Source organism: Croceicoccus pelagius, from assembly GCF_001661915.1.
GTDB classification, from domain to species: domain Bacteria; phylum Pseudomonadota; class Alphaproteobacteria; order Sphingomonadales; family Sphingomonadaceae; genus Croceicoccus; species Croceicoccus pelagius.
Genome location: NZ_LYWY01000032.1, coordinates 335358 through 376029 on the forward strand (window position 1 = coordinate 335358; position 40672 = coordinate 376029).

The window sequence follows — 40672 nt, forward strand, 5'->3', positions numbered from 1 at the left end:
CGCAGCGCTGCAAAGCCGATCGCGCCGTCCGCGCGCTTGCCGGTAATGCCGTCGCGCCCGCTTTCGGTGTTGGCGGCAAGGTCAATACCGCGCCCCTTCGCGGCCGCTTCGCCCAGCAGCTTCGCCGTGCCCGAAGGCGCGTCGACTTTCATGCGGTGGTGCATCTCGACAATCTCGATGTCCCAGTCGTCGCCCAGCCGCGACGCAGCCTCGTTCACCAAGTGTGCCAGCATCGTCACGCCGAGCGAGGTATTGCCGGTTTGAAGCACGGGGATCGCCTTGGCCGCCTCGTCGATCGCGGCGTGGTGCTCGTCCTCCAGCCCCGTCGTGCCGATCAGCACCGGGATGCCCGCCGCCTTGCACGCATCCAGCGTCGCCTGAAGGGCAGCAGGCGCCGAGAAATCGACCAGCGCGTCGCTCCTGCCCGCAAGCTCCGTCACGTCGCCTTCGTCGCGGTCGACGCCGCCCGAATGCTCGTGCCCGGCGGCCTCGATCGCCTGGGCCAAGGCGGCTCCCATGCGTCCCTGCGATCCGACGATACCGATGCGTGCCATGCGCTGTGTCTTCCCCTGGCCTTTACCCTGAAATGCGGGCGTGCTTCATGGGCGGAATGAACGGCAAGAGCAATGGCATCCGCAACATCGTCGTGCTGACCGGCGCGGGCGTTTCGGCCGAAAGCGGCATCGACACCTTCCGCGCCAGCGACGGGCTGTGGGAACAGCACCGCGTAGAGGACGTCGCCACGCCCGAGGCGTTCGAGCGTGATCCGGACCTCGTCCAGCGGTTCTACGACATGCGGCGCGAGGCGGTGCAGACTAAAGACCCCAACCCCGCGCACTTCGCGCTGGCCAAGCTGCAGCGCGAACTGGACGGCAACCTGCTGATCGTCACGCAGAACATCGACGACCTGCACGAACGCGCGGGCGCAGAGGACGTGCTGCACATGCATGGCGAGATCCTGAATGCGTGGTGCACGTCCTGCGATACGCGCAGCCGCTGGTCCGGCACGCTGATCGACCGGCCTGCTTGCCCCGAATGCGGGGACACGGCGCTGCGCCCCGATATCGTGTGGTTCGGCGAAATGCCCTATCGCATGGACGAGATCTTCGCCGCCATCCGCGAGGCGGACCTGTTCGTTTCGATCGGCACATCGGGCGCGGTCTATCCCGCCGCCGGTTTCGTGCGCGATGCAAAATCGCTGGGCGTCGCGACGCTCGAACTCAACCTCGAACGCAGCCAGGGCAGCCACTGGTTCGACGAAAGCCGCCTTGGCCCTGCAGGCACCATCGTGCCCGAATGGGTTGAGGAAATATTAGGCAATCGAGGCTAGCCATTCCCCAGATACGGCGCGATTGGCGCCGGACTGTTTTCGGGGGGAATGCAGATGCTGGGATGGTTCAAGCCCAAAATGGCGCCCGAGGGGCCCGTCACGCTCGAATACGAAATCGAAATCGACGTTCCGGCCAGCGAGCTTTACCCGCTGATCGACTTTGCCGACCCGCGCAATTCAAAGCGCCAGTCGGGCGAGACCGTGCGCGAAGTGCCGGGACGCGACGGCGCTTTCGAACTGGTGCTGGCGACATATCCCGACCTGACCGACCTGACGTTCGACATACAGGTGACCGAGTCGGTGCCGAATGAGGTCTATGCCTTCGACGGCAAGCTGCCCGAGGGGCCGGGCGCGCTGATCGCGACTCATGAGCGGTACGAGATCGAAGCCGTGTCCGAACACGCCTGCCTGCTGCGCCTGATCGTCGATGCAAAGTTCCGCTTTCCGATGAAGCTGAAGGTCTACAAGCAGGAAGTGGCGAAGATGATGATGGCCGTCCACAACGCCTGCGCCAAGCTGAAGCTGCACGCTGAACAGGGCACCGACGCGGTCCACGCGGTGCATGACCACGTGCTTGTAAACGTCGACTAGGCCACGCCTCGCCCCGAAAGCGGAATTTCAGGTAACGACCCGATTGCGGACATTCCGAGGGCCGGGGGTGACTGCGGGTTACGTGCCTGTTAGGTGAGACCGCTAATGGCGATCGGAAGTTGATCAGCCTTCAGGAGAGTATGCGTGCTTTTTCACACCATGGTCGGATCGAACGACATTGAACGATCCAAGCGCTTCTACGACACGGTGCTCGGCATCTTGGGTGCAGGGGAAGGTACGCGGAACATCGCCGACAGCGGCCATACACGTCTGATCTACAATAACGGCAACGGAACCAACTTCATTGTCAGCCAGCCGATCAACGACGAACCGGCAAGCGTCGCCAACGGCAGTACCGTCGCCTTTTCCTGCGACTCGCCCGAGCAGGTGAAGCAGCTTCACGATACCGCCGTTGCCGCTGGCGGAACCTCGATCGAAGCTCCACCCGGACCGCGCGAAACTGCATCTATGGGCACCATCGAACTGGCCTATTTTCGTGATCCCGACGGCAACAAACTGTGCGGAATTCATTTTCCTGCCTGATCCGTCCTGCACGGGTCTGCTTCTAAACCTAGCGGACCTCGATCATGCGATCCCGTGAATGTCGACTTTCCACCCCATTTCAGTCATTCCAGCACGATTGCAATTCGCCCGAAAGCCGACGGGCAGCTTTGGGCCATTTTGCGGCCAATAGAGGGCTGTCAGGTAACGACCCCAATGCAGTTACCGGATAGCCCCCTTCTCTCGCGCTATCTCCATTTCCCGTCGGGAACGTAGAGCGGGGTTCGCTGCGGTTTGCCCGTGACGATGTGCCGGTCGAAGACTTTCCGGGCTTCATAGGCATCTTCGCTCGTCGTACAGACCAGGCGAACGCCGCCTTTAGGCAGATCTTCTATCGTGCTGATGGCGATCTTTGCCTTCTCGCATTTCGCGATGACGTCCTTTTCATCGAGGCGCAGAAACATAGCTCGGCTCATCTTTCGTTGGCCGCACGAATAATCTGATACATCGCAGCGCCGGTCGTGTTCCGCATCTGGGCAATACGCTTGGCATAGTGATCGGCCATGTCGAAGCTGCCCCCGCATTTGGGAACACGTCCAACATTAATCAGCGCCACCTGGTGGTGGTAAAGGAGTTGATTGAGGTCCATTTCGGCTCTCCGGTGGTAAGCGGGAGCGCGATGGTCTCTCAGGCGATGGCGGCTTACGAAAGTCGAGCCAGCGATGGCAATTTATAGGCTTTAACTTATAAAATGTCCATCTTTCATGTTCGACATCTTCCAAATATCGCGCTGAAATTTTTATCTTTCTAAAATAAAATTGCTTTTTCTAATTAAATATCTATATCGCAATTTGTGAGTCACGTTTTTGCGACAAGATTGATCGCTTTTTTGACAAACGGCTCAATTCTCCTGAACACCAATCGGATCCTTCACATGGAGCCCTTTTCGTCGCGGGAAATATTTTCGTAACGAAAGGATAATTCATGGCGAAAGAAGAACTGCTGACGCTTGAGGGACAGATTGATGAAGTCCTTCGAGATGGTCGCTTCGTGGTTCTGCTCGATAACGAGCACCGGGTAATCGCGTACACCGCAGGCCGGATGCGTCGTTACCGGATACGAACCGTCGCTGGCGATCGGGTCCATGTCGAAATGACGCCTTACGATTTGTCCAAGGGACGGATCGTCTTTCGCGAAAGCGGCGAAGGTCAGCGGGCCGGAGGCCCACAGCGCAATCGCTCCAGGCGATAAAGAATGACGCGGCAATCAACCGCGCACCAAGAAAGACAACAAGAAATGCAAACTACAAGCGCGACTTCGCGCCCTACGCTGTCCCTCAATTTCGGGTCAGCCAAGAAACCCACATCCAGGCGTTCACCTGTATTGTCCCGCGATGAACTTCAGCGGTTCGTTGCGGAAATGATTGATTAGAACTGAGGACCTCACCACCCGAAAAAACTGGCAATCAGCGTTCGACCGTTCGGCGCCTCAGTGATGTGGTCTAGGAACAAGCCCGTCATTGCCGGATTGTCTTCACCAAAAGGAGATATGCCGATGATGGCCATAATTACCCTGATTGCCACGATACTTCTGCCGCCGCTGGGCGTTGCGCTCAAGCATGGGTTTGGCAAGACTTTCCTGATCAACCTGATCCTGACGATCATCCTTTTCCTGCCGGGTCTGATCCACGGCATCTACGTCAACTACCTGCGATAAGGCGTCACGGGGCACACCGGCGACGCGGCGCGGAATATGCGCTGTCCTACAGCATCGCGCCGCGTCATCATGCGCCTCGCTCTTTCCGATCGTCGAATTCGCGGGTGAACCTGTCACCTAAGTCGCAGACACGCGAAACCCCGCGCTGGCCCTGGCCTTGCGCGGGGTTTGCAGTGGGTGACACGGTGTCACCTTTGTCACCCTGACGGGCTTTTTGACAGGTCAGCCAACCACTTCGGCAGCGGCCAGCACCGCCAGCGTCAGAACGTCTGGCGCGATCGCCGTCATCGGCGCGATCTGGACCGGCTTTTCCATGCCGACCAGCATCGGGCCGATCGTCGTCGCCCCTGCCAGTTCGCGCAGCAGCTTGGCCGACAGGTTGGCCGACTGCAGCCCCGGCATGACCAGCACGTTGGCAGGCGCGGACAGGCGGCTGAAGGGGTAAAGCTTCATGACCGTGGGGTTGAGCGCGGCGTCGGGCGCCATTTCGCCCTCGTACTCGAAGTCCACGCCCTCTGCGTCGAGAATGTGCACCGCCTCGCGGATGTTTTCCAGCCAGCGGCCCGCGGGGTTGCCGAAGGTGGAATAGGACAGGAACGCGACGCGCGGTTCATGGCCCAGCCGCTGGGCGACCTTGGCGGTCTCCTTCGCGATGTGGGCCAGCATCTTGGCATCGGGCCGTTCGTTGATGGTCGTGTCGGCAAGGAACACGGTGTAGTTCTTGCCCACCATCAGGTGGATGCCGAAGGGCACTTCGCCCTTGCCGTGGTCTAGGACGAGGCCGACTTCCTTGATCGTCTGCGCGAACGGGCGCGTCAGGCCCGAAATCATCGCATCGCCCTTGTCGAGCGCGAGGAGGAGCGAGGCAAAGACGTTGCGGTCCTGGTTAACCATGCGGCGCACATCACGCTCTGTCGCGCCGCGGCGCTGCAGGCGATTGTAGAGATAGTCCACCATCTCGGGGACATACTCGCTCTGCGCCGAGTTCTGGATTTCGTACGTCTCGATGTCCGCGACGCCGAGTTCCTTCAGCTTTTCCTTCACCTTCTCGGTGCGGCCGACAAGGATCGGTTCGCCATAGCCGAAGTCGCGGAACTGGATCGCCGCGCGCAGCACGACGTCTTCCTCGGCCTCTGCAAAGACGACGCGCTTGGGGTTCGCCTTGGCCCGCTCGTAAACGCTGGTCAGTGCAGACGTCGTGGGGTTGAGGCGGGCCTTCAGCCGGTGGCGGTATTCGTCGAAGTCCGCGATCGGGGCCTTGGCGACACCCGAATCCATCGCCGCCTTGGCAACAGCGGAGGACACGACCTCCATCAGGCGCGGATCGAACGGCGCGGGGATGATGTAGTCGCGCCCGAACTGGTGGTTCACACCATAGGCGGCGGCCACTTCCTCGGGCACGCGTTCACGCGCCAGTTGGGCGATGGCCTTGGCGGCTGCGATCTTCATCTCTTCGTTGATGGCAGTCGCCTGAACGTCAAGTGCGCCGCGAAAGATGAAGGGGAAGCCGAGGACGTTGTTGACCTGGTTCGGATAGTCCGAACGCCCGGTCGCCACGATCGCGTCGGGGCGCACGGCATGGGCATCGTCGGGCGTGATCTCGGGCGTGGGATTGGCCATCGCGAAGATGATCGGGCTGTCGGCCATGGCCTTGACCCATTCGGGCTTCAGCGCACCAGCAGCCGAAAGGCCGAGGAACACGTCCGCGCCCTTCAGCGCCTCTTCAAGGCTGCGCGCCTCGGTCTGGACGGCGTGCGCGCTCTTCCACTGGTCCACCTTCTCGCGACCCGGGTAGATCGGGCCGGAACGGTCGCACACGATCACGTTGTCGTGGCGCACGCCCATCGCCTTGATGAGCGCGGTACACGCCAGCGCCGATGCGCCCGCGCCGTTCACGACCATCTTGATCTCGTCCATCTTGCGGCCGGTGAGATGACACGCGTTGATGAGGCCCGCCGCCGCGATGATCGCGGTGCCGTGCTGGTCATCATGCATGACCGGGATGTTCATCTTCTCACGCAGGGCCTGCTCGATGATGAAGCATTCGGGCGCGGCGATGTCTTCGAGGTTGATGCCGCCGAACGTCGGCTCCATCAGCGCGACGGCGTTGATGAAGGCATCGGGGTCCTCGGTGTCCAGCTCGATGTCGATGGAATCGACGTCGGCAAAGCGTTTGAACAGGACCGACTTGCCTTCCATCACCGGCTTCGACGCCAGCGCACCAAGATTGCCGAGGCCGAGGATCGCGGTGCCGTTGGAAATCACGGCGACGAGGTTGGAACGGGCGGTATAGCGGGCGGCGTCGGCCGGGTTCCTGGCGATCGCCTCGACCGGCGCGGCAACGCCGGGCGAGTATGCGAGAGAGAGGTCGCGCTGCGTCGCCATGGGCTTTGACGCGATGATCTCGATCTTACCGGGACGGATTGTCTCGTGGTAGAACAGGGCCTCGCGCTCGGTGAAGCTGGCTTTCGTGTTGCTTTCCTCGTCCGCCAACGCGTCCTCCTTGCCTTCGCTGATATGCGCCCGCCTATAACGTCTCCTGTCATAAGCGATAGGGGCAAAGGTGCGGTTTTATGGATCGGGGACAATCGATCCGCGATGCTTTGCCGAATCGGCGGGGCATACGCTAACGCTCCCGCCTATGGCCGGCGGCTCCACTCCCATGATGCAGCAATATTTCAGCCTAAAGGAACAGGCGGGGGATTGCCTGCTGTTCTATCGCATGGGCGACTTCTTCGAACTGTTCTTCGACGATGCGAAGACGGCAGCCGGCGTACTAGACATCGCGTTAACGACGCGCGGCGAGAACGCGGGCGAACCGGTGCCGATGTGCGGCGTTCCCGTGCATTCTGCGGACAACTACCTTGCCCGCCTGATCCGCGCCGGATGCCGCGTCGCGATTGCAGAGCAGGTGGAGACCCCGGCAGAGGCGAAAGCCCGCGGCGGATCGAAGGCGCTGGTCAAGCGCGACATCGTGCGCTTCGTGACCGCCGGCACGCTGACCGAAGACACCCTGCTGGAATCGCGCCGCGCCAACGTGCTGGCCGCGCTGGCCCCGCTGCGCGAAGAGGTGGGCATCGCCGCGATCGACATCTCCACCGGCGAAATGGCGCTGGAATGCGTCGCGCCCGAAGGGGTGATGGCCGCGCTGTCGCGAATCGGGCCTGCCGAAGTCATCGTGCCCGAAGGCTGGGACGATGCTCCTTCCGAAGCGATCGAACGGCCTCGCACCACTTTCTCCAGCGACGAGGGCGAGGCGCGGCTGAAGTCGCTGCACGGTGTCGCAACGCTCGATGCCTTCGGGGCGTTCGGGCGCGCGCACCTTGCCGCGGCGGGCGGACTGGTCGCCTATCTCGAACATGTCGGACGTGGCACGATGCCGCTGGTCCTGCCGCCGCGCGTGCGAGAGCCGGGCGGTCACCTCGCCATGGACGAAGCCACGCGCAGCAGCCTTGAAATCACGCAGTCCTCGACCGGAGCGCGCAAGGGCAGCCTGATCGACTGCATCGACCGCTGCCTGACCGGCGCAGGCGCGCGCCTTCTGTCCGAAGACCTGTCCGCTCCGCTGGCCGATGCCGGCGCGATCCGGGAAAGGCTGGAAGCGGTCGAATGGCTCTTCGCCGATGCCCTTCTGCGCGACGACCTGCGCCGCGCGCTTCGCGCCCTGCCCGATATCGGCCGCGCGCTTGGCCGCGTGGTCGCCGGGCGCGGCAGCCCGCGCGATCTTGGCCAGTTGCGCGACGGGCTTGGCGAGGCGCGTAATCTGCACGATCTTCTCCGCCAGCATGACAGCCTGCCCGCGCTTTTCACGCGCCTTTTGCCACACCTTTCGGGGCACGGCGCGCTGTGCGAGCTTATGACCCGAGCGCTTGTCGCCGCACCGCCGACGGAGCGGGGCAGCGGCGGCTATATCGCAGAAGGCTACGACGCCTCGCTCGACGAGCTCCGCGCGATTTCGAAGAACGGCCGCCGCGCCATTGCCGCACTGGAGCAGAAATACCGCGACGAGACCGGCATCTCGACGCTGAAGATCAAGCACAACGGCGTTCTCGGCTATTTCATAGAGGTCCCGGCCCGTCACGCGGACAAGCTGATGGAGGCCGAAAGCGGCTTTACCCATCGCCAGACAATGAAGGACGCAGTGCGTTTCAACGCGCTGGCCCTGCACGAGGAAGCGAGCCGCATCGCGGAGGCGGGTGGACGTGCGCTTGCCGCCGAAGAGGCGCACTTCGAGGAACTGGTCGAGCGCACGATTGCGTCGAAGGAAGCGATTGCCGCCACCGCACAGGCACTGGCCCGGATCGACGTGAGCGCAGGCCAGGCCGAACGCGCGGCGGAAGGCGGCTGGGTCCTGCCGGATATTCGCGAGGACAATGCCCTCGACGTCAAGGGCGGCAGGCATCCCGTGGTTGAAGCGGCTCTGGCGACGACCGGCGAGCGCTTTGTCGCCAACGACTGCACGCTGTCCGCGAAGGACCGGCTCTGGCTCATCGGCGGCCCGAACATGGGCGGTAAATCGACCTTCCTGCGTCAGAACGCGCTGATCGTCCTGCTCGCGCAAGCTGGCGGATTCGTACCGGCTGAGGCGGCAAGCATCGGCATCGTCGACCGCCTGTTCAGCCGCGTTGGCGCATCGGACAACCTCGCGCGCGGACGTTCGACCTTCATGGTCGAGATGGTGGAGACCGCCGCCATCCTCAGCCAGGCGACCGACCGCAGCTTCGTCATTCTTGATGAAGTCGGGCGTGGTACGAGCACTTACGACGGCCTTGCCCTGGCATGGGCCGTCGCGGAATCGGTGCATGAGACCGTTCGCTGCCGGTGTCTTTTCGCGACGCACTATCACGAGCTTTCGCGGCTGGCTGAAACTTGCGACGCCCTTTCGCTGCACCATGCGCGGGCGCGGGAGTGGAAGGGCGATCTGGTCCTGTTGCACGAACTGGCCGAGGGACCGGCAGATCGCAGCTATGGGCTTGCCGTGGCGCGGCTGGCCGGTCTGCCCAAGCCTGTCATTGCGCGGGCGAAGACCATTCTCGACAAGCTGGAAAAGGGCCGGAAAGAAACCGGCGGGCTGGGCGCGGGGCTGGGCGAACTGCCACTCTTTGCCGCCGCTGCCGAGGCGCAGGAAGAGCAGTGCGACACCTTGCGCGAAACACTGCGCGGGATCGACGTCGATGCGCTCTCGCCGCGTGAGGCGCTGGACATGCTCTATGCCTTGAAGCGCGAGGCGGGTGAGGACGGAGCGGGTTAAGCAACGGCCTGGCCCTTTCGGAACCCTTGCACGTCCTTACCGGTTGGTCGGATATGGGCGACAGACAGGAATTCGATCGGACCGAACTGGCGGAAGATCGCACGATCATGGCGGTCGAGCGAACTTTCGCAGGCTGGATCCGCACCTCTTTCGCCGCGATCGGCATCGGTCTTGCCTTCAAGGTCCTTTTCGGAGAACTGGACCCGCCTTGGCTTGCTCGCGCAATCGCCACGATCTTCATACTGCTCGCCGCCTTTCTTTCCATTGCGGCGGAACGACGCGCTTGCCGTGCGATGGAGCGTATGCGCTCGCACTCGGTCGATTCGCCGCGGGCCCCACACCTTCGTTATGTGGCCTGGGCCGTGGCGGCAGGTTCGCTGGTTTTGGCCGTGGCGATCTGGCTGATGCGTGACGTTGCTGTTCCCCTCGTCGGCTGAGCCGGCTAGGACAAGGCCATGCAATTCGACGACCTTCTCCTCCGCTATTTTGGAACGACAGATCTGGCCGCCGTGGCGCCATCCGCCCGGGAAGCCGGAGTTGAAAGGATGCGCGTCGACTTCGGGCTCGAACGCGATCCGGCCAAGCGGTTTGTAATCTGGGTCCTGCTGGCGATGAACGGGGCAGAGCCCGATCTCGACGTCGCATTCGAAGACGAGGCCGAGCGGGAAGCTGCTCGCAACCTGCTCGACCTCGTGATGTCCGCCCGCGGGGATTAGTTCGCGAGCCTTACTTGCGTCCGGCTCAGCTGTCGGAGTTGCCGGGTTCGTCCTTCATGACGTTCGACTTGCCGTATTTGGACGTGTTGTCGTCCATGTTCGGCTCACCGCGATAGGCGCTCATGTCGATGCCGCCCTTCGTCATCTGTTTCATGTGATCGACAAGGTCTTCGGTATCGTCTTCCGACGTGATCGAGCCTTCGGGCTTTTCTCCATCCTCGGTCCCGAAGCTGCTGACCGCCCGGCCGATTGCCTGGTTGGCGAAAGTCTGGGCCTGCGCGTCTTCGTCGTGCTGCTCGTCATTGAAGTTTTCAGGGGCGAGTTCACTGTTCTTCGCCATCGGTATTTCCTTTCATTCGGTCTTGCCTGACCTACGGCTGCGCGGCGCTCTGGTTCCCTGAGCGCTCTGTCCGCATGGCGATCACGTCCGCTCGAACGAGCCACAAAATCTTCTTATCGGGCCAATTTGCTCTTGCGAGTCACTCTCAAGAGCAATAGTGCACTTCCCAGTTCGAAACGCCGCACTGGCGAATCGCATTGAAAGACGGGGAATTTCGTGGGTCAGGCCATTCGCATCATCGCATCGCTCGTGAAGCCGCGCGGCCTCGTTGTGCTCGCCGCCCTTGCGCTTCCCAGCGTCGCGCACGCTTCGGCTGATGGCATTCCGGGCCGCCTGTCGGTCGCCGACATGTTCCTTCAGGCCGACTGGGTGGTAAAGCTGGTCATGATTGGCCTGCTGGCCGCATCGGTGCTGACCTGGACGGTCTTCGCCGCCAAGCAGAAGCAGCTTTCCGCCATCGGCAAGGAAGAACGTACCCGCCTCGACGCGCTGCGCTCGCTGCGCGGGATCGGCGATGCCGAGGGCGCGATTGCCGCCAGTCCGCTGATCGCGGCGGCGCGGGATGAACTTTCGCTCTCGGCCGATGCGCTCGACGATCGCGAGGGCGTTAAGGAGCGGGTCGCCTCGCGCCTCGAACGCCACGAAGCGTTTTGCGCGCGCCGCATGACGCGGGGCATCAACGTGCTCGCCACGATCGGTTCGACCGCGCCTTTCGTCGGTCTGTTCGGCACTGTCTGGGGCATCATGAATGCCTTTGTCGGCATTGCCGAGAAGCAGACGACCAATCTTGCCGTCGTTGCACCGGGCATTGCCGAGGCGCTGCTGGCGACCGCGATGGGACTTATTGCAGCCATTCCCGCCGTCGTCATCTATAACCACTTTTCCAAGCAGTTCGCCGCCAACCGCGCCGTTATCTCCGACGGTAGCGCGGTCGTCATGCAGATCGTCTCGCGCGATCTTTCGCGCGGTACGGCCAATGCGGGCTGAACCATGGCGTTCAAACTTTCCGGCGGCGACGCGGACGAACTTCCCGTCAACCACGAGATCAACGTTACGCCGTTCATCGACGTGATGCTCGTCCTCCTCATCATCTTCATGGTAGCGGCCCCGCTGGCGACGGTCGACGTCAAGGTCGACCTGCCTGTCGCCAATGCCGAGCCCTCGGCGCGACCTGACGAGCCGCTGTTCCTGACGATCGAACAGGATGGCCGCCTGACCGTAAACGACCGCCCGGTCGAACTCGCCGCGCTCGGCAGTGCCGTTTCCGAAGCGTCAGACGGCGACAACGAGGCTCGCGTCTTCCTGCGCGCCGACAAGGCCGTTCCGTACGAGCGGATCATGGACGCGATGAATGCGCTGCGCTCTGCCGGATACTTGCGCGTCGCCCTGATGGGCGCGGAAGTCTCGTGACCGTGGGCCACGTCTTTTACGATGACAGGCGGCTATGGACTACCGCCGCCGTCTGCGCGCTGGCCCTGCACGGTGCCGCGCTGGCCGCGGTCCTGCTGGTCCGCGCCGAAACCGCGCCGCATCTGCCCGAACCGGTTATGGAAGTCGAACTGCCGCCCCCCGGCTTTGCCGAGGAAGCGACGAGCGCGAGCGCTGATCCGGTCTCGCCCACGCCCGAGATGCAGCCCGCGGCGCAGGAACTGCCCAGCTATCTCGCGCCAGAGATCGACATTCCTGAAATGCAGGCCCCGACACCACCCGATCCGGTCCGCCTGCCTCCGCCGGCAAAGGTCCAGACCGCCGCGACCGCTTCGCGCATCGCGCAAGTCGCAACGCCGCAGCCCGCCGCAAAGCCCGCTGCCGTAACGCAGGGCGCAGGCAATGCGCCGGGTGACGATCCACGTGCGAAGAAGAAGGAGGCCGACTACTACCGGCTCCTGATGGCGCATCTCCAGCGCAAGAAGAAGTATCCGAGCGAGGCGAAGAAGGCAGGCCAACAGGGCGTGGTCACCGTGCGCTTCACCATCGACCGTTCGGGCAATGTCACGACGAGCGCGATCAAGAGCAGCAGCGGGCACAGCCTGCTCGACACGGCCACGCTAGACCTGATGCAGCGGGTATCGCCTCTCCCGCCCATCCCGAAGGAGATGGGGCGCGAGAGCCTGACGATCGCGCTGCCCATCGATTACGCGCTGTCACGCAAATAGCGCGAGCGGGCCAAAATCTCGCAGGTCTAGCCGGCCGACCCAACCACCGACAAACCACACACCATCACGAACGACACCAGAATTGAGGGAACATTTTGCAAATGCGTCGCACTAACAATATTCGCAAGCCGATCTCGCTGCGCCAGGGCACTACCCTTGCTGCCGGCGTCTCGGCAGCGTTCCTTGCCCAGCCCGCGCTTGCACAGGATGCAGAGGACGAGGAAGTCGTCCTTGATACGCTGGAGATCAAGGACCACACCGCAGACTCCAACCCCTACACGCAGGAAGGTGCCCCTTATAAGGCGCGCATTTCGGGCGACGTGCGCCGCACCAAGCCACTTTCCGAAACGCCCGCGACGATCACCGTTCTGACAGAACGCCAGATCGAGGAATCGGGCGCGAACGACTTACGCGAGATCCTTTCGGCGCAGCCGGGCGTTACCATCGGCACCGGCGAGAACGGCAATGCCTTTGGCGACCGCTTCATCATCCGCGGCCACGAGGCGCGCAGCGACGTCTTCGTCGACGGCCTGCGCGATCCGGGAATGACGACGCGCGAAAGTTTTGTCGTCGACCAGATCGAGATCACCAAGGGCCCCAGCTCGTCCTTCGCAGGGCGCGGCGCAACGGGCGGCGCGGTCAATTCGATCACCAAGCAGGCCAGCACCGACTACATGTTCACCCGCATCGACGGCGGCGTCGGCACAGACGACTATTACCGCGCGACGCTGGACACCAACATCCCGCTGACCGACACGCTCGCGGTGCGCGTCAACGGCCTCTATTCCTACGAGGAAATCCCCAACCGCAACTTTTCCGACCGGGACCGTTGGGGCGCAGCGGTGTCGGGCGCCTGGACGCCAAGCGACACGATCCGCGTCCTGCTCGACTATTATCACCTGACCGCGAACGACATTCCCGATCTTGGCGGATACGTCCCCGCACCGACCGGCACGGCAGGCAACGTCACCGTCTATGGTCCGTGGGACGATGTGCCCAACTACGCGCAGGACGGCGATTTTCTCGATACCGAGGTCGACACGTTTACAGGTCGCATCTTCATTACGCCGTGGGAAGGTTTCACCGTCACCAACTCGACCCGCTATGGCGAGACGAGCAACGGCTATGTCCTGACCGGCCTTCGCGGCGGCGCTTACGATCCCGACGCGGGCACTTATGATGCGCTGCGCCTGTCGACCCACCAGGGTAATCAGGAAGTCGAGTATTTCACCAACCAGTTCAACGTACTCGGCGAGTTTGACACCGGATCGATCGGCCACTCGGTCATCGTCGGATCCGAATACTCGAACATGAAGGTCGCGAACGGCACTTATGACATCACCGAAACCGGCACGACGAACTGCACTTATGCCGGGCGCGGCGGCAGCCTCTCGCAAGGCTATTGCATCACCGACGCGAACCGCGACGTGACTGTCACGAACATTCACGACCTTGCCCAGCGCGTGATCACTGACGGTACGATCGACAGCGCGTGGAAGGTGGAAACCCTTTCGTTCTACGCGATGGACACGGTCGACCTCACCGAATGGCTCTCGGTTCACGGCGGCGTGCGTCTCGATGCCTTCGATTATTCAAACGACGTCCTTGGCCGCGGCGCTACCGAACCGACGAATTACAGCTATTCCGACACTCTGTGGAACGGCCATGCCGGTATCGGCGTAAAGCCGATGGAAGAGGTTTACCTCTACCTCAACTGGGGTACGGCCAAGAACATCAACGGCGGCGAATCCGACCTAGGCAGCAACTGCGGCTATGGCGGAATCTGCGTTGCCGACGGCACCGACATCGGTGACGGTCGCCCCGAAAGCAGCGAAAGCTTCGAAGCTGGCGTGAAGGCCGACCTGTTCGACGACCGCTTCATGGCGACGGCGGCAGTGTTCCAGATCACCAAGGACGACGTGTTCGAAAGCGCGGGCGACGGATACAGCGAGGGCGGATCGCTCAACACCGGCAAGAACCGCGTGCGCGGTGTCGAGTTCGGTCTTGTCGGCAACCTGACCTCGGGCCTGTCGGGGCAGGCCGCGCTGACCCTGATGGACAGCGAGATCACCGGTTCGAACGATCCGTCGAAGATCGGTCGCCGCCTGTCAAACTTCGCCAACACGCAATTCAGCGGGCAGGTCCGGTACCAGGCAACCGATGCCTTCGCGTTCGGTGGCACGGCAACGTACAAGAGCGCGATGTTCGCAGGCCAGCCCGACGATGCGGCAGGGTACGACGAAACGCTTGAAGTCTATCGTTACCGCGTGCCGAGCTATTGGGTCTTCGACGCCTTCGCGAGCTACCAGTTCACGCCGAACCTCGGTGCGCGCCTCAACATGACGAACGTGGGCGACGAGGATTATTACCAGGCCGGTTATCGCAGCGGCCATTTCCTCTACAAGGGCGACGAACGCCGCACGACACTGACCGTCACGGCGAAGTTCTGACGCCAATCAAGGCGGGGGGCGGCCAGCGGTCGCCCCTCTTCCATTTTATGAGAGCCAGACGATGCTGATCGTGATCGAAAATGTCCTGACCGAAGCTGAAGTCGCGCGTTTCCGCGAACGGTTGGCGCGTGCAGGATGGATCGACGGCGCGGATACTGCAGGCTCGCGGTCGGTCGCGGTAAAGCAGAACCTGCAGCTTTCCCGCACCGACGACACCGCCCGCGATCTGGGTGAGACGATCCTGCGCAAGCTGGGCAACCACGCCGAATTTGTCTCGGCCTCGCTGGCGGAGAAGATCTGGCCGCCGGTATTCAACTGTTACCAGGACGGTGGCCATTACGGCACGCACTCCGATGCCGCGCTGATGCGCCTGCCCGAAGCGGGACTGACGCTGCGTTCGGACTTGTCGGCGACGATCTTCCTGTCCGATCCCGACGACTACGACGGCGGCGAGCTGGTGATCGAGGAAAGCTACGGCGCGCAGGCGGTAAAGCTGAACGCGGGCGACATGGTCCTCTACCCTTCGGGCAGCCTGCACCAGGTCACGCCCGTCACGCGCGGTCAGCGCATCTGCGCGATCACATGGATGCAGAGCGCGGTGGCCGACGCTTCGGCCCGCGCGATGCTTTACGACATGGACCGGTCGATCCGCGCGCTGTCAGTCGGCAAGGCGAAGGACGATGCCGATATCGACCGGCTGATCCACGTCTATCATAACCTCGTGCGCCGCTGGGCGAACGTGTGATGCGCCCTCGCAAGGCTCTCTTCTGGCTCGCACTGGCCGTGCCCGCCGCGCTGATGATCGCCGATCTTGCGCGTGGCACGCTGGCGATGGACCTGCTGCATCCGACAGGCGAACTTTCGCTGCGGCTGATGGTGCTCGCGCTGCTGTCCGGCCCGCTGATCGAGGTGTTCGGCCCGAACCGCTTCCTACGTGGGTGGGTCGCCATTCGCCGCGATCTCGGCGTCGCCGCCTTCGGGTATGGCGCGCTGCATCTCGTCTTCTACGCGATCGACATGGGTGCGCTTCGCCCTATCATCGCCGAATTCGCCCTGCCCGCTATCTGGATCGGCTGGCTCGGCTTTGCCCTCATGCTCGCCGCCGCCGCGATCAGCACGAACCGCGCGATGGCAGCACTTGGCCGTCGCCGGTGGAAGCGCATCCAGCAAGGCATCTACGCCGCATTCATCCTCGCGTTGCTCCACTGGGCCTTGCTCGACAGGGCCTGGGGCCCGCCCCTAATCCACCTCGCGCCAGTCGCCCTTGCATGGGCGCTGCGCTTCGCGGTGCAATTTCGCCGCCGCCTCAACCGAAGGAAAATCGCATGATCCGCAAGTCCCTCACCGCCATGGCCGCCACGGCCGCGCTGCTCTCGGCCAGCCCCGCGCTTGCCGATGGCGACGTGCAGTGCAATTCCGGCCCGCAGGCCAAGTGGCAGAAGATCGACAAGCTGAAGAAGAAGGCCTGGCTCGAAGGCTGGAAGGTCCAGAAGCTGCAGGTCGAAGGCGACTGCTATGAAGTCTACGCGCAGACCGAAAACGGCATGGCGATTGAGGCATTCTTCCACCCGGTGACACTGGAAAAGCTGGTCGTATTCCGCCGCGGCAGCGAGATCTACCGCAAGGACGGCTTCACCGGCTAAGCGGGTTTATCCGCGCGATGCGCCCGGTACCCAGAGCACGTCGCGCTTTCCGCCCTCGTTCGCGCCGCGGGCCAGCACGAAAAGCAGGTCCGACAGGCGATTGACGTAAGCGAGCGCCGCCGGATTGACCGGCTCTGCCGCGCCCAGCGCCGCGATCGTGCGTTCGGCGCGGCGCACGGTGGCGCGCGCGACGTGCAGGCGTGCCGAAGCCTCGCTTCCGCCCGGAAGGACGAAGCTGGTCAATGGTTCAATACTCTCGTTCGCGGCGTCGATACGACTTTCGATCCACTCGGCCTGTTCGGGCACCATGCGCAGCGTCATTTCGCCGGGCGTAAAATCCTCCCCCGGCGTCGCAAGGTCCGCGCCCAGATCAAACAGGTCGTTCTGCACGCGGGTCAGCACCTCGTGCGTTTCGCCCGCGTCCAGTGCCGCAATGGCGAGGCCGATGGCCGAATTCGCCTCGTCCACCGCGCCGATGGCGTCCATGCGCGCGGCGTGTTTCGGCAGGCGCGAACCGTCGACTAGCCCCGTCGTCCCGTCGTCACCGGTCCGGGTGTAGATCTTGTTGAGTTTTACCACGGCGTGAAGATCAGGAAACGGCGGCCAGAAGGACCATCGCGACCAGGATCGCGGCGGCCTGGTACTTGATGCGCGACATCATCGCCTTGTTCTGGCGAAGCTGCATTTCCTTCACGCGTTCATCGCCGCCTTCAAGGTCCATTTTCGTGCTTTGCAGGAAAGCGACAATGCCGCGGACCAGCGAGACGACAACCATGGCGACCAGGGCCACCAGCGCGATGATGAGGATGTACTTCATGGGCACTCAGTTAGGGATTTTCGCGCCCGATTTCGAGTCCCGAAAGTGACAGGCCATCGGGGAACCGCCCTCCTCTGATATCGGCGGCCAGCGCAAGCCCGTCTTCGCCAGCCGCACGGCGGTCCGACAAGGCGGGCGAACCGCGCCGCTTGGCCAATTTCTCGCCGCTTTCCTCGACCAGCAAGGCATGGTGGTGCCAGCGCGGCACCGGCAGGCCCAGCAGCGCCTGAAGCAGCCGGTGGACATGGGTGGATGCGAAAAGGTCCGCGCCGCGCGTTACCAGAGTGATGCCGTCGCGCGCATCGTCGAGCGTCACTGCAAGGTGATAGCTTCCCGGCGCGTCCTTGCGCGCCAGCACGACATCCCCGAAAAGGTCGGGCCGCGCCTCCTGCTCTCCGGCCAGTTCGTCGATCCACGTCAGCGGGCCGGTAAGCGCCATCGCCTGCGCCATGTCGAGCCGCCACGCGGCGGGCGCATCGGGATCGGTTCCGGCATGCCGGCAGGTGCCGGGATAGACCGGACCATCGGGGCCGACCTCGCTCGCCGCCGCCGCGATCTGGGCGCGTGTGCAAGTGCAGGGATAGACTAGGCCCATGGCCTTCAACCGGTCCAGCGCGTCGGCATGGTTGGCGATGCGCGACGACTGGCGGATCGCTTCCCCGTCCCATTTGAGACCGAGCCATTGCAGATCGGTCAGCGCACTTTCGGCAAATTCGGCCCTGCTGCGCGCGCCGTCGATATCCTCGATCCTGACGAGAAAACGCCCACCCCGCTCGCGCGCGATGTCGTGGGCGACGATCGCGGAGTACGCATGGCCAAGGTGCAGCGGGCCGTTCGGGCTCGGCGCAAAGCGGGTTACTGTTTCCATCTTTCGGTGATCTAGCGCGGCCCGCCCTAGGAAGTCACGCTGTGGATCATCCTGTTGACGATTGGCGGACAACCCTGTGAACAGGACTGTGGATAGCCTGTGCGCGACCCTCTTGCCCAAAGCGCGCCGCCATGGTGTCTTCACATTGCGATGCGTCATCAACCGGTCATGCTCGCCTGCGAAAGCGCGAACCGAAACGGCGGTGCCCCTGCCGGACCCTTTTGGGTCGGCAGTATTCCGGGTCCTGCCGGCATGACGCGGCTGACAGGGGGGCGAATACGGCGATGTTCCAGTCCGGTCTGATCGAAACCAGGGCAAGGCTTTCCAGTGCGGACGGTGATCCGACGCGAAAGCTCAACAGCTGCCCGGCTCTTGTTCTGAATGCCGACTACACACCGCTATCCTATTACCCGCTAAGCCTCTGGCCGTGGCAGACCGCGATCAAGGCGATCTTTCTCGACCGCGTCGACGTCGTCGCCAGCTACGACCGGCAGGTCCACTCCCCCTCGCTCGACATGCAGATCCCCTCGGTGATCGCGCTGAAGCAATATGTGAAGCCGTCGGAATTTCCCGCCTTCACGCGCTTCAACCTGTTCCTGCGGGACCGGTTCTCGTGCCAGTACTGCGGAAGCCCGCACAACCTGACCTTCGACCACGTCGTCCCGCGCCGGCTTGGCGGGGTGACGAGTTGGGAAAACATCGTCACCGCCTGCGCGCCCTGCAACATGAAGAAGGGCGGCCGCACGCCGAAACAGGCGCACATGGCGCTGCAGGTTCGGCCCATCAGGCCGACGAGCTGGCAACTGCAGGAACGCGGCAAGGGCTTCCCGCCGAACTACCTGCATGAAACGTGGCGGGACTGGCTCTACTGGGACATAGAGTTGGAGGAGTAACAGGGGATTTCCCCTCGGCCGGCCTTCGAACGGCCGTCCTCTGCGCTTCCAATGCTCACGACCTGAATGGTCGCTGCGCGCCGGTTCTCGTGGCCAGCCTTTCTCGACTCACCCGAGCGAAAATCGTCATTGTAGTTTATTAAATCCAGCCGCCCAGTTCGGTGCGGATCAGCGTTTCCAGCATGTCCATGCCCGGCTGCGTATCGTTGAGGCAGGTCAGCGCGACATAGCTTTCGCCGCCGTTCTCCAAGAACGTGTCGCGGCCCTGCAGCGCGATTTCCTCAAGCGTTTCGAGGCAGTCCGCCGAAAAGCCCGGCATCGCCACCGCCATCGACCGGGTGCCAGACCTGGCCTCCGCCTCGATCGTCAGGTCGGTCGCAGGCTCCAGCCACTTGGCCTTGCCGAAGCGCGACTGGAACGTCGTGTCGACGCGCATGTTCGGGAATTCGCCCACCAGCGCTTCGGCCAGAAGGCGCGCGGTCTTGCGGCAATGGCAGTGGTAGGGATCGCCCAGTGTCAGCGTGCGTTCGGGCATCCCGTGAAAGCTGAGCAACAGGACATCGGGCACAGGCGAGGTAGGCGACAACTGCCGCGTAATGTCGTCCTTCAGCGCCGCGATATAGGCCGGGTGATCGTGATAGGGCGGCAGCGTTCGAATTGCGGGCTGCCAGCGCATTTCGGCCAGAACCTTACCCAGCGCATCGACCGCCGTGGCCGTCGTCGCGCCGGAATACTGCGGGTAGAGCGGCGCGAACAGGATGCGGTCGTATCCGGCATCCTTCAGCGCTGTCACTTTCTTTGCGATCGAGGGATTGCCGTAGCGCATCGCCCAGTCGACCTTAACCCCGTCGCCCAGCCGCACCTGAAGCGCCTTGGCCTGACGCGCAGTAATCGCGGCAAGCGGGGAGCCGTCCTCGCCCCAGACCTGCGAATAGGCGTGAGCGGATTTCTTCGGCCGCGTATTGAGGATGATCCCGCGCAGGATCGGCTGCCAGACAATCGGCGGGATTTCCACCACGCGGCGGTCCGACAGAAATTCGCCAAGGTAGCGCTTCACCGCGCCAGCCTCGGGCGCGTCGGGCGTACCCAGGTTGACGAGCAGCACCGCGACTTTGCCGGTCGGTGCGGCGGGATGGCCTGCGGGCCTGTCCATCGGGGTGCCGGGTTTGCTGTCCATGACCGTTCCTTAGTCAGCCATCGTGCCGTCGGGAAGCTCCGAAGGTTCCGCCTCGGGCATATCGATGCCATCGGTCTCGCTTGCCGCCTCGGTCACTTCGGGCGCGGGCGTTTCGCTGGGCGGCGGTGTCGGGGCGAGCGTGGTGCGCCCCAGCGGGATCGGCAGCTCGCGGAAACGGGTGCCGGTGGCAGAGCGCAGCGCATTGGCAATCGCAGGCGCGACCGCGACCATGCCGATCTCGCCCGGATCGAACGGCGGCGCATCGTTCTGCGCGAAGCCGACACTGATTTCCGGAATGCGCGAAAGGCCCGCAAGCCGCAGCGCGCCCAGTGTCTGTTCCTGCGGCAACCCGCCCTTGTATGTGACGCCCATGCCCAGCGCCTGGTTCATGCCGAAGAGCAAACCACCCTCGATCTGCTGCAACGCCAGTTCGTAGTGCAGGATGCGCCCGATGTCGCACCACGCCGCGATTGAGGATACTTCCACCCCGTTCTCACCCGGCCTTGCCCGCACGACGACCGCGATGCGCCCGCCGCCACCTTCGCGGCCCGCCGGGTCGACCATCTGCCAGCAGGCGATGCCCTGTGCCGTGCCTTCGCCGCCGCCGTCCCATTCGCCAAGCTGCGCCGCGCCCTGCAGGCATTCGGCCATGCGCGGGTTCCCGCCCAGCATCGCCATGCGGTAGGCCAACGGTTCCTCGCCCGCCGCGCCTGCGACCTCGTCCATGAAGCTTTCGGTCACGAAACAGGCTCGCGCCTCGGCATTGCCGCGCATGCGACCTGCGGGAAGGCCGGTGTCGGCGGACAGACTTTCGACCGTCACATTGTCGATTGCATAAGGCGGCGCCATGCCGAACAGGTTCGCCGGATCGTGCTTGCCGTCGCTGGCATCCAATGCGCGTTCGGGCGTCAGGCCTTCGAACAGGCGCGCGTACATCTCGTGGGCGCCGGGCTGGCAGGCAAAGCGGCTGTGCCACGCGTGGACCGTGCCTTGCGGGCCGGTGATCGCCTTTACCTCTGCCACGGCAGGCGGGCGCGGCAGGGCGGTCAGATGTTCCTGCCAGCGCGAATAGGTCAGCTGCACCGGACGCCCCACGGCCCGCGCGATCGCGGCGGCTTCACGCACGATGCGGTATTCGAGGCGCGCATCGAAGCTGCCCCCCGCGCCGACGGGATAGAGCACGACATCCTCGACCGGCAGGCCGACGGCGGCGGCAGCCTGTTCGCGGGCCTGTTCGGGTGCCTGTGCCGCGGCCCAGATCTCCAGCCTGCCCGACTGGAAGCGGGCGGTGGCTGTCGCGGTCTCGATCGTGCCGTGCAGCGCGGGCGCGATCGTATAGCGCGCCTCGACCACGCCCAGCCCTTCCAACGCGACTTCGGTCTCGCCGCGCTGGAACATGATCTCGGGCGTGCCTTCGGCCAGCGCGCGTTCGAGGCCTTCGGCGATCGTCGTATCGTCGGGAAGTCCGCGCGTCGCCTTGAACAGCGGCTTCATCAGCCGCAGCGCCTTTTCCGCGGCCCACTGGCTGGAGCCGACGGCAGCAAGCCAGGAAGCACCCTCGACCCGTGCGATATAGCCGGTCACGCCGCGCCCCGCGTCCCCGTTGAACGTGTCGAGCTGCGAGGTGGCGAGCGGTCCGTGCGCGATGGCGGCAAAGACCATGCCGGGAAGGCGGATGTCGCCGGAAAACCGGAACGAGCCATCGACCTTGGAAGGCCCGTCGAGACGCGGATAGGTGCCGACTTCCGCCGACAGGTCGGGCGAGGCATCGCTGGCCGGATCGGGGCGCAGGATAGGCGGGCTGGGCGCGGAGAATTCCGCCGCCTCGTCCGCCAGTTCCCCGAAGCGCAGCTGCTTGTCGCCATGCACGATGAAACCGTCGCGCGCCTCGCATTCCTCGAACGCGACGTCCCAGCGTTCCGCCGCCGCCATCGCCAGCACTGCGCGCACGCCAGCGGCAGCCTCACGGATCGGCATTTCGTAGGCGGCAATTGCCGTGCCGTCGGCGGTTGCCATGAGGCGGGTCTGGTTGGCGAAGTTCTTGGCGAGAAAATCGTCCGGATCGTCGGCAAAGGACGGCAGCCACGTATCGCGCAAGCCCCCCCAGCGCGCGGCAAGGACGGGATCGGCATAGGCCGGGCTGATCGCCGCAGGCTCTACCGCGACCTGCCGCCAGTCCGCGCCCAGTTCCTCTGCCGCGATGCGGGGCAGAAGGGTCGTGATGCCCTGCCCCATTTCCAGCTGCGGCACGGCGATGGTGACGACGCCCGACCGGTTGATCTTGATCCACGCGTTGAAGGCCTGCTCGTCTTCGCCCGCCGAAAGCGGCACCGGATAGTCGCGCGGCAGCAGCGCGTAGGCCGCGATCAGTCCGCCGCCAGCCGCGGCGCCGATCAGGAGCTTGCGCCGCGAAACTTTCATGCGCTTGCGGCCTCTGCAAGGCCCGCCTTTTCGGCAACCTGCCGCGCGATATCGGCAAACCTGTCCGCGACCGGACCTTCGCCAGCGGCAGGCGGGCGGCCTGCGTCGCTGTCGGTGCGGATGTCGATGGTGAGCGGGATGCGGCCCAAGAAATCATATCCCATCGTCTTCGCCGCCGCTTCGGCCCCGCCGCTGCCGAAGGGATCGCTCTCCTCTCCGCAATGGGGGCAGACGTAACCGGCCATGTTCTCGACCACGCCGATCACCGGCACGCCCGCCTTGTCGAACAGGCCGATCGCGCGGGTCGCGTCCATCAGGGCCAGATCCTGCGGGGTCGAGACGATGACCGCGCCATCGGGCTTGAACCGCTGGATCATGGTAAGTTGAACATCGCCGGTGCCGGGCGGCAGGTCGACGACAAGCGTGTCGACATCGCCCCATTCGGCATCGATCAGCTGTGCCAGCGCATTGCCCGCCATCGGCCCGCGCCACGCGATCGCCTGGCCGGGTTCGGCAAGGTGCCCCATCGACAGCATTGGCACGCCGTAACGGGTGCCGACGGGGATCAGCTTCTTGTCCTTTGCCTGCGGGCGTTCGCCCTCGCTTGCCATCAGGCGCGGCTGAGACGGGCCGTAGATGTCGGCATCAACCAGCCCGACTTTCACCCCCATGCGCGCAAGAGCGACGGCGATATTGGCCGACACGGTCGACTTGCCGACACCGCCCTTGCCCGACCCCACCGCGATGATGCGGGGTCCGCGTTTGGGCGGCGAGCCGTCGCCGCGTTCGGCCATTTGCGCGATGCGCAGCGGCGGCAGATCGAAATCGCGCACCGCGCCGCGCACTGCAATTTCCAGCTTGTCGCGGCCAAGCTGATCCAGCCCGCCGACTTCCAGCACGATCGTCGTCGCGTCCTTGCCCAGCCGGAAGCTGGCGAGCCTGTCGCCTGCTGCGGCCTCGAGCGCGTTGCGGATTGCGGTTTCGTCGGGGGTCATCGCTGCGTCCAGTCGGCTTTACGGGCCGTTTGTTCAGGTTGGTGCGCCGTAACGGCGTTTGCTTGATGCGTCATGGGGCCTCTTGCACCATTGGCGGAAAAATCCAATGCCGAACCCCCTGTTTTTGCCGGTGACGATACCTATAAGGGAAGCATGACAAAAAAGGGTGGGTCCTTGAAGGACGGCATTTTGGCCATGGCCGGCAAAAGCCCGTGGGGCTCCTCGCCCGGCGGTGACGACAACGACAGCTCCGGCGAGGGCGGATCGGAAGGCGGCGCGACTCCGCCGCCGGTGTCCGAGGGCGGCAACAAGCCGCGCAATCCGTGGCTTCCCGGCAGCGACGATGGTTCCGCAGGTCCGCGCAAGGCCGCGAACATCGAAGATCTGTTCAAGCATCGGCAGGCCCGCAAGGGCGGCGGCGGTGGCGGCAATTTCCCGCGGATGCCGCAGGCGCCCGGCGGCAAGAGCTGGGCCCCGTTGATCGTGATCGGCGTGCTTGCGTTCTGGCTGCTGGCAACCGGCGTGCACCAGATCGGACCCAAGGAAGAAGGCCTTGTCACCACGGCAGGCAGCTTTTCGCGCACGATGGGCCCCGGCCTGCAGTTCTCGCTGCCCTGGCCGATCCAGCGCGTCGAGATCGAGGACGTGACCTCGATCCGCACCGACACCATCCCCGAGGGTGAGGCCGAAAAGCTGATGCTGACCGGCGACCAGAACCTTGTCGACCTGTCGTACATCGTGCGCTGGAACATCAAGGACCTGAAGCAGTACACCTTCCAGATCGAAAACCCGGACGAGACAGTGACCGAAGTGGCCGAAGCCGCCATGCGCGCCTCGATCGCGGAAGTGACGCTGGACGATGCGCTTTCGGGTTCGGGCCGTGCCGAGGTCGAACAGGCCGTGCGCACCCGCATGCAGGCTTTCCTCGACGCCTATGGCGCAGGGGTTGCCGTGCAGGGCGTCGAAATCAAGAAGGCCGATCCACCGACCGCCGTCGTCGACGCCTTCCGCGAAGTGCTTGCCGCCCAGCAGGACGCGCAGTCCGACATCAACCGCGCACGCGCATGGGCCGAACAGGTTACCGCGCGGGCAGAGGGTGAGGCAACCGCCTTCAACAAGGTCTATGATGAATACCGCCTCGCCCCCGAAGTGACGAAGCGCCGCATGTATTACGAAACCATGGAACGCGTCCTGAAACAGACCGACAAGACCATCGTCGAAGCAGACGGCGTGGTGCCTTACCTGCCGCTGCCCGAGGTTCGCCGCAAATCCTCGTCCACTTCTTCCAGCGAAGGAGGCGAATGATGGACGCGATCTGGCAGCAGTACAAGGCGTGGATCGTCGTTGCAGGCCTTGTCCTGATCGGCGCACTTTCCACCGTCTTCGTCACGCCCGAGACCGAGCAGGCCGTCATCCTGAGAAACGGCAAGCCGCTCACCATCGTCAACAAATACCGTCCCAACGAGGATTTCGGGAACACGGGTGCGGGCATCTGGTACCGCATCCCGCTGATCGACCGCGTCGTCTTCGTCTCGCGCCAGATTCTGGCCGTCGACATGCAGCGGCAGGAAGTCCTGAGCCGCGACCAGCGCCGACTCGAGGTCGATGCCTATGCACGTTACCGCGTGATCGATCCAACCAAGCTCGTCCAGACCGCCGGTTCGACCGGACGGGTCGAGGAACAGCTGCGTCCGATCCTGAATTCGGTCCTGCGCCAGCGGCTTGGCACGCGCAGCTTCCAATCGCTGCTGACTGCCGAACGCGGCGCAGCGATGAAGGAAATCAAGGAAGGTCTCGACAAGGAAGCGCGTGAATACGGCGTGCAGGTCATCGACGTGCGCATCAAGCGCGCCGACCTTCCCGCCGGTCGCCCGCTTGAAACCGCCTACACCCGGATGCAGACGGCGCGTAAGCAGGAATCGGACACGATCCGCGCACAGGGCCAGAAGCAGGCCCAGATCATCCGCGCCGAGGCAGAGGCCGAGGCCGCGCAGACCTACGCTTCGGCGTTCAACAGGGACCCGAACTTCTACGACTTCTACCGCGCCATGCAGAGCTATGACGCGGTCTTCTCGGGCGAGGACAACAACAGCTCGATCATCCTCTCGCCCGATAACGAATACCTGCGCCAGTTCAGGGGAACGGGACGCTGAGCAGGTTGATTGGCCAAACGGGCGCGAAACGCGAATGAGGAATGTTTTCATTCAATCCGCGTTAAGCCCGGAACGGCTGGAATGGGGCGGGACATACTCGCCGGACCGCCAGGCCCGCCGCCTGCACGGTCCCTTGCCGGGCCCTCGGGATGGGGCGCGGCGCCATGACGGAATGATGTGAAGAGGAATTCATAACGTGCGTTACGCCTATACGCTCACAACCGCGCTGCTTCTGGGCGGAGCCGCGGTGTCGCTGGCCACCGGCTATCCCGCCGGCGCGCAGGTTGCCCAGAACGACGATTCGACGATGGCCCGCGTGGTCCCGCGCAGCGGCGCGCCCGCCAGCTTCGCCGATCTTACCGAACAGCTTCAGCCCGCAGTGGTGAACATCTCCACCCGCCAGCGCGTGCAGGTGAATGGTGGCGGGCAGAACCCGTTCGCCGGAACGCCATTCGAAGGGCTGTTCGGCGGCCCCGGCGGCCAGCCCACGACGCGTGAGGCCCAGTCGCTTGGTTCCGGCTTCATCATGAGCGCGGACGGCTATGTCGTGACGAACAACCACGTCGTTTCGGCGCAGGGCCGGAACGGCACGATCGAGGCGATCACGGTGACCACCACCGACGGCACCGAATACGATGCCGAACTGATCGGCACCGACCCGCAGTCGGACCTTGCCGTTCTCAAGATCAAGCGTGCCAAGCCGTTCCCCTTCGTGAATTTCGGCGACAGCCGCCAGGCCCGCGTGGGTGACTGGATCATCGCCATCGGCAACCCCTTCGGCCTTGGCGGCACGGTGACGAGCGGGATTATCTCCGCCGTCTATCGCGCCACCGGGTCGGGTTCGGCCTACGACCGCTATCTCCAGACCGATGCGGCGATCAACCGGGGCAACTCGGGCGGCCCGATGTTCGACATGGGCGGCAACGTCATCGGCATCAACAACGCGATCTTCTCCCCCACCGGCGGCAGCGTCGGCATCGGCTTTGCCATCCCGGCAGAGACCGCCGAACCGATCGTGCGCAAGCTGATTGCGGGCGAGGCGATCGAGCGTGGCTACCTCGGCATCCAGATCCAGCCCGTTAGCGAGGATCTGGCCGCGTCGCTGGGCATCGACCATAACCGCGGCGAATTCATCCAGTCGGTGGTTCCGGGCGAGGCTGCGGCCAAGGCCGGGCTTCAGGCGGGCGACGTCGTGCTGCGCATCGCGGGCAAGGACATCACGCCCGAACAGACTCTGTCCTACATCGTTGCCAATACCGAACCGGGTACCCGCATCCCTGTCGAGCTGATCCGCAACGGCAAGCGCATGACGGTCAACGCCACTGTCGGCACGCGCCCGAGCGAGGACGAGCTTTCGCAAAGCTATGCCAATCCGGACGACGACGGCGACAACAGCTACAACAACCCGCGCACCGATGGAGATCAGTCCTACATCGCGGAAAAGCTGGGCCTCTCGGTCACGCCTCTCACTGCGAACATCGCGCGCCAGCTGGGCGTGGGCGACGATGTCGAAGGCCTCGTCATCGCGGCGGTCGATGGTTCGTCGGACGCGGCAGGAAAGGGCCTGCGCCGCGGCGACATCGTGCTGACCGCGAATTACCGCGACGTGACCACGGTCGAGGAACTGGAAGGCATCGTCCGCGAGGCCGAGGACGACGGGCGCGAGGCGGTGCTGCTTCGTGTGCAGCGCCGCGGTCAGCCGGCTATCTACGTGCCGCTTCGCATGCGCTGACCGACGGATTACAGTAAAAGAAAGGGCCGCTCCCCACATCGGGGGGCGGCCCTTTCTCTTTACCTCAACGTTCGTGACTAGCGGTCACGGAGTGCGGCCTGGACGTCAATCACCCTGACGCCGCTATCGTCGGTCCGCACGCCGCTTTGCTGCTGGCGGTTCGATGCGCCCTGCTGGCGGCCCTGTTGCTGGCTGGAACCTGATTGCGGCTCTTCGCGCCCCGTCGCGCGGTCAAGGAAATCCTCGTCCACCGCGGGGGGTGCGGAAGGCGACATGCCGTCAGGACCATAGCCGCCGTCGCGATAGCCGCGTTCACCCTCGTAACCGGGGCGCGGATCGCCGGGGCGCCAGCCGTCGTCGGGCGGAGCCGCGTAATTGCCGTCGGGGCCGCCACCGTAAGGTTCGATGCGGTTGCCCTGCTCGTCAACGAAGTAGTAGTCGCCGGGCTGGCCGAACCACGCTTCGTCGTCAGGCTCCAGCTGCCAGGACGGCAGTTTCACTTCGGTGTCGAATTCCTCGACCGGACGCTTGGCCACCGCGACCTTCATGTAATCGGCAAACGCGCGTGCCGGCGCCGTGCCGCCCTGCAGGCCGGGGACGCGCTTGGCATCGTCGCGGCCCATCCACACGCCGGTAGTTACGCCGCTGGAGAAGCCGAGGAACCAGCCGTCCTTGTTGGATGAAGTCGTCCCCGTCTTGCCTGCGACCGGGCGCCCGATCTGCGCCGCGCGCCCCGTGCCGGTGCTGACTGCCGTTTGCAAGAGATCGGTCATCTGCGCCGCGACATAGGGCGCGACCAGAAGCTGTTCACGCGACGCGCGGCGTTCGTAAAGCAGCTCCCCGCTCGACGACGTGACACGGGTGATCCCGTAAGGTTCGACCGAAGTGCCCTTGGCGGCAACTGCGGCGAAGGCGCGGGTCAGGTCGATCACGCGCACTTCCGAGGCACCCAGCACCATCGAGGGGTAAGTCGAGATCGGCGAGGTGATGCCGAAACGCTGCGCCATCGAGGCGACAGTGCCAAAACCCACTTCGTCGCCGAGTTGTGCCGCGACCGTATTCTTCGAATAGGCAAAGGCCGCGCGCACATCGATCATGCCTGCATAGTTGCCGCCCGAATTGCGCGGGCTCCACCCGTCGATGGTGATCGGCTTGTCCTCGATCGGCGTATCGGGCGTGAAGCCCGCTTCCAGCGCCGCGAGATAGACGAAAAGTTTCCACGCCGAACCGGGCTGGCGCAGCGCGTCGGTCGCGCGGTTGAAATTGCTTTCGACGTAATCCGTGCCGCCCACCATGGCGAGGATCGCGCCGTCGCGGTCGAGGCTGACCAGAGCGCCCTGCGCGCCCTTGGGCACGTTGTTCTGGATCGCAGTCGTCGCGGCGCGCTGCATGCCGACGTCGAGCGTGGTCCAGACCTCGATCGGCTCGAACGTGTCGGGCACGATGAAGTCGAGCTGCGGGAGGACCCAGTCGGTAAAATAGCGCACCGAGTTCTGGCCATATTCCGGCTTCAGCTCGATCGTGTCGAGATCGACTTCGGCGGCTTCTCCTGCGGTAATGAAGCCCTGCTGCTGCATCAGCGCAAGGACGGTTCCGGCGCGGCCCACCGCGGCCTCGGCATCGGCGGTCGGGGAATAGCGCGAGGGCGCTTTCACCAGGCCTGCGATGATCGCGGCCTCGCCTACCGAAAGCTCATCCGCGGGGTGGCTGAAGAACAGGCGGCTGGCGGAATCGATGCCGTAGGCACCGCCACCGAAATAGACCTTGTTGAGATAGAGCTCGAGGATCTGCTGCTTGGTGAACTTGCGTTCCAGCGCAAGGGCCAGGATCGCCTCACGCGCCTTGCGGTCGAAAGTCTTGTTGTTGTTGAGGAAGATATTGCGCGCCAGCTGCTGCGTGATCGTAGAGCCGCCCTGCCGGAAGGCGCCCGTTTCCACACGCACTTTCACCGAACGCAGCACGCCGACCGGGTCGACGCCGTAGTGATCGTAGAAGCGGCGGTCTTCCACCGCGATCATCGCGTTGCGCATCGATTCCGGGATCTGGTCGTACGTCAGCCAGCGGCCATAGCTGGGCCCGATCGACACGATCTCGCGCCCGTCACGCGCACGGACGACGATGGTCTGGCCGTGTTCGCTGGCCTTGAGCGAGGAATAGCTCGGCAGCGAATTCATCGTAGTCCAGACCGCGATGGCAAGCGCCACGACCGCCAGCAGGCCAACGACGAAGCCTGTAATGAACAGCCGCTTCAACCAGCGTCCCACGAAGGAACCGCTGTCACCATCTTCACGCTTGCTGCGCCGCCGTTGTTGCTTGGCCATTGCCGCCCGTCAGTCAGCCCGGCAGGGCCGGGATAGGAAAATATGGCCGCTTCATGGCCAAAGTCCGTCTAACGCTGGCTGAACAGCCTTGCGCGGTCAATCGTCCGACCCGCCCTTTTCCGCTTCGAAATCAAGAGCGGCGCTATTGATGCAATACCGCATGCCGCCTGCCTGCGGCGGTCCGTCGGGGAAGACATGGCCCAAGTGGCCGTCGCAGTTGGAGCACACGACCTCGGTACGGACCATGCCGTATGAGGTGTCGGTATGCTCGGTCACGCTGTCGCCTTCGCTGGGTTTCGTAAAGGCGGGCCAGCCGCAACCGGAGTTGTACTTGGCATCAGATTCGAACAGCTTCTGGCCGCATCCGGCGCAGTAGTATTCGCCCTCTTCGTAAAACTTGTCGTACTTGCCGGTATAGGCCCGCTCGGTCCCCGCCTCGCGCAGGACGTGGTACTGCTCGGGGGTCAGCTTCTCGCGCCATTCGGCCTCGGTCCGGCCGGTCTTGTCGGTCATGGTCAATCCTGCGTAATGCTTTTCGTCTCTGCAGGAAGATGGGTAGCGGGCACCGGCCCTACAAGCAGGACCGCCCCGTCGTGTCCGGTTACGACCAGCCGCGTGCCGACATCGGCATCCACTCCCCGCGCCAGCCATTCGCTGTCACCCAGCCTCACGCGTCCCTCGCCTCCGTCGATCGCCTGGGTCACGACGACGCGCGTGCCGACCAGTCGCGCGCCCTTGTCGTTCATCAGCGGATCGGTCGTCGATATCCCGGCATAGTCGAACCAGCGCCGCGCGGCGAAGACCGAGAAGGCGGAGAAGACCACGAACGAGAGGATCTGGATCGGCAGTTCCACATCCACGACCGCGGTGACGAGCCCGGTCATGAAGGCGGCCGCCGCCATCCAGATCAGGAAATAACCCGGCGCGATCATCTCGACCGCGGCGAGCACGAGGCCGAGGATCAGCCAGAGCCAGGTCGCATCAAGGTCGCCGAACCAGTCCATCTGCGCCTCAGTCGCCGTAAGTGCGCGGAACGCTGGGGCGGCGCGCGGTCACACCCGCACCGGCATCGCCGGGCTGCGCGGCGCCGGCGGGCGGGGTCACCGCATCGCGCACCAGTTCGCCTATCCCGCCGAGCGAGCCGATGAGCTGCGTCGCCTCCACCGGGAACAGGATCGTCTTGGCATTGGGCGAGGTGGCAAAGCCCTCGACCGCCTCGACGTATTTCTGCGCGACGAAATAGTTGAGCGCCTGTGTGCCCGAGGAAGCGATGGCTTCGGACACGACGCGGGTCGCCTCGGCCTCTGCCTGTGCCTCTCGTTCGCGGGCCTCTGCATCGCGGAACGCCGATTCCTTGCGGCTCTCGGCCTCGAGGATGCGGGCCTGTTTCTGCCCTTCGGCGCGCAGGATTTCCGATGCGCGGCTGCCCTCGGCCTCCAGGATCTGGGCCCGCTTTTCGCGCTCTGCCTTCATCTGGCGGGCCATGGCGTCGGAAATGTCGCGCGGCGGGCGAATGTCCATGATTTCGACGCGGGTGACTTTCACGCCCCACGGCGACGTCACATGGTCGACGACCGATAGCAGGCGCGCGTTGATGTCGTCGCGCTTCGACAGCGTTTCGTCGAGGTCCATCGAACCCATCACGGTGCGCAGGTTCGTGGTGGTCAGCGCCTGGATCGCGTTCTGCAGGCCCGACACTTCATAAGCAGCCTTGCCCGCGTCCAGCACCTGGAAGAACACGACGGCGTCGACGCCGACCATCGCATTGTCCTTGGTGATGATCTCCTGCCCCGGAATGTCGAGGACCTGTTCCATCATGTTGATCTTGTGCCCGACGCGGTCGATCAGCGGGACGATGACGTGCATCCCCGGATTGGCGGCCTTGGTGAAGCGGCCCATCCGCTCGATCGTGTAGACGTAACCCTGCCGCACGACGCGCACGCTGCTGATCAGCGTGATGACCAGCACCGCCAGCAGGACGATGAGAAACAGATCCATGTGATACGACCCCCGTATTACCCTTGCGCGGGCCGCCGATCCCCCGACCGCCTCTCGCAGCTTCCTTGATTAGCGACAGTCGCTTGCCGCCGCGCGCGAATCAATAGTGCGTCTTTTCCTCCGGCTTCGCCAGTTCGAAGCATGTGCCGATGTCGTAACGCTGCACTCCGCCCCGAGCCTGCGCGGTTTCCACCACGCTCTTCGCTTCGACGGCCAGGATGGCGTCGGCCTCGGCTTGCGTGCGGCCCTGCTCCACCAGCTCGCGGCGCGTGCGCGATTCCAGCACGGTTGCCAGCGTCAGCAAGTCCTTGGCCCGCGCGCTCAGCCCCTCGGCCTCGTGAACCTCGTCATAGGACAGGCGCAGGATCGCGGTGCACTGCGGCAGGTTGGGCTCGATCAGCGGTTCGACTTCGGCATCGAGCAGTGAGAGGCAGGGCGGCATGACCTTGGCCAGGACGCCGTCGGCATCGCCGCCCTTTATCGCTTCTGCCTGAAGGCTTGCCGCCGCGTCGCGCATGGCGGCGGCGACCTGCTCCTTGCTCCACCCCGCATCGATCAGGGCCGCGCCGGTCAACACCATGTATTCGCGCCCGCGCCAGCCGAGCGGGGGGTAGCCCTGCATCGCCCCGCGCTGCTGCTCTCCCGCAACGATCGCGAAGACGGCGGAACAGCGGACGGCCGCCCGGTTCTCTGCCGAAAGCGCAGGATCGGGCGCCGTGCCCTGCAAAAAGACGAGCGGCGCAGCGAGGGCGAAAAGGTGCGGTAAAAGGTTGATCATTGGAAAATTTGTTTCCCCGAATCCTTCTTGCCAGTCAAATCGTTTGCAGGAACGACGCGCTTGTCATTTGATCTTCCGGTGTCGTCGGCTATCTACAGCGGCCTATGGCTTATAACCATGCGGAATTGAGGGGCAGCGCCTTTGACGGCGGCGGCAATGCGGAACGGCGCCTGGCCGAACTCGATTCCTATGCGATTCTCGATACCGAGGCCGAGCGTAGTTTCGACGATGTCGTCTTCCTCGCCAGAAACGCGTGCAAGACACCGGTCGCGCTGATCAGCCTGGTCGACGACCAGCGCCAATGGTTCAAGGCAAAGTCGGGATTCGATGCCTGCGAAACGCCGCTTGGCTCCTCGGTCTGCCGCCATGGCCTCACTTCGCGCAACCTGTTGATCATTCGCGACCTTACTGCCGATCCGCGCACGCGAGACAATCCGCTGGTCACGGGCGATCCCTGCATCCGCTTCTATGCGGGCGCACCCCTGGTCACTCCGCGCGGGACGGTGATCGGCATGCTCTGCGTAATCGATACCGAAGTCCGGCCCGAAGGTCTGACCTGCGATCAGCAGCGCTCGCTGCAGGCGCTGGCCAACCAGGTCATCAGCCAGTTCGAACTGCGCAAGGCGCTGAAGGAAAAAGACGCCGCGATCGAGCATGAGCGTACCGAGGCCGCTTTCCAGCGCCGCACGGTCGAACGTCTGCAACTGGCCGAGGAAGCGGGCCATGTCGGCGCTTTCGAAACGAACTTCGCCGAAGAACGCATCGCCGGCACACGCGAATTCTGGCGCATCCACGGGCTGGACGGAGCGCCGGCGTACTCGATCGCGGACATGAACCGGCTCGTTCCGGGGACCGGAGACATCGATATCGCCATGCGGGCTGAAGGGTTCGAACAAGGGGAATTCGCGATCCGCCGCGCCAGCGACGATGCCGAACGCTGGATCGAGGTACGCGCGAAACCCCTGCTTGATGAGGGCGGGAATGTCATCGGCCTTACCGGCGTGACGACCGACGTGACCGAGCAGCGTGCGATCAACAACGAGATCTCGCATCGGTTGAAGAACACGCTGGCGCTGGTCCAGGCGATTGCCGGGCACACGATGCGGCAGATACCCGACCCCGAACCGGTGCACGAATTCAACCGCCGTGTCTCTGCGCTGGCAACCGCGCACGACATCCTTTTAAGGCGCACGCAAACCGCTGCCGGGGTCATGGAACTGGCCGAAGGGGTGCTGGCACGCCTGTCGATCGACGACCGCGTTACCCGCGAGGGCCCGGACGTGAAGCTGGCCTCGCGCTCCACGCTGGTGCTCTCGATGCTGTTGCACGAACTGGGGACCAACGCGATGAAGTACGGCTCGCTCTCCGCGCCAGAAGGGCGGGTCGGGATGAAAGTCCATCTCGAGGACCGCGACGGCGCGCCATGGCTGGTGATCGAGTGGATGGAGAGCGGCGGACCTCCGGTGATCGCGCCCGATCGCAAGGGCCTTGGCGCACGCCTTATCGAGCGCGGCATCGCCCCTGACGGCGAGTCCGAGATCGAGTACAACCACAACGGTTTCCGCGCGACGATCGCCTCGCCCATGGCGCAAGTCGGCGCCTGATCTCACTAATCTGACAGATCAGGCTCGCGGGGGCTGTCGGCGGTAGCTCAGAGCCTCTGCGATATGAATGCGCCCGATGTCGCGCGCACCGGCAAGGTCGGCGATCGTGCGCGATACGCGCAGGATACGGACATAACCGCGCGCCGAAAGCCGCATGGCATCTGCCGCCTGCATCAACAGCTTGCGACCATCCTCGTCGGGCCGGGCGAAAGCGTCCAGCGCGTCGCCATCCAGGTCGGCGTTCGTGCGCGTATCACTGCCTTCGAGCCGTGCCGTCTGGACGTCCCGCGCCCTCGCGACGCGCGCGGCGACTTCGGCGCTGCCCTCTACCGGCGGCGGCAGGGCAAGATCGCGGGCCGATACGGGATCGACCTCGACATGAAGGTCGATGCGGTCGAGCAGCGGTCCGGATACTTTCGACTGGTAATCGGCCGCACACTTGGGCGCGCGCGAACAGGCCAGCGCCGGATCGCCAAGATGTCCGCAGCGGCACGGGTTCATCGCCGCGATCAACTGCACGTTTGCAGGGAACGTCACGTGCGCGTTGGCCCGCGCCACGCTGACCTCGCGGGTCTCCAGCGGCTGGCGCAGCGAATCAAGCACGGCTCGCTGAAACTCGGGCAATTCATCGAGAAACAGGACGCCGACGTTATCCATGAAGAGCTTGTAGTCTCTTTTAAAGTTCGACCGGTCGTGCGCAAGATAACATGGTTTTGTCAGCCGCCCACCTGGCTCGACATCAGATCGTGGTATCAAACAATGGTCTCAAGCTCACCGCGCTTAGGTCCCCGAGAATTGAGACCACAATATATTTATGCTCTGATCGGTTAGATATGTCTGATCGTGAAAAATCCGAGCGACCGCGTGATTACGAAAGCGCCACTGCACTTTCGTAATCTCGCGGTTGCAACCGCCGACGGCGGACAACCTTCAGCGATACGACAAGGAACTTTGTTAACCGTACCGCTTTAATGAACGAGCCAAGCACTGACTTACCTACGGTTCCACGCGAGAGACCGCGGTCACTACAACCTCACCCTAATGCTCGCGTACTGTCCGGCTTCCATTGAGCATTCAGATTTGTCCTAGATATCGATCACACCGCAAGCCCAAAGGGTTGTTCGACAAGTGCCTTGAACGCAGCCATGAACTGCGCCGCGACAGCACCGTCGATGGCGCGATGGTCAAAACTGGCCGTTGCCGCCATGATGGTGGCCAGCTTGATCTCCCCATCCACGTTCCACGGCTGCGAAACACCTGCCGCCGTGCCAAGGATCAGCGCTTGGGGCGGGTTGATCACCGGGAACATCTCGTCGATCCCGAACATGCCGAGGTTCGAAAGCGAGACCGTACCACCCGCGTAATCCTCTGGCGTCAGGCGACCGTCGCGGGCCTTTTCCGCCAGCGCCTTGCTCTCGTTCGCAATGGCCGAGAGCGACTTTGCGCCAGCGTCACGGATCACTGGCGTGATAAGCCCGCCATCGATGGCGACCGCCATCGACACGTCGACGCGGTCGAAATGATGCAGCACATCGCCGCCGTACTGGACATTGGCATCGGGCACCTGCCCCAGCGCCACAGCCAGCGCCTTGATCAGCATGTCGTTGACCGACAGCTTCAGCCCCTGACCCGACAGCGTCTCGTTCAACTGCTTGCGCAGGGCCAGCAGGGGATCGAGATTGCAGCGTGCCGTCAGGTAGAAGTGCGGGACCGTCGACTTCGACTCGCTCAGCCTGCGCGCGATGGTTTTGCGCATCGACGACAGCTTGACCGTCTCGACTGGCACGCCCTCGGGCGGCGGCGCGATAGTCGCCTGCGGAGCGACGGCGGCAACGGGTGCCGCATCCGGCGCACGCGTTATCGCTGGAATGCCAAGGTCGGCTTTCACGATCTTGCCGTTCGGCCCGGTACCGGTGATCGAACTCAGCGCAATGTCCCTGATCACGGCGATGCGACGGGCCAGCGGCGTGGCGTTGACCGAGGTATCCTGCACCGTGGGCTGGACGGCCGGGGCCGGGGCCGGAGCAGGTGCAGCGACAGGCGCCGGAACAGCAGGAGCCGGAGCCGAGACCTCTGCCGCGACAGGTTCCTTCGCCGGTTCGGCCGCAGCCGCCACTTCGACCGCTTCACCCTCTGCCGCCATCGATGCGATCACGGTGCCGACGGCGACGTCTTCGGTTCCTTCGGGCACGATCAGCTTGACGATTACGCCTTCGTCAACCGCCTCGAACTCCATTGTCGCCTTGTCGGTCTCGATCTCGGCGATCATGTCGCCCGGCTTTACGGTGTCCCCCTCTGACACCAGCCACTTGGCCAGCGTACCTTTTTCCATCGTGGGGGAAAGGGCCGGCATTTTCAGTTCGATTGCCATCGGTCAGGCCTCCAGAAAGAGTTCGGCAGCGGCATCGACGATGGCTTCTGCGTCGAGGCGATAGGTACGGTACAGGTCGGGGATGTCGCCGGTCTGGCCAAAGCGATCGGTGCCCAGCGGGCTGACCCGATTGCCCAGCACACCGCCCAGCCACGACAAAGCGCCCGGCGATCCATCAAGCACGGTGATTAGGCCAGCCCCCGGCGCCAGCGCCGACAGCAGCGTTTCGGCATGGCTCGGCTCAGCCGGGCCGCCGGTCCAGCGCGCGGAACGACGTGCCGACCAGCCGCGATGCAGCAAATCGGGCGAAGTGACGTTCAGCAGGCCAAGGCCCGGAATGTCCTCGGCTAGTTGCTCCCACCCCGCCATCGCCTCGGGCGCAATCGCGCCGGTGAAGACGATGGCCGCCTCTGCGCCAGCACCCGGCTTGCGCAGCCAATAGCCGCCCTTCAGCGCATCGCCGTGCCATGCGTCATCTTCGCGCGAGACTTGCGGGATCTGGCGGGTCGACAGGCGCAGGTAGACCGAGCTCCCGTCCGGGTCCTGAATGTGCCGGAAGGCCTGTTCCATCATCAGCGCCAATTCGTCGGCATAGGCCGGTTCGAAGTAGGCAAGGTTGGGCTGGCCCATACCGATCAGCGGCGTGTTGATCGACTGGTGTGCACCGCCCTCGCCCGCCAGCGTCAGGCCCGAAGGTGTGCCCACCAACAGGAAGCGCGAATCCTGATAGCAACCGTAGTTCAACGCATCGAGCCCGCGCGAAACGAACGGGTCGTAGACTGTGCCGATCGGCATCAGGCGCGTACCGAAATGCGGTCCGGCAAGACCGAGTGCGGCCAGCATCAGGAAAAAGTTGTTCTCGGCAATGCCCAGCTCGATATGCTGGCCCGCCGCGTGCTGCGACCACTTCTGCGCAGAAGGTATCTTGGCGTTGTAGAACACGTCGGCCAGTTCCTGCCGCCGGAACAGCCCGCGCTGGTTGACGAAGGCGCCAAGGTTGGTCGTCTGGGTGACGTCGGGCGCGGTCGTGACGATGCGGTCGGCCAGTTCCTCGCCCGACTTGGCGAGGTCGAGCAGGATGCGACCGAATGCGGCCTGCGTCGATTGTTCGTCGCCGGTCGGCGCGGGAATGGGAGGAACGTGGATCGCTTCCGAAGCCCCTTCGCGCAGCTTGTGCGCGATCGGACTGTCGTCGACAAAGGCCTGCAGTCGCGAGGCGGCGTTGTCGCCAAGACCTCCCCACTTGTCCCATTCCTCGCCCTCGGCAATGCCAAGGTCGTCGCGCAGACCGTGGATCTGCGTCGTGTTCATCATCCCCGAATGGTTGTCCTTGTGCCCCGCCAGCGGCAGGCCATGCCCCTTGACGGTATAGGCAATGAACATGGTCGGCAGCTCGTCGTTCGACGCGCTTTCGAACGCTTCGACCAAAGTTTCGACGCAATGACCTCCAAGGTTGATCATCAGGTCGGCCAGTTGATTGTCGTCGTAGCTGTCAAGCAGTGCCTTGACGTTTGACTTGCCGCCGATGTCGGCCATGAGCCGCACACGCCATGCCGCACCGCCCTGATAGGTCAGCGCCGCGAAATCGGCGTTGGGGCAATTGTCGATCCAGCCCTGCAGTGCCTTGCCACCCGGCTTCTTGAAAGCGGCAAGCTGCTTCTTGCCATACTTCAACGTCAGGACGCGCCAGCCACAGGTTTCGAAGATGTCGTCGAAGCGGCGGAACATGCGTTCGGCCGTCGTCGCGTCCAGCGACTGGCGGTTGTAGTCAACGATCCACCAGCAATTGCGCAGGTCGTGCTTGTAGCCTTCGATCAGGCACTCATAGATGTTGCCCTCGTCCAGCTCCGCATCGCCCATCAGCGCGATCATGCGACCCGCCTGCTCTTCTTTCAGCTGGCCGTGCGCGATCAGGTAGTCCTGAACCAAGCTGGTGAATGCTGTGATCGCAACGCCAAGCCCGACCGACCCGGTCGAGAAATCGACTGGGATCGTATCCTTCGTGCGCGAGGGATAGCTCTGCACCCCGCCAAGGCCGCGGAATGCTTCCATCTTCTCACGGGTCTGCTCGTCAAGCAGATAGTGGATCGCGTGCAAAACCGGCCCGGCATGCGGTTTGACCGCAACCTTGTCTTGGGGTCGCAGCGCATGGAAATAGAGCGCTGACATGAGCGCCGTCATCGAGGAACAGCTCGCCTGGTGACCACCGACCTTCAGACCGTCACGCTTGGGTCGAAGGTTGTTGGCGTTGTGGATCATCCACGAAGACAGCCAGCGCAGACGCGTGTCGAGCGCCTTCAAGGTTTCGATCAGATCTTCGCGATCGTCGCTCTTCGTTGCCATATAAATCCTCCGATCAATTTTTCGCCGGCTTTCTGCAGTATAATGATCAACGAAAGCGGTGAGATGCGTCGCACAAACCAACTCAGAATTGGTCGACGTTTCTGAATCTGCTTTTGGGGCGCATGAACCGGCTAGACGACCGTCATATCGAATTTGATAATGCCGCCGTTCATCCCCCGGAGCGATGAAGGGCGCTTCGACGATCGCTGATGCCGGTTAACAACTGCGCCTACGCGCTATTACGCTCAGCGCTCTCAAATATTTCTCAAACGGAAACGCATGGGCCTTCATAGGCATCTGATAAGTCACCGCAATCTTGGCTCAGAGGTCTGCAGCTCCTAGAAAAGCAAATGCCGTTTGAAGCCACAGGGCGCCGGATGCGCACACAAATTATCGAGGTCGATTGACTTTGCACAAAGCACCTCACTCGATAATGGATTTGGCCTAAAGAGTGTCTGGCCTAGCCAAAACAGTGTCAGGTTCTTCACCGTTTCGGACGCGTTCAAATAGTGCGTCCGGCTCGAATTCGATACCTAAAGGATTCCGAGCGAATTCCGGACTAGAAAAGAAGGCAGCCGCCCCCCCGGGATAATTTACCTGATCGCACTGGAACTCGATACGGCACCCGTTCGGGTCCTTGTAATACAATGACGTGGTGGGACCATGATTGATGCACCAGAACGGTCGCAAGCCCTTCGATTTAGCGTTGTCATAAAACTCAGCTAAGTCAAAGATCGAATCCATAGTAAACGCGACGTGATCAATACCTGCCATGGTGTCAGAGAATTCATCGAGGCCTTCGGCCTCCGCAATCGCAATTCGATGATGTTCATCGTCGAAGGTCAAAAAACAAAGGCCGGGTTGGTGGTAAACTTCATGAGCCCCTAGCAGAGATTTGTACCATTGAATTGTTTCGGTAAATTGTAAGCGCTGTTTTCAGCTCACGTCGGCCCAGGGCATGAGTTCGCTGACGCGGTTGGCCGGGTGACCGTTGGCGAGGCTCGAGAGAGTGGCGGTCAACCAGGCGTTCGGATCGATACCGTTCAGTTTGCAGTTTTCGATGAGCGTGGCGATCACCGCCCAGTTGTCGCCGCCTTCGTCGGAACCGGCGAACAGCGCATTTTTGCGATTGAGGGCGAGCGGGCGGATGGAGCGCTCGACGGTGTTGTTGTCGAGATCGATGCGGCCATCATCAAGGAACCGGAGGAGGCCATCCCACCGGGTGAGCGCATAGCGGATCGCTTCACCGAGCCTGCTCTTGGTGCTGACCTGCCGGGCACGGGTGTCGAGATACTGGTGGAGATCGTCCACAATGGGCCTGCTCCGTGCATTGCGGACGGTCTGGCGTTGCCGCGCCGACGATCCCCGCACCTCGTCTTCGATGGCATAGAGTTCGGCGATGCAGCGCAGCACATCTGATGCGACCGGCGAGCTGTCTGCCAGTTCGTAGAATTTGCGTCGCACATGCGCCCAGCAGAACGCGAGGGTCACGTCGCCGCGACGGCGG

General features: G+C 63.7%; 40 protein-coding genes and 1 pseudogene (1 of these 41 running past the window's edge). 20 read left to right on the forward strand and 21 right to left on the reverse strand.

The features are described from left to right. A protein-coding gene (gene dapB / locus A9D15_RS07205) for a 4-hydroxy-tetrahydrodipicolinate reductase (RefSeq protein ID WP_066763437.1) crosses the window boundary here: on the reverse strand, positions 1-554 show its 5' portion. The gene continues 178 nt to the left of window position 1, outside the view; only the first 554 of its 732 coding nucleotides appear in the window; its start codon is at positions 552-554; its stop codon lies beyond the left edge, outside the window. Between the two features lie 47 nt (positions 555-601). Here dapB and A9D15_RS07210 point away from each other — a divergent pair, with 47 nt between their 5' ends. From A9D15_RS07210 to A9D15_RS07220, 3 genes are all read left to right on the forward strand, one after another. Continuing rightward, positions 602-1330: an NAD-dependent deacylase gene (locus A9D15_RS07210; protein ID WP_066763439.1), complete on the forward strand. Its 729-nt coding sequence runs from the start codon at positions 602-604 to the stop codon at positions 1328-1330. Between the two features lie 54 nt (positions 1331-1384). Further along, on the forward strand, positions 1385-1921 hold the full coding sequence (locus A9D15_RS07215; protein ID WP_156521686.1) for an SRPBCC family protein: 537 nt from the start codon (positions 1385-1387) through the stop codon (positions 1919-1921). A 144-nt stretch (positions 1922-2065) separates the two neighbouring features. Beyond that, the gene (locus tag A9D15_RS07220) at positions 2066-2464 is read left to right on the forward strand and encodes a VOC family protein (RefSeq protein ID WP_066763442.1); all 399 of its coding nucleotides are present in this window, start codon (positions 2066-2068) and stop codon (positions 2462-2464) included. Between the two features lie 206 nt (positions 2465-2670). Here A9D15_RS07220 and A9D15_RS07225 read toward each other — a convergent pair whose 3' ends face one another. Further along, positions 2671-2886: a hypothetical protein gene (locus A9D15_RS07225; protein WP_229660316.1), complete on the reverse strand. Its 216-nt coding sequence runs from the start codon at positions 2884-2886 to the stop codon at positions 2671-2673. An 8-nt stretch (positions 2887-2894) separates the two neighbouring features. Continuing rightward, a complete protein-coding gene (locus A9D15_RS16745; protein WP_172807481.1) occupies positions 2895-3071 on the reverse strand; it encodes a hypothetical protein in 177 nt (58 codons plus the stop codon). Positions 3072-3406: 335 nt separating this feature from the next. On the opposite strand from A9D15_RS16745, the gene infA reads away from it, so the two are divergent. Together infA and A9D15_RS07235 are read left to right on the forward strand one after the other, a co-directional pair. Further along, positions 3407-3673, forward strand: coding sequence for a translation initiation factor IF-1 (gene infA, locus A9D15_RS16235; protein ID WP_082924314.1), 267 nt, complete (start codon positions 3407-3409; stop codon positions 3671-3673). 303 nt (positions 3674-3976) lie between these two features. Next, entirely contained in the window at positions 3977-4138 is a 162-nt protein-coding gene (locus A9D15_RS07235) for a YqaE/Pmp3 family membrane protein (RefSeq protein WP_342341728.1), read from the forward strand. Between the two features lie 222 nt (positions 4139-4360). On the opposite strand, the gene A9D15_RS07240 is transcribed toward A9D15_RS07235, so the two are convergent. Further along, entirely contained in the window at positions 4361-6631 is a 2271-nt protein-coding gene (locus A9D15_RS07240; protein ID WP_066763453.1) for an NADP-dependent malic enzyme, read from the reverse strand. A gap of 148 nt (positions 6632-6779) precedes the next feature. Here A9D15_RS07240 and mutS point away from each other — a divergent pair, with 148 nt between their 5' ends. Genes mutS through A9D15_RS07255 form a run of 3 tightly spaced genes read left to right on the forward strand, consistent with a single transcriptional unit; the run spans position 6780 to position 10105 of the window. Further along, entirely contained in the window at positions 6780-9389 is a 2610-nt protein-coding gene (mutS, locus tag A9D15_RS07245; protein WP_483294811.1) for a DNA mismatch repair protein MutS, read from the forward strand. 53 nt (positions 9390-9442) lie between these two features. Next, positions 9443-9826 (forward strand): YidH family protein, encoded by a 384-nt coding sequence (locus tag A9D15_RS07250; RefSeq protein ID WP_066763455.1) that lies wholly within the window; start codon positions 9443-9445, stop codon positions 9824-9826. Between the two features lie 18 nt (positions 9827-9844). Then, positions 9845-10105, forward strand: coding sequence for a hypothetical protein (locus A9D15_RS07255; protein ID WP_066763456.1), 261 nt, complete (start codon positions 9845-9847; stop codon positions 10103-10105). Positions 10106-10130: 25 nt separating this feature from the next. Here A9D15_RS07255 and A9D15_RS07260 read toward each other — a convergent pair whose 3' ends face one another. Then, on the reverse strand, positions 10131-10445 hold the full coding sequence (locus A9D15_RS07260) for a hypothetical protein (RefSeq protein ID WP_066763460.1): 315 nt from the start codon (positions 10443-10445) through the stop codon (positions 10131-10133). Positions 10446-10661: 216 nt separating this feature from the next. Between A9D15_RS07260 and exbB the strand changes: the two genes are divergently transcribed. The 7 genes from exbB (at position 10662) to A9D15_RS07295 (ending at position 16694) form a co-directional block, all read left to right on the forward strand. Beyond that, on the forward strand, positions 10662-11432 hold the full coding sequence (gene exbB, locus A9D15_RS07265) for a tonB-system energizer ExbB (RefSeq protein WP_216634381.1): 771 nt from the start codon (positions 10662-10664) through the stop codon (positions 11430-11432). Between the two features lie 3 nt (positions 11433-11435). After that, positions 11436-11855, forward strand: a complete 420-nt coding sequence (gene exbD, locus A9D15_RS07270) for a TonB system transport protein ExbD (protein ID WP_066763462.1) — start codon at positions 11436-11438, stop codon at positions 11853-11855. Further along, positions 11852-12601 carry an energy transducer TonB gene (locus tag A9D15_RS07275; RefSeq protein WP_156521687.1) on the forward strand — a complete coding sequence of 250 codons (750 nt, stop codon included), beginning with the start codon at positions 11852-11854 and terminating at the stop codon, positions 12599-12601. The genes exbD and A9D15_RS07275 overlap by 4 nt, the downstream gene beginning before the upstream one ends. Positions 12602-12702: 101 nt before the next feature. Further along, positions 12703-15051: a TonB-dependent receptor gene (locus A9D15_RS07280; protein WP_066763466.1), complete on the forward strand. Its 2349-nt coding sequence runs from the start codon at positions 12703-12705 to the stop codon at positions 15049-15051. A 61-nt stretch (positions 15052-15112) separates the two neighbouring features. Beyond that, positions 15113-15796, forward strand: a complete 684-nt coding sequence (locus tag A9D15_RS07285; protein WP_066763467.1) for a Fe2+-dependent dioxygenase — start codon at positions 15113-15115, stop codon at positions 15794-15796. Further along, on the forward strand, positions 15796-16380 hold the full coding sequence (locus A9D15_RS07290) for a protein-methionine-sulfoxide reductase heme-binding subunit MsrQ (protein WP_082924315.1): 585 nt from the start codon (positions 15796-15798) through the stop codon (positions 16378-16380). The genes A9D15_RS07285 and A9D15_RS07290 overlap by 1 nt, the downstream gene beginning before the upstream one ends. Further along, positions 16377-16694, forward strand: a complete 318-nt coding sequence (locus A9D15_RS07295) for a PepSY domain-containing protein (protein WP_229660317.1) — start codon at positions 16377-16379, stop codon at positions 16692-16694. Before A9D15_RS07290 ends, A9D15_RS07295 begins: the two co-directional genes overlap by 4 nt. 6 nt (positions 16695-16700) lie before the next feature. On the opposite strand, the gene A9D15_RS07300 is transcribed toward A9D15_RS07295, so the two are convergent. The 3 genes from A9D15_RS07300 to gluQRS are packed head-to-tail and all read right to left on the reverse strand — an operon-like array spanning position 16701 to position 18379. After that, the gene (locus tag A9D15_RS07300) at positions 16701-17273 is read right to left on the reverse strand and encodes a cob(I)yrinic acid a,c-diamide adenosyltransferase (protein WP_066763469.1); all 573 of its coding nucleotides are present in this window, start codon (positions 17271-17273) and stop codon (positions 16701-16703) included. A 10-nt stretch (positions 17274-17283) separates the two neighbouring features. After that, the gene (locus A9D15_RS07305; RefSeq protein WP_066763587.1) at positions 17284-17511 is read right to left on the reverse strand and encodes a hypothetical protein; all 228 of its coding nucleotides are present in this window, start codon (positions 17509-17511) and stop codon (positions 17284-17286) included. A 10-nt stretch (positions 17512-17521) separates the two neighbouring features. Next, complete coding sequence (gluQRS, locus tag A9D15_RS07310) at positions 17522-18379, reverse strand: tRNA glutamyl-Q(34) synthetase GluQRS (protein WP_066763471.1); 858 nt, start codon at positions 18377-18379, stop codon at positions 17522-17524. Positions 18380-18663: 284 nt separating this feature from the next. On the opposite strand from gluQRS, the gene A9D15_RS07315 reads away from it, so the two are divergent. After that, the gene (locus A9D15_RS07315) at positions 18664-19272 is read left to right on the forward strand and encodes an HNH endonuclease (protein WP_066763472.1); all 609 of its coding nucleotides are present in this window, start codon (positions 18664-18666) and stop codon (positions 19270-19272) included. A 139-nt stretch (positions 19273-19411) separates the two neighbouring features. Here the strand turns inward: A9D15_RS07315 and hemH are convergent, their stop codons facing one another. The 3 genes from hemH to A9D15_RS07330 are packed head-to-tail and all read right to left on the reverse strand — an operon-like array spanning position 19412 to position 23664. Further along, positions 19412-20449: a ferrochelatase gene (gene hemH / locus A9D15_RS07320; RefSeq protein WP_229660318.1), complete on the reverse strand. Its 1038-nt coding sequence runs from the start codon at positions 20447-20449 to the stop codon at positions 19412-19414. 9 nt (positions 20450-20458) lie between these two features. Next, positions 20459-22870 carry a xanthine dehydrogenase family protein molybdopterin-binding subunit gene (locus A9D15_RS07325; RefSeq protein ID WP_066763474.1) on the reverse strand — a complete coding sequence of 804 codons (2412 nt, stop codon included), beginning with the start codon at positions 22868-22870 and terminating at the stop codon, positions 20459-20461. Then, positions 22867-23664, reverse strand: a complete 798-nt coding sequence (locus A9D15_RS07330; protein WP_229660325.1) for an Mrp/NBP35 family ATP-binding protein — start codon at positions 23662-23664, stop codon at positions 22867-22869. The genes A9D15_RS07325 and A9D15_RS07330 overlap by 4 nt, the downstream gene beginning before the upstream one ends. A gap of 396 nt (positions 23665-24060) precedes the next feature. On the opposite strand from A9D15_RS07330, the gene hflK reads away from it, so the two are divergent. The 3 genes from hflK (at position 24061) to A9D15_RS07345 (ending at position 27750) form a co-directional block, all read left to right on the forward strand. Then, positions 24061-25170 (forward strand): protease modulator HflK, encoded by a 1110-nt coding sequence (gene hflK / locus A9D15_RS07335; RefSeq protein ID WP_066763591.1) that lies wholly within the window; start codon positions 24061-24063, stop codon positions 25168-25170. Further along, complete coding sequence (gene hflC / locus A9D15_RS07340; RefSeq protein ID WP_066763478.1) at positions 25170-26018, forward strand: protease modulator HflC; 849 nt, start codon at positions 25170-25172, stop codon at positions 26016-26018. Before hflK ends, hflC begins: the two co-directional genes overlap by 1 nt. Positions 26019-26214: 196 nt before the next feature. Then, positions 26215-27750 carry a Do family serine endopeptidase gene (locus A9D15_RS07345; RefSeq protein ID WP_172807482.1) on the forward strand — a complete coding sequence of 512 codons (1536 nt, stop codon included), beginning with the start codon at positions 26215-26217 and terminating at the stop codon, positions 27748-27750. 77 nt (positions 27751-27827) lie between these two features. On the opposite strand, the gene A9D15_RS07350 is transcribed toward A9D15_RS07345, so the two are convergent. The 5 genes from A9D15_RS07350 to A9D15_RS16850 form a co-directional block, all read right to left on the reverse strand. Beyond that, positions 27828-30071, reverse strand: coding sequence for a transglycosylase domain-containing protein (locus A9D15_RS07350; protein ID WP_082924316.1), 2244 nt, complete (start codon positions 30069-30071; stop codon positions 27828-27830). Between the two features lie 96 nt (positions 30072-30167). Continuing rightward, positions 30168-30584, reverse strand: a complete 417-nt coding sequence (gene msrB / locus A9D15_RS07355) for a peptide-methionine (R)-S-oxide reductase MsrB (RefSeq protein ID WP_066763480.1) — start codon at positions 30582-30584, stop codon at positions 30168-30170. A gap of 2 nt (positions 30585-30586) precedes the next feature. Continuing rightward, the gene (locus A9D15_RS07360) at positions 30587-31075 is read right to left on the reverse strand and encodes an NfeD family protein (RefSeq protein ID WP_066763482.1); all 489 of its coding nucleotides are present in this window, start codon (positions 31073-31075) and stop codon (positions 30587-30589) included. Between the two features lie 7 nt (positions 31076-31082). Then, positions 31083-32069: an SPFH domain-containing protein gene (locus A9D15_RS07365; RefSeq protein WP_066763484.1), complete on the reverse strand. Its 987-nt coding sequence runs from the start codon at positions 32067-32069 to the stop codon at positions 31083-31085. A gap of 100 nt (positions 32070-32169) precedes the next feature. Further along, positions 32170-32847 carry a hypothetical protein gene (locus A9D15_RS16850; protein WP_066763486.1) on the reverse strand — a complete coding sequence of 226 codons (678 nt, stop codon included), beginning with the start codon at positions 32845-32847 and terminating at the stop codon, positions 32170-32172. Positions 32848-32951: 104 nt separating this feature from the next. On the opposite strand from A9D15_RS16850, the gene A9D15_RS07375 reads away from it, so the two are divergent. Next, positions 32952-34451: a sensor histidine kinase gene (locus A9D15_RS07375; protein ID WP_066763487.1), complete on the forward strand. Its 1500-nt coding sequence runs from the start codon at positions 32952-32954 to the stop codon at positions 34449-34451. Positions 34452-34469: 18 nt separating this feature from the next. On the opposite strand, the pseudogene A9D15_RS07380 reads toward A9D15_RS07375, so the two are convergent. The 5 genes and pseudogenes from A9D15_RS07380 to tnpC form a co-directional block, all read right to left on the reverse strand. Further along, positions 34470-35102: pseudogene (locus A9D15_RS07380) on the reverse strand (ATP-binding protein); the annotation flags it as partial. Between the two features lie 445 nt (positions 35103-35547). Continuing rightward, positions 35548-36822: a pyruvate dehydrogenase complex dihydrolipoamide acetyltransferase gene (locus A9D15_RS07385; protein WP_066763488.1), complete on the reverse strand. Its 1275-nt coding sequence runs from the start codon at positions 36820-36822 to the stop codon at positions 35548-35550. A 3-nt stretch (positions 36823-36825) separates the two neighbouring features. Then, a complete protein-coding gene (locus A9D15_RS07390; protein WP_066763489.1) occupies positions 36826-39165 on the reverse strand; it encodes a transketolase in 2340 nt (779 codons plus the stop codon). A 444-nt stretch (positions 39166-39609) separates the two neighbouring features. Beyond that, positions 39610-40074: a VOC family protein gene (locus A9D15_RS07395; RefSeq protein ID WP_082924318.1), complete on the reverse strand. Its 465-nt coding sequence runs from the start codon at positions 40072-40074 to the stop codon at positions 39610-39612. 27 nt (positions 40075-40101) lie between these two features. Next, on the reverse strand, positions 40102-40672 hold a 571-nt coding region (gene tnpC, locus A9D15_RS07400), incomplete at its 5' end, for an IS66 family transposase (protein WP_156521688.1).

What these genes read in the sequence shown, in the direction of transcription:
- A9D15_RS07210 (WP_066763439.1), top strand. Translation starts at nt 602, where the DNA reads ATGGGCGGAATGAACGGCAAGAGCAATGGCATCCGCAACATCGTCGTG.
- A9D15_RS07215 (WP_156521686.1), top strand. Translation starts at nt 1,385, where the DNA reads ATGCTGGGATGGTTCAAGCCCAAAATGGCGCCCGAGGGGCCCGTCACG.
- A9D15_RS07225 (WP_229660316.1), bottom strand. Translation starts at nt 2,886, where the DNA reads ATGTTTCTGCGCCTCGATGAAAAGGACGTCATCGCGAAATGCGAGAAG.
- A9D15_RS16745 (WP_172807481.1), bottom strand. Translation starts at nt 3,071, where the DNA reads ATGGACCTCAATCAACTCCTTTACCACCACCAGGTGGCGCTGATTAAT.
- infA (WP_082924314.1), top strand. Translation starts at nt 3,407, where the DNA reads ATGGCGAAAGAAGAACTGCTGACGCTTGAGGGACAGATTGATGAAGTC.
- A9D15_RS07235 (WP_342341728.1), top strand. Translation starts at nt 3,977, where the DNA reads ATGATGGCCATAATTACCCTGATTGCCACGATACTTCTGCCGCCGCTG.
- mutS (WP_483294811.1), top strand. Translation starts at nt 6,780, where the DNA reads ATGGCCGGCGGCTCCACTCCCATGATGCAGCAATATTTCAGCCTAAAG.
- A9D15_RS07250 (WP_066763455.1), top strand. Translation starts at nt 9,443, where the DNA reads ATGGGCGACAGACAGGAATTCGATCGGACCGAACTGGCGGAAGATCGC.
- A9D15_RS07255 (WP_066763456.1), top strand. Translation starts at nt 9,845, where the DNA reads ATGCAATTCGACGACCTTCTCCTCCGCTATTTTGGAACGACAGATCTG.
- A9D15_RS07260 (WP_066763460.1), bottom strand. Translation starts at nt 10,445, where the DNA reads ATGGCGAAGAACAGTGAACTCGCCCCTGAAAACTTCAATGACGAGCAG.
- exbD (WP_066763462.1), top strand. Translation starts at nt 11,436, where the DNA reads ATGGCGTTCAAACTTTCCGGCGGCGACGCGGACGAACTTCCCGTCAAC.
- A9D15_RS07280 (WP_066763466.1), top strand. Translation starts at nt 12,703, where the DNA reads ATGCGTCGCACTAACAATATTCGCAAGCCGATCTCGCTGCGCCAGGGC.
- A9D15_RS07285 (WP_066763467.1), top strand. Translation starts at nt 15,113, where the DNA reads ATGCTGATCGTGATCGAAAATGTCCTGACCGAAGCTGAAGTCGCGCGT.
- A9D15_RS07290 (WP_082924315.1), top strand. Translation starts at nt 15,796, where the DNA reads ATGCGCCCTCGCAAGGCTCTCTTCTGGCTCGCACTGGCCGTGCCCGCC.
- A9D15_RS07295 (WP_229660317.1), top strand. Translation starts at nt 16,377, where the DNA reads ATGATCCGCAAGTCCCTCACCGCCATGGCCGCCACGGCCGCGCTGCTC.
- A9D15_RS07305 (WP_066763587.1), bottom strand. Translation starts at nt 17,511, where the DNA reads ATGAAGTACATCCTCATCATCGCGCTGGTGGCCCTGGTCGCCATGGTT.
- gluQRS (WP_066763471.1), bottom strand. Translation starts at nt 18,379, where the DNA reads ATGGAAACAGTAACCCGCTTTGCGCCGAGCCCGAACGGCCCGCTGCAC.
- A9D15_RS07315 (WP_066763472.1), top strand. Translation starts at nt 18,664, where the DNA reads ATGTTCCAGTCCGGTCTGATCGAAACCAGGGCAAGGCTTTCCAGTGCG.
- hemH (WP_229660318.1), bottom strand. Translation starts at nt 20,449, where the DNA reads ATGGACAGCAAACCCGGCACCCCGATGGACAGGCCCGCAGGCCATCCC.
- A9D15_RS07325 (WP_066763474.1), bottom strand. Translation starts at nt 22,870, where the DNA reads ATGAAAGTTTCGCGGCGCAAGCTCCTGATCGGCGCCGCGGCTGGCGGC.
- A9D15_RS07330 (WP_229660325.1), bottom strand. Translation starts at nt 23,664, where the DNA reads ATGGCCGAACGCGGCGACGGCTCGCCGCCCAAACGCGGACCCCGCATC.
- hflK (WP_066763591.1), top strand. Translation starts at nt 24,061, where the DNA reads ATGGCCGGCAAAAGCCCGTGGGGCTCCTCGCCCGGCGGTGACGACAAC.
- hflC (WP_066763478.1), top strand. Translation starts at nt 25,170, where the DNA reads ATGGACGCGATCTGGCAGCAGTACAAGGCGTGGATCGTCGTTGCAGGC.
- A9D15_RS07350 (WP_082924316.1), bottom strand. Translation starts at nt 30,071, where the DNA reads ATGGCCAAGCAACAACGGCGGCGCAGCAAGCGTGAAGATGGTGACAGC.
- msrB (WP_066763480.1), bottom strand. Translation starts at nt 30,584, where the DNA reads ATGACCGACAAGACCGGCCGGACCGAGGCCGAATGGCGCGAGAAGCTG.
- A9D15_RS07360 (WP_066763482.1), bottom strand. Translation starts at nt 31,075, where the DNA reads ATGGACTGGTTCGGCGACCTTGATGCGACCTGGCTCTGGCTGATCCTC.
- A9D15_RS07365 (WP_066763484.1), bottom strand. Translation starts at nt 32,069, where the DNA reads ATGGATCTGTTTCTCATCGTCCTGCTGGCGGTGCTGGTCATCACGCTG.
- A9D15_RS16850 (WP_066763486.1), bottom strand. Translation starts at nt 32,847, where the DNA reads ATGATCAACCTTTTACCGCACCTTTTCGCCCTCGCTGCGCCGCTCGTC.
- A9D15_RS07375 (WP_066763487.1), top strand. Translation starts at nt 32,952, where the DNA reads ATGGCTTATAACCATGCGGAATTGAGGGGCAGCGCCTTTGACGGCGGC.
- A9D15_RS07385 (WP_066763488.1), bottom strand. Translation starts at nt 36,822, where the DNA reads ATGGCAATCGAACTGAAAATGCCGGCCCTTTCCCCCACGATGGAAAAA.
- A9D15_RS07390 (WP_066763489.1), bottom strand. Translation starts at nt 39,165, where the DNA reads ATGGCAACGAAGAGCGACGATCGCGAAGATCTGATCGAAACCTTGAAG.